This window comes from Streptomyces sp. MspMP-M5, from assembly GCF_000373585.1.
GTDB lineage: Bacteria > Actinomycetota > Actinomycetes > Streptomycetales > Streptomycetaceae > Streptomyces.
Genome location: NZ_KB891897.1, coordinates 1 through 55,942, shown reverse-complemented (window position 1 = coordinate 55,942; position 55,942 = coordinate 1). Strand labels below are relative to the sequence as shown.

General features: G+C 73.0%; 52 protein-coding genes, 1 tRNA gene and 1 riboswitch (1 of these 54 cut by a window edge). Of the genes, 27 read left to right on the top strand and 26 right to left on the bottom strand.

The window, feature by feature from the left end:
* A protein-coding gene (locus tag B073_RS0121385) for a class I SAM-dependent methyltransferase (RefSeq protein ID WP_018540128.1) crosses the window boundary here: on the bottom strand, positions 1–550 show its 5' portion. The gene continues 299 nt to the left of window position 1, outside the view; only the first 550 of its 849 coding nucleotides appear in the window; the start codon lies at positions 548–550; its stop codon lies off the left edge, out of view.
* Between the two features lie 195 nt (positions 551–745).
* Here B073_RS0121385 and mshA point away from each other — a divergent pair, with 195 nt between their 5' ends.
* Positions 746–2,179, top strand: a complete 1,434-nt coding sequence (gene mshA, locus B073_RS0121380; RefSeq protein ID WP_420706448.1) for a D-inositol-3-phosphate glycosyltransferase — start codon at positions 746–748, stop codon at positions 2,177–2,179.
* A complete protein-coding gene (locus B073_RS0121375; protein WP_018540126.1) occupies positions 2,172–2,717 on the top strand; it encodes a YbjN domain-containing protein in 546 nt (181 codons plus the stop codon). Before mshA ends, B073_RS0121375 begins: the two co-directional genes overlap by 8 nt.
* Before the next feature lie 4 nt (positions 2,718–2,721).
* On the opposite strand, the gene B073_RS0121370 is transcribed toward B073_RS0121375, so the two are convergent.
* The gene (locus B073_RS0121370; RefSeq protein WP_018540125.1) at positions 2,722–4,062 is read right to left on the bottom strand and encodes an MDR family MFS transporter; all 1,341 of its coding nucleotides are present in this window, start codon (positions 4,060–4,062) and stop codon (positions 2,722–2,724) included.
* 237 nt (positions 4,063–4,299) lie between these two features.
* Between B073_RS0121370 and B073_RS0121365 the strand changes: the two genes are divergently transcribed.
* A complete protein-coding gene (locus tag B073_RS0121365) occupies positions 4,300–5,061 on the top strand; it encodes a phosphoglyceromutase (RefSeq protein WP_018540124.1) in 762 nt (253 codons plus the stop codon).
* A gap of 366 nt (positions 5,062–5,427) precedes the next feature.
* Here the strand turns inward: B073_RS0121365 and phoU are convergent, their stop codons facing one another.
* Positions 5,428–6,105, bottom strand: a complete 678-nt coding sequence (gene phoU / locus B073_RS0121360; RefSeq protein WP_018540123.1) for a phosphate signaling complex protein PhoU — start codon at positions 6,103–6,105, stop codon at positions 5,428–5,430.
* 384 nt (positions 6,106–6,489) lie between these two features.
* Between phoU and B073_RS0121355 the strand changes: the two genes are divergently transcribed.
* Both B073_RS0121355 and B073_RS0121350 read left to right on the top strand, forming a co-directional pair.
* Entirely contained in the window at positions 6,490–7,758 is a 1,269-nt protein-coding gene (locus B073_RS0121355) for a sensor histidine kinase (protein WP_018540122.1), read from the top strand.
* Positions 7,755–8,435 (top strand): response regulator transcription factor, encoded by a 681-nt coding sequence (locus B073_RS0121350; protein ID WP_018540121.1) that lies wholly within the window; start codon positions 7,755–7,757, stop codon positions 8,433–8,435. The genes B073_RS0121355 and B073_RS0121350 overlap by 4 nt, the downstream gene beginning before the upstream one ends.
* Before the next feature lie 74 nt (positions 8,436–8,509).
* Here the strand turns inward: B073_RS0121350 and B073_RS0121345 are convergent, their stop codons facing one another.
* Together B073_RS0121345 and B073_RS0121340 are read right to left on the bottom strand one after the other, a co-directional pair.
* Positions 8,510–9,121: a hypothetical protein gene (locus tag B073_RS0121345; RefSeq protein ID WP_018540120.1), complete on the bottom strand. Its 612-nt coding sequence runs from the start codon at positions 9,119–9,121 to the stop codon at positions 8,510–8,512.
* 133 nt (positions 9,122–9,254) lie between these two features.
* Positions 9,255–9,551 carry a hypothetical protein gene (locus tag B073_RS0121340; RefSeq protein ID WP_018540119.1) on the bottom strand — a complete coding sequence of 99 codons (297 nt, stop codon included), beginning with the start codon at positions 9,549–9,551 and terminating at the stop codon, positions 9,255–9,257.
* A gap of 424 nt (positions 9,552–9,975) precedes the next feature.
* Between B073_RS0121340 and B073_RS0121335 the strand changes: the two genes are divergently transcribed.
* The 7 genes from B073_RS0121335 to B073_RS0121305 all read left to right on the top strand — a co-directional run bounded on the left by B073_RS0121335 (position 9,976) and on the right by B073_RS0121305 (position 17,096).
* Positions 9,976–10,458 carry a CarD family transcriptional regulator gene (locus B073_RS0121335; protein WP_003953493.1) on the top strand — a complete coding sequence of 161 codons (483 nt, stop codon included), beginning with the start codon at positions 9,976–9,978 and terminating at the stop codon, positions 10,456–10,458.
* A gap of 416 nt (positions 10,459–10,874) precedes the next feature.
* Positions 10,875–11,633: a 2-C-methyl-D-erythritol 4-phosphate cytidylyltransferase gene (gene ispD / locus B073_RS0121330; RefSeq protein ID WP_018540118.1), complete on the top strand. Its 759-nt coding sequence runs from the start codon at positions 10,875–10,877 to the stop codon at positions 11,631–11,633.
* Entirely contained in the window at positions 11,620–12,150 is a 531-nt protein-coding gene (gene ispF, locus B073_RS0121325) for a 2-C-methyl-D-erythritol 2,4-cyclodiphosphate synthase (RefSeq protein WP_106731918.1), read from the top strand. Before ispD ends, ispF begins: the two co-directional genes overlap by 14 nt.
* 143 nt (positions 12,151–12,293) lie before the next feature.
* The gene (locus B073_RS0121320) at positions 12,294–12,698 is read left to right on the top strand and encodes a PPOX class F420-dependent oxidoreductase (RefSeq protein ID WP_018540116.1); all 405 of its coding nucleotides are present in this window, start codon (positions 12,294–12,296) and stop codon (positions 12,696–12,698) included.
* Positions 12,699–12,839: 141 nt separating this feature from the next.
* Complete coding sequence (gene cysS, locus B073_RS0121315) at positions 12,840–14,237, top strand: cysteine--tRNA ligase (RefSeq protein ID WP_026247584.1); 1,398 nt, start codon at positions 12,840–12,842, stop codon at positions 14,235–14,237.
* A gap of 152 nt (positions 14,238–14,389) precedes the next feature.
* Entirely contained in the window at positions 14,390–15,343 is a 954-nt protein-coding gene (gene rlmB / locus B073_RS0121310) for a 23S rRNA (guanosine(2251)-2'-O)-methyltransferase RlmB (RefSeq protein ID WP_018540114.1), read from the top strand.
* A 166-nt stretch (positions 15,344–15,509) separates the two neighbouring features.
* Complete coding sequence (locus tag B073_RS0121305) at positions 15,510–17,096, top strand: DoxX family protein (protein WP_026247583.1); 1,587 nt, start codon at positions 15,510–15,512, stop codon at positions 17,094–17,096.
* 250 nt (positions 17,097–17,346) lie between these two features.
* Here the strand turns inward: B073_RS0121305 and B073_RS0121300 are convergent, their stop codons facing one another.
* The 3 genes from B073_RS0121300 to B073_RS0121290 form a co-directional block, all read right to left on the bottom strand.
* Positions 17,347–18,075 (bottom strand): nucleotidyltransferase family protein, encoded by a 729-nt coding sequence (locus B073_RS0121300; RefSeq protein WP_018540111.1) that lies wholly within the window; start codon positions 18,073–18,075, stop codon positions 17,347–17,349.
* Positions 18,076–18,104: 29 nt separating this feature from the next.
* The gene (locus B073_RS0121295; RefSeq protein WP_018540110.1) at positions 18,105–18,521 is read right to left on the bottom strand and encodes a hypothetical protein; all 417 of its coding nucleotides are present in this window, start codon (positions 18,519–18,521) and stop codon (positions 18,105–18,107) included.
* A gap of 361 nt (positions 18,522–18,882) precedes the next feature.
* On the bottom strand, positions 18,883–20,013 hold the full coding sequence (locus B073_RS0121290; RefSeq protein WP_018540109.1) for an ABC transporter ATP-binding protein: 1,131 nt from the start codon (positions 20,011–20,013) through the stop codon (positions 18,883–18,885).
* Positions 20,014–20,276: 263 nt separating this feature from the next.
* Between B073_RS0121290 and B073_RS0121285 the strand changes: the two genes are divergently transcribed.
* Positions 20,277–20,350: transfer RNA gene (locus B073_RS0121285), tRNA-Thr, on the top strand.
* A gap of 161 nt (positions 20,351–20,511) precedes the next feature.
* Here B073_RS0121285 and B073_RS0121280 read toward each other — a convergent pair.
* From B073_RS0121280 to B073_RS0121265, 4 genes are all read right to left on the bottom strand, one after another.
* Complete coding sequence (locus B073_RS0121280) at positions 20,512–21,336, bottom strand: ABC transporter permease (RefSeq protein WP_018540108.1); 825 nt, start codon at positions 21,334–21,336, stop codon at positions 20,512–20,514.
* Complete coding sequence (locus B073_RS0121275) at positions 21,333–22,334, bottom strand: ATP-binding cassette domain-containing protein (RefSeq protein ID WP_018540107.1); 1,002 nt, start codon at positions 22,332–22,334, stop codon at positions 21,333–21,335. Before B073_RS0121275 ends, B073_RS0121280 begins: the two co-directional genes overlap by 4 nt.
* Positions 22,335–22,761: 427 nt before the next feature.
* Positions 22,762–23,610 carry a DUF4097 family beta strand repeat-containing protein gene (locus B073_RS0121270; protein WP_018540106.1) on the bottom strand — a complete coding sequence of 283 codons (849 nt, stop codon included), beginning with the start codon at positions 23,608–23,610 and terminating at the stop codon, positions 22,762–22,764.
* Between the two features lie 111 nt (positions 23,611–23,721).
* The gene (locus B073_RS0121265) at positions 23,722–24,240 is read right to left on the bottom strand and encodes a hypothetical protein (RefSeq protein WP_018540105.1); all 519 of its coding nucleotides are present in this window, start codon (positions 24,238–24,240) and stop codon (positions 23,722–23,724) included.
* A 298-nt stretch (positions 24,241–24,538) separates the two neighbouring features.
* Between B073_RS0121265 and B073_RS0121260 the strand changes: the two genes are divergently transcribed.
* On the top strand, positions 24,539–25,642 hold the full coding sequence (locus tag B073_RS0121260; protein ID WP_018540104.1) for a M24 family metallopeptidase: 1,104 nt from the start codon (positions 24,539–24,541) through the stop codon (positions 25,640–25,642).
* A 45-nt stretch (positions 25,643–25,687) separates the two neighbouring features.
* Here the strand turns inward: B073_RS0121260 and B073_RS0121255 are convergent, their stop codons facing one another.
* Positions 25,688–26,686 carry a zinc-binding dehydrogenase gene (locus B073_RS0121255; protein WP_018540103.1) on the bottom strand — a complete coding sequence of 333 codons (999 nt, stop codon included), beginning with the start codon at positions 26,684–26,686 and terminating at the stop codon, positions 25,688–25,690.
* Positions 26,687–26,840: 154 nt separating this feature from the next.
* Positions 26,841–28,064 carry an FAD-dependent oxidoreductase gene (locus B073_RS40575; protein WP_018540102.1) on the bottom strand — a complete coding sequence of 408 codons (1,224 nt, stop codon included), beginning with the start codon at positions 28,062–28,064 and terminating at the stop codon, positions 26,841–26,843.
* A gap of 310 nt (positions 28,065–28,374) precedes the next feature.
* Here B073_RS40575 and B073_RS0121245 point away from each other — a divergent pair, with 310 nt between their 5' ends.
* Positions 28,375–29,019, top strand: a complete 645-nt coding sequence (locus tag B073_RS0121245; RefSeq protein ID WP_018540101.1) for a pentapeptide repeat-containing protein — start codon at positions 28,375–28,377, stop codon at positions 29,017–29,019.
* A 96-nt stretch (positions 29,020–29,115) separates the two neighbouring features.
* On the opposite strand, the gene B073_RS0121240 is transcribed toward B073_RS0121245, so the two are convergent.
* Both B073_RS0121240 and map read right to left on the bottom strand, forming a co-directional pair.
* Positions 29,116–29,613, bottom strand: a complete 498-nt coding sequence (locus B073_RS0121240; protein ID WP_018540100.1) for a hypothetical protein — start codon at positions 29,611–29,613, stop codon at positions 29,116–29,118.
* A gap of 148 nt (positions 29,614–29,761) precedes the next feature.
* Positions 29,762–30,529, bottom strand: a complete 768-nt coding sequence (gene map / locus B073_RS0121235; protein ID WP_018540099.1) for a type I methionyl aminopeptidase — start codon at positions 30,527–30,529, stop codon at positions 29,762–29,764.
* 192 nt (positions 30,530–30,721) lie between these two features.
* Between map and B073_RS40570 the strand changes: the two genes are divergently transcribed.
* Entirely contained in the window at positions 30,722–31,081 is a 360-nt protein-coding gene (locus B073_RS40570) for a helix-turn-helix domain-containing protein (RefSeq protein WP_018540098.1), read from the top strand.
* 176 nt (positions 31,082–31,257) lie between these two features.
* On the opposite strand, the gene B073_RS0121225 is transcribed toward B073_RS40570, so the two are convergent.
* Positions 31,258–31,833, bottom strand: a complete 576-nt coding sequence (locus tag B073_RS0121225; protein WP_018540097.1) for a TerD family protein — start codon at positions 31,831–31,833, stop codon at positions 31,258–31,260.
* 313 nt (positions 31,834–32,146) lie between these two features.
* Here B073_RS0121225 and arfB point away from each other — a divergent pair, with 313 nt between their 5' ends.
* Positions 32,147–32,575, top strand: a complete 429-nt coding sequence (gene arfB / locus B073_RS0121215) for an alternative ribosome rescue aminoacyl-tRNA hydrolase ArfB (RefSeq protein WP_018540095.1) — start codon at positions 32,147–32,149, stop codon at positions 32,573–32,575.
* An 80-nt stretch (positions 32,576–32,655) separates the two neighbouring features.
* Here arfB and B073_RS0121210 read toward each other — a convergent pair whose 3' ends face one another.
* Positions 32,656–33,264, bottom strand: coding sequence for a flavin reductase family protein (locus B073_RS0121210; RefSeq protein ID WP_078508108.1), 609 nt, complete (start codon positions 33,262–33,264; stop codon positions 32,656–32,658).
* Between the two features lie 354 nt (positions 33,265–33,618).
* Here B073_RS0121210 and cdgB point away from each other — a divergent pair, with 354 nt between their 5' ends.
* Both cdgB and B073_RS0121200 read left to right on the top strand, forming a co-directional pair.
* Positions 33,619–35,310 carry a diguanylate cyclase CdgB gene (gene cdgB / locus B073_RS0121205; protein WP_018540093.1) on the top strand — a complete coding sequence of 564 codons (1,692 nt, stop codon included), beginning with the start codon at positions 33,619–33,621 and terminating at the stop codon, positions 35,308–35,310.
* Positions 35,311–35,559: 249 nt separating this feature from the next.
* Positions 35,560–36,450 carry a hypothetical protein gene (locus B073_RS0121200; protein ID WP_018540092.1) on the top strand — a complete coding sequence of 297 codons (891 nt, stop codon included), beginning with the start codon at positions 35,560–35,562 and terminating at the stop codon, positions 36,448–36,450.
* A 25-nt stretch (positions 36,451–36,475) separates the two neighbouring features.
* Here the strand turns inward: B073_RS0121200 and B073_RS0121195 are convergent, their stop codons facing one another.
* From B073_RS0121195 to B073_RS0121185, 3 genes are all read right to left on the bottom strand, one after another.
* On the bottom strand, positions 36,476–37,405 hold the full coding sequence (locus tag B073_RS0121195) for a 1-phosphofructokinase family hexose kinase (protein ID WP_018540091.1): 930 nt from the start codon (positions 37,403–37,405) through the stop codon (positions 36,476–36,478).
* Positions 37,406–37,590: 185 nt separating this feature from the next.
* Positions 37,591–38,835 carry an N-acetylglucosamine-6-phosphate deacetylase gene (gene nagA, locus B073_RS0121190; RefSeq protein WP_018540090.1) on the bottom strand — a complete coding sequence of 415 codons (1,245 nt, stop codon included), beginning with the start codon at positions 38,833–38,835 and terminating at the stop codon, positions 37,591–37,593.
* Complete coding sequence (locus B073_RS0121185; RefSeq protein ID WP_018540089.1) at positions 38,835–39,767, bottom strand: ROK family protein; 933 nt, start codon at positions 39,765–39,767, stop codon at positions 38,835–38,837. The genes nagA and B073_RS0121185 overlap by 1 nt, the downstream gene beginning before the upstream one ends.
* Positions 39,768–40,128: 361 nt before the next feature.
* Here B073_RS0121185 and B073_RS0121180 point away from each other — a divergent pair, with 361 nt between their 5' ends.
* From B073_RS0121180 to otsB, 3 genes are all read left to right on the top strand, one after another.
* Positions 40,129–41,349, top strand: coding sequence for an extracellular solute-binding protein (locus tag B073_RS0121180; protein WP_018540088.1), 1,221 nt, complete (start codon positions 40,129–40,131; stop codon positions 41,347–41,349).
* A gap of 116 nt (positions 41,350–41,465) precedes the next feature.
* Positions 41,466–41,720 (top strand): DUF3263 domain-containing protein, encoded by a 255-nt coding sequence (locus B073_RS0121175; RefSeq protein ID WP_018540087.1) that lies wholly within the window; start codon positions 41,466–41,468, stop codon positions 41,718–41,720.
* 69 nt (positions 41,721–41,789) lie between these two features.
* A complete protein-coding gene (gene otsB, locus B073_RS0121170; RefSeq protein ID WP_018540086.1) occupies positions 41,790–42,770 on the top strand; it encodes a trehalose-phosphatase in 981 nt (326 codons plus the stop codon).
* Here the strand turns inward: otsB and B073_RS0121165 are convergent.
* The 4 genes from B073_RS0121165 to B073_RS0121150 all read right to left on the bottom strand — a co-directional run bounded on the left by B073_RS0121165 (position 42,760) and on the right by B073_RS0121150 (position 47,305).
* Entirely contained in the window at positions 42,760–43,470 is a 711-nt protein-coding gene (locus tag B073_RS0121165; protein WP_018540085.1) for a hypothetical protein, read from the bottom strand. The two genes, otsB and B073_RS0121165, sit on opposite strands and share 11 nt — an antisense overlap.
* Positions 43,471–43,618: 148 nt before the next feature.
* Entirely contained in the window at positions 43,619–44,677 is a 1,059-nt protein-coding gene (locus B073_RS0121160; protein ID WP_199788175.1) for a cytochrome c oxidase assembly protein, read from the bottom strand.
* Positions 44,678–44,737: 60 nt separating this feature from the next.
* Positions 44,738–46,231, bottom strand: a complete 1,494-nt coding sequence (locus B073_RS0121155; RefSeq protein WP_018540083.1) for an alpha,alpha-trehalose-phosphate synthase (UDP-forming) — start codon at positions 46,229–46,231, stop codon at positions 44,738–44,740.
* Positions 46,232–46,312: 81 nt separating this feature from the next.
* Positions 46,313–47,305 (bottom strand): glucosyl-3-phosphoglycerate synthase, encoded by a 993-nt coding sequence (locus B073_RS0121150; RefSeq protein WP_018540082.1) that lies wholly within the window; start codon positions 47,303–47,305, stop codon positions 46,313–46,315.
* Between the two features lie 174 nt (positions 47,306–47,479).
* A riboswitch (SAM riboswitch) is annotated at positions 47,480–47,633 on the top strand.
* 17 nt (positions 47,634–47,650) lie between these two features.
* Between B073_RS0121150 and thrC the strand changes: the two genes are divergently transcribed.
* The 5 genes from thrC to B073_RS48010 all read left to right on the top strand — a co-directional run bounded on the left by thrC (position 47,651) and on the right by B073_RS48010 (position 54,256).
* The gene (gene thrC / locus B073_RS0121145) at positions 47,651–48,928 is read left to right on the top strand and encodes a threonine synthase (protein WP_018540081.1); all 1,278 of its coding nucleotides are present in this window, start codon (positions 47,651–47,653) and stop codon (positions 48,926–48,928) included.
* 57 nt (positions 48,929–48,985) lie between these two features.
* Positions 48,986–49,270, top strand: coding sequence for a MoaD/ThiS family protein (locus tag B073_RS0121140; RefSeq protein WP_018540080.1), 285 nt, complete (start codon positions 48,986–48,988; stop codon positions 49,268–49,270).
* A gap of 496 nt (positions 49,271–49,766) precedes the next feature.
* Complete coding sequence (locus tag B073_RS0121135) at positions 49,767–49,970, top strand: cold-shock protein (protein ID WP_004986573.1); 204 nt, start codon at positions 49,767–49,769, stop codon at positions 49,968–49,970.
* Between the two features lie 707 nt (positions 49,971–50,677).
* Positions 50,678–52,300, top strand: a complete 1,623-nt coding sequence (gene groL, locus B073_RS0121130; RefSeq protein WP_018540079.1) for a chaperonin GroEL — start codon at positions 50,678–50,680, stop codon at positions 52,298–52,300.
* Between the two features lie 687 nt (positions 52,301–52,987).
* Positions 52,988–54,256 carry a DUF998 domain-containing protein gene (locus B073_RS48010; protein WP_018540078.1) on the top strand — a complete coding sequence of 423 codons (1,269 nt, stop codon included), beginning with the start codon at positions 52,988–52,990 and terminating at the stop codon, positions 54,254–54,256.
* A gap of 444 nt (positions 54,257–54,700) precedes the next feature.
* Here B073_RS48010 and B073_RS40560 read toward each other — a convergent pair.
* Positions 54,701–55,942, bottom strand: a 1,242-nt coding sequence (locus B073_RS40560) for a PTS transporter subunit EIIC (protein ID WP_018540077.1), incomplete at its 5' end; no start/stop codon positions are given.

Sequence of the window (55,942 nt, the reverse complement as noted above, 5' to 3'; positions counted from 1 at the left end):
TGACCGTGCGAGGGCCCTCGGGGCCCAGCGCGACCCAGACGTGGCGCCGCCCGATCTCGTCGCAGGTGCCCTCGACCAGCAGCCCGCCCGGCGCCAGCCGGGCACACAGCCGCGCCCAGACGGCGGCGACCTCGTCCTCGTCGTACTGGCGCAGCACGTTCGCGGCCCGGATGAGGACCGGGGCGCGGCCGGGCCCGCCGGGCAGCGGCACCTCGAAGCCGCCGTGGACGAAGTCCAGCCCGGCGCCGGCGTACGGCAGGGCGGCGGCGACCCGGGCCGGATCGATCTCGACGCCGACGACCCGGGCGTCCGGCCGCACCGTGCGCAGCCGCCCGAGCAGCTCCACCGCGGTCCACGGGGCGGCGCCGTAGCCGAGGTCGACGGCGACCGGGTCGGGGGTGCGGCGCAGCTCCGCGGCGTGCTCTGCGGCGATCCAGCGGTCCATGCGGCGCAGCCGGTTGGGGTTGGTGGTGCCGCGGGTGGCGTTTCCGACCGGCCGGGACGGCGGCGCGGCGGTGCGGGAGGCGGAAACGGGGGAGCGGCGGGCCATGCATCGAGGGTATGGGGTCGCGGCGGAAGGGCCGTCCCGGTGCCCTGACCAGGGCCGCTCTCCGTCCCGGGATCACGCTTTGGCAAAGTACGAAGAAAGTTCGAAGGCGGCGGGCCGAACGGGAAGGGATGCCGGTCCGCGGTTGTTGCAGGGGACCGGAGGCGCACCGCCCGCCCGCCTAGGAGGTAGCTCGCAGTGAGCCAATATGTGCCCAGGCTCCGCAGCCGGCACGGGGGACCGCCGGCGCTGTCCAAGCGCACGGGCGGCCAGTTCGCGGGCCCGGCGCGGCTGCGCCTGCCCGGAGGGGCCCGCCGCCCCCGCCGGGTGGCGATGCTCAGCGTGCACACCTCCCCGCTGCACCAGCCCGGCACCGGCGACGCCGGCGGGATGAACGTCTACATCGTCGAGCTGGCCCGCAAGCTCGCCGCACTCGGCACCGAGGTGGAGATCTTCACCCGGGCCACCACCGCCGCGCTGCCGCCCAGCGTCGAGCTGGCCCCCGGCGTCCTGGTCCGGCACGTCGCCGCGGGCCCGTACGAGGGGCTGGCCAAGGAGGAACTCCCGGCCCAGCTGTGCGCCTTCACCCACGGCGTGATGCAGGCATGGGCGGGCCACCGCCCCGGCTACTACGACCTCGTCCACTCCCACTACTGGCTCTCCGGCCACGTCGGCTGGCTGGCCGCGGAGCGCTGGCGGGTCCCCCTCGTGCACGCCATGCACACCATGGCCAAGGTGAAGAACGCCGCGCTGGCCGCCGGCGACACCCCCGAGCCGGCCGCCCGGGTCATCGGCGAGACCCAGATCGTCGAGGCCGCCGACCGCCTGATAGCCAACACCGCCGAGGAGGCCGACGAGCTGGTCCGGCACTACGACGCCGACCCCGGCAAGGTCGCGGTGGTCCACCCCGGCGTCAATCTGGACCGCTTCCGGCCGCTGGCGGACGGCGCCGCGGGGGCCCTCGGGGCCGCCGGGGACGACGTCGCGGCCAGCCGGGCCGCCGCCCGGTCCCGCCTCGGCCTGCCCCAGGACGCGGTCATACCGCTCTTCGCAGGCCGCATACAGCCGCTGAAGGCCCCCGACGTCCTGCTGCGCGCCGCCGCCGCGCTGGTCGACGCGGACCCGTCGCTGCGCTCCCGGCTGGTGGTCCCGGTGGTCGGCGGCCCCAGCGGCAGTGGTCTGGCCAAGCCGGAGGGCCTGCAGAAGCTGGCCGCCCGGCTGGGCATCGCCGATCTGGTGCGGTTCCATCCGCCGGTCGGCCAGGAGCAGCTCGCCGACTGGTACCGCGCCGCGTCCGTGCTGGTCATGCCCTCGTACAGCGAGTCGTTCGGGCTGGTCGCGATCGAGGCCCAGGCGTGCGGCACCCCGGTCGTCGCGGCCGCGGTCGGCGGCCTGCCGGTGGCCGTGCGGGACGGCGTCAGCGGCTTCCTGGTCGCCGGCCACGACCCGGCCGACTACGCCCGGGCGCTGCGCCGCTTCCTCGACGACCCGTCGCTGGCGGCCCGGATGGGCGGCGCCGCGGCCCGGCACGCCCAGTCCTTCGGCTGGGACACCGCCGCCGCCGCGACCGCCGACGTCTACACCGCCGCGATGCAGGAGCGCCGCCGTCACCTACGATCGCTGCATGGCTGAGGAACGGCGGCCCTCCGGGGGCGAGCGGCAGGCGGCGGACGCCGGTGCGGTCATCGAGCGCACCCTCAAGGACGCGGACCTCGACTGGGAGTCGCCGGCCGCGGGCACCTACGTCGTCAAGCTGCCCGGCACCCGCAAGCTCTCCACCACCTGCTCGCTGGTCGTCGGCCGCCACTCGCTCTCCATCAACGCCTTCGTCGTCCGCCGCCCGGACGAGAACCACGAGGCCGTCCACCGCTGGCTCCTCGAACGCAACACCCGCCTCTACGGCGTCGGTTACGCGCTCGACAAGCTCGGCGACATCTACCTCGTCGGCCGGCTCCCGCTGGCCGCCGTCACCCCCGCCGAGCTGGACCGGATCCTCGGCACCGTCCTGGAGAACGCCGATGGCAGCTTCAACACCCTCCTGGAGATGGGCTTCGCCTCGGCGATCCGCAAGGAGTACGCCTGGCGCGTCGCCCGCGGCGAATCCACCCGCAACCTGGCCGCCTTCGAACGACTGACACGGCACGACGCGGAGCACCGCCCCGAGGACTGACGCCTCACGCCGATGTCGTCGGCGTCGTCGGTGGCGTCGTCGACGACGGCACGTCGGCCCGCTCGGTCCCGGCGCCCGCGGTCTCCTCGGTGCGGGCCCGCCCGGGCAGCCTCCGCAGCAGCAGCCCGTAGCCCGCCGCGGCCACCGTGCCGACCACCGCGCAGCCGGCCCACAGGGCGTCGGCGCCGTAGTGGTCGATGACCGTGCCGCCCAGCAGCGGGGCGGCCAGCGAGGCGACGGACCAGGACAGCGAGTACATCCCCTGGTAGCGGCCGCGGCCGTGCAGCGGCGACAGACGGACCACCAGGCCCATCTGCGTGGGCGAGTTGATGATCTCGCCGAGGGTCCAGACGGCGACCGCGACCACGTGCATGGCGACCGAGCCGGCCAGCGCCGTCATCCCGAAGCCGTAGCCGGCCAGCAGCGCCGAACCGACCAGCAGCACGGCCGGGCTGCGGTGCTCGATGAAGCGGGTGACCGGGATCTGCAGCAGCACGATCAGCACGCCGTTGGCCGCGATGACCACCCCGAAGTCGGCGCTGGAGAAGCCGGCTCGCCCCATCGACACCGGCATCGAGACGTACGCCTGCTGGAACAGCAGCGCCAGCAGGAGGTTGAGCCCGACGACGGTCATGAAGCGGCCGTCGCGCAGCACGGTCAGCATCGAGATCCGCGCGGCGCCGGCCGCCTCCGCCGGCGCGTCCGCCGCCCCGCCCGCCTCCGGACGGGACTCCGGCAGCTTGCAGAACACCACCAGCGCGCAGGCCAGCACGAGCGCCGACTCGCCCAGGAAGAGGGCCAGATAGCCGTGTTCGGCGATGAGGCCGGCGGCGGTGGAGGAGAAGGCGAAGCCGAGGTTGATCGCCCAGTAGTTCAGGGAGAAGGCGCGCACGCGGTCCTCGGGCGCGACGATGTCCGCCATCATCGCCTGCACGGCCGGCCGCGAGGCGTTCGTCGCCATGCCGACCAGACCGGCCACCACGGCGATCGCCACCGGATCGGTCATGAACCCCAGCAGCGCCACGAACGCCGCCGTGGACAGCTGCGCGATCAGCATCGTCGGCCGCCGCCCGAGCCGGTCGGTGAGCACCCCCGCGCCCACCGAGGAGATCACCCCGCCCAGCCCGTACAGCGCGCCGACCAGGCCCGCGTACGAGGCGGAGTAGCCGCGCTCGACGGTGAGATAGAGGGCCAGGAACGTGGCGACGAACGACCCCAGCCGGTTGACCAGCGTGCTGGTCCACAGCCACCAGAACTGCCGGGGCAGACCGGAGACGCTCTCCACGGCGGCCCGCCGGATTCGGGACAGGCCCCCGGGCCGGGGCTCGCTGACGGGCGCGGACATGACATTTCCCCCTGGATGCCGGGCCGCGCCCGTCGGACGGACGGGCGGGCGTGCTGCGGTGACGGCGCCGGGACGCGGTAAGTGCCGAAAGCGCCAGACGCAACCTACAAACCAAGGGGGCGGCCGGCCACCGAATTGACCGGAAACGTCAATCGTCAGCGGCCCGCCCGCACCCTCGTCCGCGCAGGTGGCAGCCGCGCGCAGGGCCACCACCCGGCGTCGATTACGCTCGACGGCATGGCCACCGCACCGTACAAGCTGATCCTGCTCCGCCACGGCGAGAGCGAGTGGAACGCGAAGAACCTGTTCACCGGCTGGGTGGACGTCAACCTCAACGAGAAGGGCGAGAAGGAGGCGGTCCGCGGCGGAGAGCTGCTCAAGGAGGCCGGCCTGCTCCCCGACGTCGTGCACACCTCCCTCCAGAAGCGCGCCATCCGCACCGCGCAGCTGGCCCTGGAGTCCGCCGACCGCCACTGGATCCCGGTCCACCGCACCTGGCGGCTCAACGAGCGCCACTACGGCGCGCTCCAGGGCAAGGACAAGGCGCAGACCCTGGCCGAGTTCGGCGAGGAGCAGTTCATGCTCTGGCGCCGCTCCTACGACACCCCGCCGCCCGCCCTTGAGGACGGCACCGAGTTCTCCCAGAGCGACGACCCGCGCTACGCCTCGATCCCGCCGGAGCTGCGCCCGAGGACCGAGTGCCTCAAGGACGTCGTCGTCCGCATGCTCCCGTACTGGTACGACGGCATCGTCCCGGACCTGGTCGCCGGCCGCACGGTGCTGGTCGCCGCCCACGGCAACAGCCTCCGCGCCCTGGTCAAGCACCTCGACCAGATCTCCGACGCGGACATCGCCGGCCTGAACATCCCCACCGGCATCCCGCTCTCCTACGAGCTCGACGCCGACTTCCGCCCCGTCAACCCCGGCGGCACCTACCTCGACCCGGAGGCCGCCAAGGCCGCCATCGAGGCCGTGAAGAACCAGGGCAAGAAGAAGTAACGCAGCCCGCCCCGGCCGGGCCCGCCCCCCGCCGGGAGGACGACCGCGGCCCCGGCCTGCCGATCAGGGCGATCGGCGGGCCGGGGCCGCGTTGTCACCGGGCCGTCGGGCCGCGGTGGGAGCCGCTCGTCAGCAGTTGCCGCCGCACTGGCACGGGCCGCCCGACTGGCAGCCGCAGCTGCAGCCTGGTCCGCAAGTGCATCCGCTGAGCAACGGGAGCAGCGGCCGACCGGCAGCCGTCGGCTCGGCCTGGGACGTGGGGTTCGGGGAGTCCGCCGTGAGTGCCATTGATTTGCCTCCTAGGGGTCACCTGGTGCTTATTGCAAGCCCGGGTGCGCAGGCGCGTCAACGGCGCGTGGGCGCACGTTACGCGCCCTCCACCGTCGCCGACGTGGTGATCTCGTCGGCGTGCTCGCCGGTCACGAGGTAGACGACGCGCTTGGCCACGGACACCGCGTGGTCCGCGAACCGCTCGTAGTAGCGGCCCAGCAGCGTCACGTCCACGGCCGTCTCGATGCCGTGCTTCCAGCGGTCGTCCATCAGGTGCTGGAAGAGCGTGCGGTGGAGCAGGTCCATGGCGTCGTCGTCCTGCTCCAGCTGCAGCGCGAGATCGACGTCCTTGGTGATGATGACCTCGCCGGCCTTGGCCATCAGGCGCTGCGCCAGCTGCCCCATCTCCAGGATGGTGGCGTGCAGGTCGCGGGGCACCGCCCGCTCCGGGAAGCGCAGCCGGGCCAGCTTGGCGACGTGCTGGGCCAGGTCGCCGGAGCGCTCCAGGTCGGCGCTCATCCGCAGGGACGTGACGACGATCCGCAGATCGGTGGCCACCGGCTGCTGGCGGGCGAGCAGGGCGATGGCCCGCGCCTCCAGGTCGCGCTGGAGGTCGTCGACCTTCTCGTCGGCGGCGATGACGTTTTCGGCCAGCTTCAGATCCGCGTCGAGTATCGCCGTGGTGGCGCGCCCGATCGCGGAGCCGACGAGCCGGGCCATCTCGACCAGGCCCTCGCTGATCGAGTCCAGCTCCTCGTGGTACGCGTCCCGCATCAGTGACCTTCTCTCGCTTCGATGGTTCCGAGTGCTTCCGGGGGGTTCCGGCGGTTCGGGGGGCTTCGTGGCTCGTGGGGGGTGGTGTGCGGTGCGGAGTGGGAGGTGGCCGTTGCGCCCACGCTCCCACGGACCGGCCGCGGCCGGTCCCCGCCCTCTCAATGTGCGGCCGGATCGCGACCTGCGGTCCCATCCGGGGTGAACCGCCACCGTCCTGAAGGTGAACTCTGGGAGTCGCCGCCGCGGCCGCCAGGGCTCCCGCCCGGTCCCGCCCGCGCGATCGGTGAACCGTCCCCGACGTCCCGGTGAACTCTGGGCGAAGGGTGTCCGAGCAGCGGCTCCGAGCGCTGGGGGAGTGTCGGACCCGGCACATACTCTGGATTCATGAACGTGGACGCGGCCGTCGCCGCGATGGCAGCGATCGCCGGGCTCTGCACCGGCGTCTTCGCCATGCTGGCGTTCCGCTGGAGCGAGCGGGACCAGGCCAAGCCCACCCGTACGTCCCTGCACACCGAGGCGGTCCTGCCGCCCGGTGTCGACACCGTCCTGTCCGTGCTGCGCTCCTCCGCCGTCGTCCTCGACGAGGCCGACACGGTGGTCAAGGCCAGCTCCGCGGCGTACGCCCTCGGGCTGGTCCGCGGCGGCCGGCTCGCCGTCGAGCCGATGCTCCAGATGGCCCGCGACACCCGCCGGGACGGCGAGATACGCCAGGTGGAACTGGACCTGCCCCGGCGCGGCACCGGCCGCGGCGACGCCCTCGCGGTCTCCGCCCGGGTCGCCCCGCTCGGCTCCCGGCTGGTCCTGCTGCTGGTCGAGGATCTCACCGAGGCCCGCCGCATCGAGGCGGTCCGCCGGGACTTCGTCGCCAACGTCAGCCATGAGCTCAAGACCCCCGTCGGCGCCCTCTCGCTGCTGTCCGAGGCCGTGATGGACGCCAGCGACGACCCCGAGGCCGTCACCCGCTTCGCCGGCCGCATGCAGAACGAGGCCACCCGCCTGACCAACCTCGTCCAGGAGCTCATCGACCTCTCCCGGGTGCAGAACGACGACCCGCTGGAGGACTCCGAGTCCGTCCCGGTCGACGAGCTGGTCGCCGAGGCGGTCGACCGCTGCCGCCAGCAGGCCGGCACCAAGCAGATCACCATCGCCGCCGGCGGCACCGGCGACCTCACGGTCTGGGGAAACCGTGGCCAGCTCGCCGCCGCCCTGGGCAACCTCGTCGAGAACGCCGTCAACTACTCCCCGGCCCGCACCCGGGTCGGGATCGCGGGCCGCCGGGTCCCTGCGCCCGGCGGCGACCTCGTCGAGATCGCGGTCACCGACCAGGGCATCGGGATATCCGAGAAGGACCGCGACCGCATCTTCGAGCGGTTCTACCGTGTGGACCCGGCGCGCTCCCGCGCCACCGGTGGGACCGGCCTCGGCCTCGCCATCGTCAAGCACGTGGCCGCCTCGCACGGCGGGGAGGTCACGGTGTGGAGCGCTGAGGGACAGGGCTCCACCTTCACCCTGCGTCTCCCGGAAACCGGAGTCGTACGCAACCGCGAGCGGCGCCCGGACCTCACCCCCGAGGGCCTCGACGACGAGGACCGCCCGTACGAGACCTTCAACGATCCGCTCCCAGCTCACCCAGCCCCGGAGGTCCTTCCGTGACCCGAGTGCTCGTCGTCGAGGACGAGGAATCGTTCAGCGACGCACTGTCGTACATGCTCCGCAAGGAGGGCTTCGAGGTCGCCGTGGCGGCCACCGGCCCCGACGGCCTGGACGAGTTCGAGCGCAACGGCGCCGACCTCGTCCTGCTGGACCTGATGCTGCCGGGCCTGCCCGGCACCGAGGTCTGCCGCCAGCTGCGCGGCCGCTCCAACGTCCCGGTCATCATGGTGACCGCCAAGGACAGCGAGATCGACAAGGTCGTCGGTCTCGAAATAGGGGCCGACGACTACGTCACCAAGCCCTTCTCGTCGCGCGAACTGGTCGCCCGGATCCGCGCGGTGCTGCGCCGCCGCGGCGAGCCGGAGGAGGTCACCCCGCAGGCCCTGGAGGCCGGCCCGGTCCGGATGGACGTGGACCGCCACGTCGTCACGGTCTCCGGCGGCAAGGTGGACCTGCCGCTCAAGGAGTTCGACCTCCTGGAGATGCTGCTGCGCAACGCCGGCCGGGTGCTGACCCGTATGCAGCTGATCGACCGCGTCTGGGGCGCCGACTACGTGGGCGACACCAAGACCCTCGACGTCCATGTGAAGCGGCTGCGCGCCAAGATCGAGCCCGACCCGGGCGCCCCGCGCTATCTGGTGACGGTCCGCGGCCTGGGGTACAAGTTCGAGCCGTAGACCGCCGGCGCGACCGGTGTGCGCGAAGGGGCGCCCCTCCATCCGGCGGGGCGCCCCTTCGCGTGGTGCGTGCGTCAGTGACCGGCGTGCGCCGACTCCGAGGGCGACCCCGACGGGGAGGCCGAGCCCGACGGGCTGCCCGACTCCGAGGGCTTGCCGCTCGCGGAGGTGGACGGCTGCGGCGTCACCGACGGACCGTAGCTCTCGAAGATGTTCTTCGCCGGGACGACGAAGGCGCTCAGCTTCACCTTGCCGGTGGAGCTGAAGGTGAAGGTCAGCGGCTGGGCGTTGCCGTCCTGGACGGCCTCCCGGCCGCTCTCCAGGAGGGCGCTGGCGTTGCCCTTGCCGCCGATCACGACGGACCCGCCGGCCGGCACGGTGATCTTGCCGGGCGACAGCTTGGCCGACTGGCCGGTGCCGTCGAGCGCGATCCCGGTCAACTGCTGGTCCTTGTCGCCGGAGTTGAACACCGTCGCGGTGATCGCGGCCGGCCCCTTGGCGTTGACGTCGGGCTGGGTGACGACGTTGGCGTTCTGGACCTTGATGGCGCCGACGCTGATCTCGGCGTTGTCCGGCTTGACCTCCAGCGTCTGGGCGTCGTTCCCGGCCGCGCACGCGGACAGGGTGGCGATCGAGAGCGAGAGGACGGTGGCGGCGAGGACGCCGCGTCGAAGGCTGCGGCTCACGGCGGCGGCATCTCCTTGACGAGCTACGGCGGCCGAACTTCGTGCCCGGTCGCGGATGGACGGCTGGGGCGGGCCCTGCGTGCGCGTCATGGCGACGGGCACGTAAAGCCGCCCTAAGGGTTGGTCAGCGCCGCTAGGTTACCGAGCCGTCCTCGCGGTCCCGCACCCGACCCGCCCCCTGCGCGATCACGCGCCCGCCGCCCGGACCGGTCCGCCCACGGCGGGGCCGCCGGGCGGCCGGCCCGAACACTCCGGCACACGATTTCCGGAGCGCGGTCCCCGTCCCGATCCCGGCCCCGCTCCAGCCCCCGTTCTCAGCGCCGATCTCGCCGCCGTTCTCGGCATCGATCTCGGCTTCGCTCTCGTCGTCGATCTCGTCCCGGAACTCGCCGCGGATCCCGTCGTCGATCTCCGGAGAACCGGGAGGCATATTCGGCACGCGCCTGTTCGAGTGGTGGCCAGGGTGTTTCCCCCGGTGAAAAGCGGTATTCACAAGGAATGCACATGCCGCCCGAAATTGATCACATGCCGGAGCGCGGGAGTGTTGATCAATTCCGGGAATCGCGCCCGAGTCGCCCCAAGCGTCCGAACGGAGTAGCGGAACTCGCTCATGCGGATCGGTGCAAACCGGGACGTTAGGCTCATTGATCATTGCGATTCCGGTGTGCGGCGGGCGGCATTCCGGGTGCCCGAGAAGCGCCTCCGACCTGCGAATACCTGCGCCGCGGGCCCCTTCGAAGCACGTCACGGGCGCTGTTGTCAAGCCCCGAGATATGCCCTGACCTGCGAAAACGCCATTCAGAACGGCCCGTTCCCGTGTTAGCATGGATAGCCACGGAAGGGGTACCTGTCACATGACGTTCAAGGTTGGCGACACCGTGGTCTATCCCCATCACGGGGCCGCGCTGATCGAGGCCATCGAAACTCGCCAGATCAAAGGCGTGGACAAGACCTACTTGGTGCTGAAGGTCGCCCAGGGCGACTTGACTGTTCGTGTGCCAGCGGACAACGCGGAGTTCGTCGGCGTACGCGATGTGGTTGGTCAGGACGGGCTGGACCGGGTCTTCGAGGTGCTGCGCGCACCGTATGCCGAGGAGCCTACGAACTGGTCCCGTCGCTACAAGGCAAATCTCGAGAAGCTCGCCTCCGGCGACGTGATCAAGGTCGCCGAGGTCGTGCGCGACCTGTGGCGGCGTGAGCGCGAGCGCGGCCTCTCCGCCGGCGAGAAGCGGATGCTCGCCAAGGCCCGCCAGATCCTGGTGAGCGAGCTCGCCCTCGCGGAGAACACCAACGAGGACAAGGCCGAGGCCCTGCTCGACGAGGTCCTCGCGTCCTGACGACGCGCACGCCGACTGCGCCGAGCCACAGCGACGACGCAGCAGCAACGCAGCAATGCCGCGGTGCCCGATGACGACCGCCTCCCGAAGCGGATGGTCTGTTGCCGGGCGCTGCGGCATATCTGGTGGCATGTCTGCGGATGGTGCGGGGGACGGCCGGGCACCGAGCCGGCGGCAGCTTCGTCCCTGAAGCTGAAGCTCGCTGAAGCCCGCCGGACCCTCCCCGGACTCGACGCACTCGACGAGCGGGGAAGCCTTCGGTGGCGTGCCGGGCTCGGGCTGCTGCCCCGACCGGCGTCACGGAAGGGTTCCGGTCAAGGCGTGACGCCCGGCACTCCCCAGGCCATACCCACCTCGCCCGAGGAAACAAACCTGTCTGCCCCAATTCCGGGCTCGCCCGGACTCCGGAGCCATCGATGTCAGATCCTGTCCCCCCGGCCCGTACCCCGGCGCGTACCGCGGCGGTGATCCCCGCCGCCGGCCGCGGCGTCCGGCTCGGTCCCGGCACCCCCAAGGCGCTGCGCACGCTCGGCGGCACCCCGATGCTGGTCCACGCGGTCCGCGCGATGGCCGCCTCGCGCGCCGTCACGCACCTCGTCGTGGTCGCCCCGCCGGACGGCGCCGACGAGGTGCGCCACCTGCTCGACGCCCACCCGCTCGCGGACCGCACCGAGCTGACCGTGGTCCCCGGCGGCGCCACCCGCCAGGAGTCGGTCCGGCTCGGGCTCGCCGCGCTGCCGGACGGCATCGACGTGGTGCTGGTCCACGACGCGGCCCGCCCGCTGGTGCCGGTCGAGACCGTGGACGCGGTCATCGAGGCGGTCCGCGCCGGCGCCCCGGCCGTGGTCCCTGCTCTGCCGGTGACCGACACCGTCAAGCAGGTCGAACCGCGGCCCCAGGGCACCCCGGAGCCGGTGGTCGGCACCCCGGAGCGCTCGCAGCTGCGCGCCGTGCAGACCCCGCAGGGCTTCGACCTGCCGACGCTGCTGAAGGCGCACCAGGCCGTCGTGGAGGGCGAGGGCGCCACCGACGACGCCGGACTGGTGGAACGGCTCGGGGAGCCGGTGGTGCTCGTCCCGGGCCACGAGGAGGCGTTCAAGGTGACCCGGCCGCTGGACCTCGTCCTGGCCGAGGCTGTACTCGCCCGGAGGAGGGCCACCGATGGCTATGTCTGACCCGTCCGCGCAGCCCGTTCCCGCGCTGCCCGGTATCCCCCTCGTCGGGGTCGGCACCGACGTGCACGCGTTTGAACAGGGGCGCGAGCTGTGGTGCGCCGGGCTGCTCTGGGACGCCGCGGAGAGCGACGGCTACGGCCTGGCCGGGCACAGCGACGGCGACGTGGCCGCGCACGCCGCCTGCGACGCGCTGTTCTCCGCGGCCGGCATCGGCGACCTCGGCGCGCACTTCGGCACCTCCCGTCCGGAGTGGTCCGGCGCCTCCGGGGTGACGCTGCTGGCCGAGGCGGCACGGATCGTCCGGGCCGAGGGCTTCGCCATCGGCAACGTCGCGGTGCAGGTCATCGGCGTCCGCCCGAAGGTCGGCAAGCGCCGGGCCGAGGCGCAGCGGGCGCTGTCGGCGGCCGTCGGGGCGCCGGTCTCGGTCTCCGGCACCACGACGGACGGGCTGGGGCTGACCGGCCGCGCCGAGGGGCTGGCCGCGATCGCCACCGCCCTGGTGGTGCGCACCGCCTGAGCGGGCCGGGCGGGCCGGAACGGTGCGTTCCGCCGATTGGCCGCACCGCGCGGGAATGCCGGGCGCCACAAGGGCGTTGGCCGGGAAATCGGGTACTCGTCTCCATCGGAAGCCATCGGTTCGGCCCGCGGGAAGGATCCTTCGTGACTGCAACGCTCTCCGACAAACTCAAGGGGCTGCTCGACTCCCCGGTCTTCGTGACGGTGGGGACGATCCAGCCGGACGGCAGCCCCCAGCTCTCCCCGGTCTGGGTGAAGCGGGACGGCGACGACCTGCTGTTCTCGACGACCGTCGGCCGGCGCAAGGAGAAGAACCTCCGCCGCGACCCCCGGGTCTCGATCGTCCTCCAGCCCTTCGACGCGCCGTACAGCTACGCCGAGATCCGCGGCGAGGCCACCCTCAGCACCGAGGGCGGCCAGGAGCTGATCGACGAGCTGTCGCTGAAGTACACCGGCAAGCGCTACGCGGAGTTCAACGCCGCCGCGGCCGACGACGCCGAGCGCGTCGTGGTCCGGATCACCCCGCGGAAGGTGCTCGGCCGCATCTGAGCCTCCGCCCCGGGCGGCGGAACCCCGCCGTCCGGGAGGAATCCATACGAATCAAGTGGCGAACCGGGCGGCCGCGACGCTTCCGTGTCCCCGTGCTCCACAGGGCACGGGGCACCGCCGCGTTCCGACTACCCTGGTCCCGTGACAATTCGCCTGTACGACACCAGCGCCCGGAAGATTCGCGATTTCACCCCGCTCCGGCCGGGCTGTGTCTCGATCTACCTCTGTGGTGCGACCGTGCAGGCCGCTCCGCACATCGGGCACATCCGGTCCGGACTGAACTTCGACATCATGCGCCGCTGGTTCGCCCACCGCGGCTACGACGTGACGTTCGTCCGCAACGTCACCGACATCGACGACAAGATCATCCAGAAGTCGGTCGAGCAGGGCCGCCCGTGGTGGTCGATCGGCTACGAGAACGAGGTCGCCTTCAACACGGCCTACGACACCCTCGGCTGCCTGCGTCCCACCTACGAACCGCGCGCCACCGGCCACATCCCCGAGATGATCGAGATGATGCGCGGCCTGATCGAGCGCGGCCACGCCTACGCCGCCGACGGCAACGTCTACTTCGACGTGCGCTCCTTCCCGGAGTATCTCCAGCTCTCCAACCAGGAGTTGGCCAACCTCCTCCAGCCGTCCGCCGAGGGCGAGACCGGCAAGCGGGACCCGCGCGACTTCGCCATGTGGAAGGCGGCCAAGGAGGGCGAGCCCAGCTGGGAGACCCCCTGGGGCCGCGGCCGCCCCGGCTGGCACCTGGAGTGCTCCGCGATGGCCCACAAGTACCTGGGCACCGCCTTCGACATCCACGGCGGCGGCGTCGACCTCGTCTTCCCGCACCACGAGAACGAGATCGCGCAGGCCAAGGCGTACGGCGACGACTTCGCCCGGTACTGGTCGCACAACGCCTGGGTGACCATGAGCGGCGAGAAGATGTCCAAGTCGCTGGGCAACTCCGTACTGGTCTCGGAGATGGTCAAGCGCTGGCGCCCGATCGTGCTGCGCTACTACCTCGGCACCCCGCACTACCGCTCGATGATCGAGTACAGCGAGGAGGCGCTGCGCGAGGCCGAGTCGGCGTTCGCCCGGATCGAGGGCTTCGTCCAGCGCGTCGTGGAGATGGCCGGGAAGGCCGTCGAGCCCGCGGCCGACGTGCCGCCGGCCTTCGCCGAGGCGATGGACGACGACCTGGGCGTCCCGCAGGCGCTGGCGATCGTGCACACCACCGTCCGGCAGGGCAACTCCGCGCTGACCGCCGACGACAAGGAGGCCGCGGTGGCCCGGCTCGCCGAGGTGCGGGCGATGCTCGGGGTGCTCGGCCTGGACCCGCTCGACGCGCGCTGGTCGGGCGGCGGCGCGGACCGCGGCGCCGACCTGCACGGCGTCGTGGACTCCCTCGTCCGCCTCGTCCTGGAACAGCGGCAGAGCGCCCGGGCCCGCAAGGACTACGCCACCGCCGACGCCATCCGCGACCAGCTCCAGCAGTCCGGCCTGAACATCGAGGACACCCCGTCCGGCCCGCGCTGGTCGCTGTCCTGAGCCCGGCCCCGGGGCCCGCCCCGGGGACCGGCCGCACCCCCGGCCACCAGCCGGATTCGCCCTTCCCGGTGGCTGCGGGCGACACTCAATCCATACGTACGTACCCACTCCACGTCGCGAGACGTCGAGAGCAGTGAAGAAACAGGTGACCCATGGCCGGCAACAGCCAGCGCAGGAACCGCCGCACGTCGAACAAGAAGGGCGCTCAGGTCGGCAGTGGCGGTAAGCGGCGCCGGTCCCTGGAGGGCAAGGGCCCGACCCCGCCCGCGTCCGCCCGCAAGGGGCACGTCAAGAACCGCGTCGCCAACGCCCAGGCCAAGCAGGCCGCGCACCGCCGGCCCGCCCCGCGGCGCGGCGGCGCCAAGGGCACCGCGGAGCTGGTCGTCGGCCGCAACCCGGTCGTCGAGGCGCTGCGCGAGGGCGTCCCCGCGACCACCCTGTACGTGCAGCAGTTCATCGACAACGACGAGCGGGTGCGCGAGGCGCTCCAGCTCGCCACCGAGCTCGGGCTGAACCTCCTGGAGGCGCCGCGCGCCGAGCTGGACCGGATGACCAACGGCCTCAACCACCAGGGCCTGGTCGCCCAGATCCCGCCGTACGAGTACGCGCACCCCGAGGACCTCTCGGCCGCCGCCCTCGACGCCGGCGAGGACCCGCTGATCGTCGCGCTGGACGGCGTGACCGACCCGCGCAACCTCGGCGCCGTCGTCCGCTCCGTCTCGGCCTTCGGCGGCCACGGCGTCGTCGTGCCGGAGCGCCGCGCCGCCGGGATGACGGCCGGCGCCTGGAAGACCTCCGCGGGCACCGCGGCCCGTACGCCGGTCGCCCGGGCCACCAACCTGACCCGGGCCCTGGAGACGTACCAGAAGGCCGGGATGACGGTGGTCGGCCTGGCCGCGGACGGCGAGGTGGAGCTGCAGGACCTGGCGGCCCTGGACGGTCCGGTCGTGATCGTCGTCGGCAGCGAGGGCAAGGGCCTGTCGCGGCTGGTCGGCGAGACCTGCGACCTGCGCGTGCGGATCCCGATGCCGGGCGGCGCGGAGTCGCTGAACGCCGGTGTCGCGGCCGGTGTCGTCCTGTGGGAGGCGGCGCGCCGCCGCGGCTGACCGAGGCCGCCGGGCGTTCCCGGCCGCCGCCCCTGGGCCGGGCGCCCGGCCCAGGGGGCACAGCATGACGCTCCGTGTGTCTCCGCCGTATCACGTGATCTTTTGACGGGTCTCGGACAGATCGGGCCGGTCAAGGCAGTGTCTTAACCGCGGGTCACTCGGTTAGATGAGCGTGGACACCAGAACACCCCGCACGCCTACGGGGGGACGCTCGTCGTCGACCTTCGACGACGAGCCGGTCCTGAGCTCGGTCAAGGTGCCGTGCGATCCCGCGCAGGTCATCGTCAACCACGCCAGCTTCCGCGTACAGCTCGCCGCTCCCGTGGCCGCCGGCACCCTGGCCGAGACCACGCGCGTCCCCGCCCTCAGGGGATCGCCGCCCAGACGCCGCACGCCCGTGGTCTGGAGCGGCCGCACCGAACCAGGCGGCACCGCCGGCGCCACCACCCAGCTCCTGCACGCGGTGCGCGACGCCAGCCAGGGCCTGGACCGCGGCCCGGCCGAGGACGTCGGCACGACCCAGGTCCTGCCCCGCGTCCGGCTCGGCGACGCCCCCGGCCCCGCCTCGACCGTCGTCGGCCAGCGCGGCCCCGTCGACGTCGAGGACACCCTGCCGCGCGGCTTCCGCGCCGTCTCCGCCCGGCTCCCCGGCCAGCGGTACGACGAGGACGGCCGGGGGGACGACGGCCGGTTCGAGGACCGCGAGCCCTACGACACCGCGGTCCGGCGCCGCGGCGGCGACACCGTCCGGCACGCCTACTACCCCGGCCGCCGGATGAACCTCGGCGTCGTCCTCCTCCCGCTGCGGATCTTCCTCGGGCTGATCTCCGTCTACGCCGGCATGGGCAAGCTCTGCGACCCCGTCTACTTCGACGGCGGCCAGCGCGGCTCGATGGTCACCTGGCTGCTCTCCCTCCACCCCTGGGAACTGACCCTTCCGCTGCGGGACTTCGCGGTCGCGCACCCGGTCGGCGCCGGCCTGACGGTGGCGTTCCTCCAGGTCGTGGTGGGCGTGCTGACCATCTGCGGACTGTGGCAGCGGGTCGCCGCCATGTTCGGCGCGCTGCTCTCCGCGGCGCTGCTGATGACCGTCAGCTGGCGCACCGTCCCCGCCTACGACGCCCCCGACATCATCTACCTCGCCGCCTGGAGCCCGCTGATCATCGCGGGCGCCCCCGTCTACTCCATGGACGCCCGGCTGGCCGGCGAGGCGTGGCGGCGGCTGGGCCCGCGCGTCGAGGTCGGCGCGCTGCGCCGCCGGGTCCTGCGCCGCGGCGCCGTGATGACCGCGGTGGTGGCCGGTCTGACCCTGCTCATCGGCTCCCTGCTGGGCGGCGCCGTACGGACCGCGCGGGTGCCGACGGTGCCCCGGCCCGGCGAGCCCGCGATCAACAACCTCCCCGGCTCCCCGCTGCCGCACCCCGGCCACCACGCCGCCCGCCCCGGCCACCGCCTCCCCGGCCGTCCCGGCGGCCCGGCCACCGGCGCCTCCCACAAGCCGCACCGGCCCGGCACGCCGTCGGCCTCGTCCGCCGGCACCCCGTCGACGGGCGGCCGCACCGGCGGCTCGGCCCGCCGGCCCGGCGCGACGACCAGCGCCCCGCAGCAGTCGGCGCCGACCCGGTCGCCCGGCCGCACCCAGTCGCCGAGCGGCTCGGGCGGCACCGGCGGCGGCACGACCGGCAGCTCCAGCTCCGGTACCCCCGGCGGCGACTCCGGCCACGGCAGCACCCTCGGCGGCCTGCTGGGCTGACCTGTCCGGCACACCGCACCACACCGCACCTTCCGTCCCCGATCACCCGACTCCCGTAAGGCCACCGGCCGCAGGGAGGTGGGGGTCGGGGACGGTTGCGTCGGGGGGCGATTGCCCTCAGGGGCGCCTCAGGGGCGGGGGCCTTCAGGGGAGAGACGGAGAGGGGGAGAGGGGCGTGCGTGCGGCGCCCGTTGACGGGGCCCGGGCGGCCGGGCCGGGCGGAGCGGCGTCGCGGGCCGTCACCGGCGTTTCAACGGCCGTGTGCGGCCAGCTCCTTGGCGGCCTCGGAGAGGTCCTTGGCGGTGTCGATGGCGCGCCAGTAGGCCCCCTGGGGGAGCGGGTAGCCGGCCAGCCGGCGTTCCCGGGCGAGGCGCGGAAAGGTGGTGCGCTCGTGGTCGCCCCGGGTGGGCAGCAGCGCGGTGAACGCCGGGGCGAAGACATAGACGCCGGCGTTGATCAGATACGGGGAGGGCGGTGCCTCGATGAAGTCCAGGACGTGCCCGAAGGCGTCGGTCTCGACGGCGCCCCAGGGGATGTGCGGACGGGCCAGCGCAAGAGTGGCCACGGCGTCGCGCTCCTCGTGGAAGGCGGCCATCTCGCGGATCGGGAAACGGGTCCAGATGTCGCCGTTGGTGGCGTACCAGGGCTCGTCCGGGCGGGGCAGGGAGCCGGCGGCGTGCTTCAGGCCGCCGCCGCGGCCCAGCGGCTCGGTCTCGACAACGGTCGTGACGCGCAAGGGGAGTTCGGCCCGGCCCAGCCATTCCTGGAGGACCTCGGCGAGGTGCCCGCAGGAGATGACGACGTCGGTGACGCCCTCCTCGGCGAGCCAGTTCAGCTGATGGCCGATGATCGGGGTTCCGGTGCCGGGAATCTCGACCATCGGCTTGGGGCGGTCGTCGGTGTACGGGCGGAGACGGGAGCCCTGGCCGCCGGCCAGGACCACGGCCTGTGTGGGGTGGGAATGCGGGGCGCCGGTCATGGTCGCACCCTATGCGGTGCGAGCAACGGTCACTGGCCGGCGGCCACACCGGAGGCGAAGGAGGTGTCGCAGACCGGGCGGGCGAACGCCTGGGCGCGGTGTGCGGCACCGTACTTGGCGACCGCGGCGCGGCCGAGGGCACGGGCGATGGAGGCGCAGTGCTTGGCCAGCGACGGCCGGGCGGTGGTGGCCTCCTGGAGGTCCGTCAGGGCGACGCCGGGATCCTTCTCCTGGAGTTCCACGAGGAGGCGGTCCCGGAGGACGTCCTGGGCGGCGCGGGGGCCGGCCTTGGTGGAGACCTTGCCGGAGGACGCGGTGAGCACCTGCGACTCGGTGGTCTTCGAGGCCCACGGGACGCGGGTGACCGCGAGGGTCCCGGAGAGCACGAGGACGACGGGCAGGACGAGGGCGAGAGTTCGGCCGATACGGCGGGCTGCGGAGTTCACGGTCGAGATGGTAGCGACGAGTGATGATTTGGCGACATTTCGTCACCTTATCGGGGGACGGAATGGCTCGTCGGTGCGGTTGTTGGGTTGACGCACTGGTCGGAAAAGCCGTTTCCGGGGCGGGATTTACCGGGTTCGGCGGAACGTCCGCGGGGCGCGGCGTGAGGGGCGTCGTCCCGCCCTCGGGCTTGCGGGAGCGGGACTCCGGGGTCAGCCGTGCGCGGCCCTAAGCCGCGCTCAGGCGATGCGCCGACGGCCCGGCGGCGCTGCGGGCCCGCAGTACCCCACACGGCCGCCGGGGTAAACCCCGCGAGGCCGGAGCGGGCCCGTCCCGGCCGCCGGGACGGGCCCGCTCGCTCCGTCAGTCGGTCAGCCGCTTGCCCGTGGACGTGGAGAAGACATGCGTCTCGCCCGGCTGCGGCACGATGTGCAACTGGGCGCCCTTGGCCGGCACCTGGCGGCCGTTGACCCGGACGACCAGGTCCTTGACCGCCCCGCCGACCTCGGCCGTCCCGTAGACGTAGCCGTCGGCGCCCAGTTCCTCGACGACGCTGACCGTCACCGCCAGGCCGGCCGGGGCGTCCGCGGCCTCCTTGGACAGCGACGCGGCGGCCGCCCCGTTCTGCTCGACGATGTCGAAGTGCTCGGGCCGGATGCCGACCGTCACGGTCGAGTCGCCCCCGGCGCCGGCGAGCGCCTCCCGGCTGACCGGCACCACGCTGTTGCCGAACTTCACCCCGCCGTCGGTGATCGGCACCTCGACGAGGTTCATGGCCGGCGAGCCGATGAAGCCGGCCACGAAGAGATTGGCCGGCCGGTCGTACATGTTCCGCGGCGAGTCGACCTGCTGGAGCAGCCCGTCCTTGAGGACCGCGACCCGGTCGCCCATCGTCATCGCCTCGACCTGGTCGTGCGTGACGTACACCGTCGTGATCCCGAGGCGGCGCTGCAGGCCCGCGATCTGCGTACGGGTCTGCACCCGCAGCTTCGCGTCCAGGTTGGACAGCGGCTCGTCCATCAGGAACACCTGCGGCTCCCGTACGATCGCCCGCCCCATCGCGACCCGCTGCCGCTGTCCGCCCGACAGTGCCTTCGGCTTGCGCCCCAGGTACTCCGTCAGGTCCAGGATCTTCGCCGCGTCCTCGACCTTCTGCCGGATCTCGGCCTTCGGCACACCGGCGATCTTGAGCGCGAAGCCCATGTTGTCGGCGACCGTCATGTGCGGGTACAGCGCGTAGTTCTGGAACACCATGGCGATGTCCCGGTCCTTGGGCGGCAGGTGGGTGACATCCCGCTCGCCGATGCGGATGGCGCCCTCGTCGACGTCCTCCAGCCCCGCGAGCATCCGCAGCGAGGTGGACTTGCCGCATCCGGAGGGCCCGACGAGGACGAGGAACTCGCCGTCCTCGATGGCGATGTCGAGCTTGTCGACGGCGGGCTTGTCGGAACCCGGGTAGATCCGGGTCGCCTGGTCGTAGGTGACCGTGGCCATGATGTGTCCCTTCACCGGCAGGAACGTGCCGGACGATCCGAGTAAAGGAATGGAGTGGGCGGTCGCCACCGGGACGCCCCCACCCGAAGTGGTGTAGTCCACAGCGGCAAACCGCTGGTGACGCTACCCGCGCAGGAGCCGGGTGTCAGTAGGCCGACGGTCACGAAATGCGGTCGTTCGGACGGGCGCGCCCGGTCCCGAACCGGCCGCTCCCGAATAAGGCAACCGGCACCGGGCGCGCCTGGGTACACTTCTTCCGGCACGCCTCCTTAGCTCAGCTGGTCAGAGCACCGCTCTTGTAAAGCGAAGGTCGTCGGTTCGAATCCGACAGGGGGCTCTGGGTATGTGGCGCTGACCTGGGAGTTCTTCCCGGGGAGGGGTGTTGTTCGGCCTCGGGCCTTCTGGTCCGGGGCCGTTTTTGTGTGGGGAGAGGAGAGGGGAGAGGGGCGGCTCCCGGGGTGGGAGGCGCCCCTTTGGGGGTGGGGTTGGGGTTGGGGGTCAGCGGGTGGTCTCGCGGTTGAAGGCGGTGCGGGACCAGAGGTAGCCGGCCAGGCTGAGGGCCGTGCACCAGGCGAGGGCGAGCCAGCCGTCGTTGCCGATCGGGGTGCCGAGCAGCAGGCCGCGCAGGGTCTCGTTGATCGGGGTGAAGGGCTGGTACTCGGCGAACCAGCGCAGGCCGGTCGGCATGGAGTCCGGAGGGACGACCGCGCTGCCGAGGAAGGGCAGGAAGGTCAGCGGCAGCGGGGCGTTGGACGCGGACTCGACGGTCTTGGCGCCCATGCCCATCGCGGCGGAGACCCAGGCCAGACCGAACGCCAGGAAGACCAGTAGGCCGAACGCGGCGAGCCACTCGGCCGGGGAGGCGGCGGGCCGGAAGCCGATCGCGAGGGAGACGCCCGTGACCAGGGCGAGGACGGCCGTGACCTGGATGACGCTGCCGAGGACATGGCCGGTGAGCACGGAGCCGCGGGAGATCGACATCGTACGGAAGCGGTTGATGATGCCTTCCGTCATGTCGGTGCAGACGGACACGGCGGTCGCGACGGCCCCGGAGGTCGCGGACATCAGGATGATGCCGGGGACCACGTAGTTGATGTAGTCGCCGCGGCCGGCGCCCGCTTTGATGCCGGTGCCGAGGGCCCCGCCGAAGACGTACACGAACAGCAGCAGCATCACGATCGGCATGACGACGATCGAGATCGTCATCGACGGGTAGCGCTGCATGTGCTTGAGGTTGCGGCGCAGCATCGTCATGGCGTCGCGCAGGGCGTACGAGCGGGTGGGGGTGGGGGTGGCCGGTGCGGTGGCGGTGGCGGCGCTCATCGGGTCGCATCCTTCTGGGAGTTGGGGTGGGCGGGGGCGGCGGGCTGCCGGCCGGTGAGGGTGAGGAAGACGTCGTCGAGGTCGGGGGTGTGCACGGTGAGCGACTCGGCCCGTATGCCGGTGGTGTCGAGGGCGTCGAGGACGGCGCGGAGGTGGGGGAGGGTGCCGTCGCCGGGGATGCGGAGGGTGAGGGACTCGTCGTCGGGGGTGGCGGTGCCGAAGAGGTCGGCTGCCGCGGTGAGGTGGGTCTCGTCGGTGAACTGGAGGCGGACGTGGCCGCCGGGGATTCTGCGCTTCAGTTCGTCGGCGGTGCCCTCGGCGACCAGCTTGCCGTGGTCCAGTACGGCGATGCGGTCGGCGAGTTGGTCGGCCTCTTCCAGGTACTGCGTGGTGAGGAAGATGGTCACGCCCTGATCCGTCACCAGGTCCCGGATGAGTCCCCACATGACGCGGCGGCTGCGCGGGTCCAGGCCGGTGGTCGGCTCGTCGAGGAAGATGATCCGCGGCCGGCCGACCAGGGTCATCGCCAGGTCGAGCTTGCGGCGCATACCGCCGGAGAAGGTGGCGACGTTCTTGCGGGCCGCCTCGGTCAGCTCGAACCGCGCCAGGAGCTCGGCGGCGCGGCGGCGGCCCTCGCGCCTGCTCAGGTGGTGCAGGTCGGCCATGAGGAGCAGGTTCTCCTCTGCGGTCAACAGGCCGTCGACGGCGGCGAATTGACCGGTGACGCCGATCCGACGGCGTACCGAGTCGGCGTCGGAGGCCACGTCGTGGCCCGCGATCCGGGCCCGCCCCGCGTCGGCGCTGATCAACGTGGAGAGGATCTCGACGGTGGTGGTCTTGCCGGCGCCGTTGGGGCCTAGCAGGGCGAAGATCGTGCCCTCGGGGATGCGCAGGTCGATGCCGTCGAGCACCATCTTGTCGCCGTACGACTTGCGCAGGCCGGTCGCGGAGATCGCGTCCGCTCGTGTGGTGGTGGACATCTGGGGTGCGGTGGGCATGGTGGGCGGGCCTTTCCGGTGCGGGAGGTGAGGCTTGGGCAGGGTGGGCAGCCCGTTGGTGTGACGGGGCCGAGGAGGGGCGGCGGGGCGGGGCCCGATGGGCCCGGCCGACGGCTAGCCCGGCCGACGGCTGGTGCTCCAGCGGTGATGAGGGGAGGCCGTCGCGGGTGGCTCTGGACCGGTGGTTACGGGCCGGGGGGGGCGTGGGCCGGCGGCTCTGGCCGGTGGCCGTGTACCGGTGGCTATGGGCCGGTGCCCGTGTACCGGTGGCTCTGGGCCGGTGGCTCTGGACCGCAGGGCAGACGGCTCGGCGTGGGCATGACAGGGGCGCGGGTGGCGCCCGCCCGTTCGGAGGCTGGAGCGGTTGAAGTGGCCGAAGTGGCCATGAGTGGTGGGGTGTTACTGAGGCTGTAGCTGGGGCTGGTGGTTACGGGCGGGCGTGGCGGATGTCGATGTTGCCGTAGCGGCTGCGGGCGCGGACCTCGACGGTGTCTTCGGTTTCGTGGGGGGTGTCGGAGGTGTCGAGCGCGTTGCGGACCTGGCCCCATTCGGAGCTGACGTCGAGCCAGGCGGCGGTGCCTTGGCGGATGCCGATCTCGATGGCGCCGTAGGCGTTCTCCAACTGGGTGGTGCCGCGGACGACTTCGGCCACGCGCAGGGTGCCGTGGGCGGCGGTGGCGGTCACGGAGCTCTCGGCGCGCTGGATGTCGACATCGCCGTTGGCGGCGTTGATGCGGACCTCGCCCAGGGCGGTGCCGAGGATGGTGGAGCCGTGGGAGTTCTTCAGGGTGGCGGCGCCGTCGACGGTGCCGATGCGCAGGCTGCCGGAGCTGGCGGCGATCTCGGCCGGGCCGTGGATGTGGTCGACGGTGATCGAGCCGTGGGTCACCTTCAGATGCAGCGGCCCGGTTTCGTCCAGGCGGACGTCGCCGGAGGAGATCTTGTTGACGCGGACCTCGTCGAGGCGGCCCTCGCCCAGGAGTTGGGCCCAGTCGCCGGTCATGTCGAGGCGGGAGCCGGCGGGCAGTTCGACGGTGACGTCGACGGTGCCGGTGCGGCCCACGAGGTAGCGGGGCTTGGGTGTGCGGATGGTCAGGACGCCGCCGATGCAGGTGACCTCGGTCTGTTCGGCGGCCCGGACGTCCACGTCCTTCTTCGGGTCGCGGGGCCGGGCCTGGACGACGGTCTCGGTGCGGTCGCCGGCGGTCAGGCGCAGGGAGCCGGCCGCGACGTGGGCGGTAACCGCAATCGGCTCGGGAGTGTCGAAAGAAGGCATGGCTGTACCGTCCTCATGAGTCCTTGGAGCGTCCCTGTGGGAGGGACGTGAGGTGTGTGGGTGGGGCGTACGGCGTGCGGGTACGGGCGTGACGTGCGGGCGTGGGTGGGGTCAGCGGACCCAGCCGGTGAAGCTCTGCCCCATGGTGCGGGTGCGTTCGGTGGTGCGGGGTTGGGTGCCGGCGCCGACCGCGGCCGAAACCGCCCGTACCAGCCAGGCGTTGACCGAGAGGCCCTCGCGGCCGGCGGCCTCCTCGGCGCGCGCCTTCAGGTGGGCCGGCAGCCGCAGATTGACCCGCGCGGTGCCCCCTTCGTCACCCTCGGCGGGCACCGGCGCCGCGAGCGGCTCGGCCGGTGCCATGGCCGCTTCCGCGGGGCGGCTGTCGGTGGGTGGGGGCGTGACCACGAAGTCGGGGTCCAGTCCGCGCAGCCGCACATCGACCGAGCCGGGGGCGAGTTCACGGGTGATCTCGTCCATCGCGGCGGAGAGCACGTTGAGCATGGTCAAACGGGTCGCCGACTCCAGCGGAGCGGTCAGCCGCTCGGCCAACTCGCGGGCATTGTCCCCGCCGGCCTCGGCGGCCACCGCAAGTTCACGGCGGAGGGTGTCGACATACGGCGTGAGGTCCATGACGTCATGATGGCATCATCGTGGCGCCATGTGCAAGTGTCGGTGGCGCCTTGTGGGGACGGGCTCGCGTGAAACCTTCCCTGAGCTGCGGAAACGTGGTGCGGGTGGCCGTGGGAATGGCGGCGTCACGGGCGCTGGTGTGACCTTTGGGGCGTGAAATGGCTCCGGGTGATGCCATGTGGCGCCATGTGGTGCCGCGTGGCGTCGGATGGTGCCGCGCGGCGCCAAGCCGGTCGGCGGGTGCGGGGACCGGGGTCCGGAGGGCGGGGCGGCGTAGATTCGCGGCATGGTGACTTCGATGACGTGCGAGGCGTACGGGGAGCGGATGGCGCGGGCCGGGCACGCCGCCGCGGCGGCCGGGCTGGCGGGATTGATCGTCACGCCGGGGCCGGATCTGGTGTGGCTGTGCGGGTACCGGCCGACGGCCGTCACCGAGCGGCTGACGGCGCTGGTGATCGAGCCGGGCCGGGCGGGCCGGCTGCTGGTGCCCGTACTGGAGCGGCCGGACGCGGAGCGGGCCGCCGGGGCCGGAGCGCTGGAGGTGACGGGCTGGACCGATGGCTCGGATCCCTGCGCCGAGCTGGGCAAGTGGCTGGCGCCGCAGGGGCGTTACGGGGTGTCGGACGGGACGTGGGCGCTGCATCTGCTCGGGTTGCAGCGGGCGCTGCCCGGGGCCGGGTACGCGGCGCTGACGGAGGCGCTGCCCATGCTGCGCGCGGTCAAGGACGCGTACGAGGTGGAACGGCTGGCGGCGGCGGGGGCGGCCGCCGACGCGACGTACCAGGACATCCTGGGGGTGCGGTTCGCCGGGCGGCGGGAGTGCGACGTGGCGGCGGACCTGGCGCGGCTGCTGACCGAGCACGGGCACAGCCAGGTGGACTTCACGGTCGTCGGGTCGGGGCCCAATGGTGCCAACCCGCACCATGAGGCAGGGGAGCGGGTCATCGAGGACGGCGACATGGTCGTACTCGACTTCGGCGGGCTGAAGGACGGGTACGGGTCCGACACCACGCGGACCGTGCACGTCGGGCAGCCGGGTGCCGAGGAGCGGACGGTGCACGAGATCGTGCGGGAGGCCCAGCAGGCGGCGTTCGAGGCGGTGCGGCCCGGTGTCGCGTGCCAGGAGATCGACCGGGTGGCGCGGCAGGTGATCAAGGCGGCGGGCTACGGCGAGTACTTCATCCACCGGACCGGGCACGGCATCGGGGTCACCACGCACGAGCCGCCCTACATGGTGGAGGGCGAACATCTGCCGCTGGTACCGGGGATGTGCTTCTCGATCGAGCCGGGGATCTATCTGCCGGGGCGGTTCGGGGTGCGGATCGAGGACATCGTCGTGTGTACGGAGAACGGTGGGCGGCGGCTGAATGTGACGGGGCGGGAGTTGGCGGTGGTGGCGTAGACGGGCGCGCCGCCCGAGCCGCCAACTCTGCCCGTCCGGCCCCGTCTACGGCACCAGCACCACCTTTCCCATCGTGCCGCGGGACTCCAGGGCGCGGTGGGCGGCCGCGGCCTCGGCGAGGGGGAAGCGTTGGACGGTGGGGACGAGGCGGCCGGCGGCGGCTTCGGTGAGGGCGGCGGTCTCCAGGGTGCGGAGGGGGTTGATGCCGCCGACCCGGGCCAGCATCGGGGCGCCGAGGACGGATTCGGAGGTGATGCCGCGTTCGGCGAGTTCGGCGGCGGTGAACTTCAGCGGGCCGCCGGAGGACCAGCCGAAGACCAGGTGGCGGCCGCCGCGGGCGAGGAGGTCCACGGCGGCCCGGCCCGGGGTGCCGCCCACCGAGTCGAAGACGATGGTGGCGCCGGGGGCGCCGTGCTCGTCGAGGAAACGGCGGGCGCGGGCAGGCCAGTTGTCGTCGGTGTAGTCGAGCGCGAGGTCGGCGCCCAGGCCGTGGACGTGGGCCACCTTGGCGGGGCCGCCGGCCAGGCCGATGACCGTGGCGCCGGTGTTCTTGGCGTGCTGGACGAGGAGTGAGCCGATGCCGCCGGCGGCCGCTGGCACGATCGCGATGTCGTCGGGGGTGAGGGCGGCGAAGAGCAGGATGCCCAGGGTGGTGCGACCGGTGCCGATCATGGCGACGGCCTGGGCCGCGTCCAGCCCGTCGGGGATGGCGTGCAGCCGGTCGGTCGTGGTGACGGCCCGTTCGGCGTAGCCGCCCGGGACCATGCCGAGGTGGGCGACGACGGGGCGGCCCAGCCAGGCGGGGTCGGTGCCCTTGCCGATGGCGTCGACGGTGCCGGCGACCTCGCGGCCCGGCACGGTGGGCAGTTCGGGCAGCGGTGCGGGGCCGCCCTCCACCCCCTCGCGGAGGGCGGTGTCCAGGAGGTGGACGCCCGCCGCGGCCACGGCGATACGGACCTCGCCCGGCCCCGGTGTGGGGTCGTCGAGGGTTTCGCAGACGAGGTTTTCCGCGGGACCGAAGGTGTGCAGCCGTATTGCGCGCATGGCGGAGTCGTCTCCTCTAAAGGGGGCGGGCGGGGCGGTCGCCAAGGGAGGGCGACCGCCCCGCCGTTGGGGGTGGTCAACTGCCGCCACTCTCGTACCTCAAGTTGGGTTGAGGTCAACTCCGTGGTGGAGGCGGTGCGGGCGCATGGCCGGGTCAGCGGACGCGGTGGACAGTCCCGGTGGTGCGGGCGGTCCCGGTGGTCTCGGCGGGCGCCGTGCGGCGCGGGCCCGTGCCGTTGCGGCCGGTGCCCAGGGCGAGGGAGACCGCTTCCAGGGCACTGGTGAAGGACACCTCGCACAGCACACCGGGGGCCGCGACCTGGTCGCCGGCCAGATAGACGCCGTCGCCGCGGTCGATCGCCGGGCGATCGCGCCAGCACGTGCCCGGCAGGTCCACCGCTCCCGAGCGGCAGTTGGACAGCGAGGTGCGGCGCCAGGTGGTGCGCTCGCGCCAGTCGGGGAAACCGGCGTCCAGCAGGCGTTCGGCGCGGGCAACGCCGTCGTCGCGGGTCTCGTCCGGGCCGATGCCGGCCTGCCCCTGGAGGAGCTGTTCGCCACCTGGGGCGAGGCCCGGGTCGGGGCCGGTGAACCGCTCGATCCAGCCGGGGAAGTCCAGCCCGGAGAGCGCGAACACCTCGCCGCGCCGGGGCCGGACGGCGAGGTCGAGCAGGACCGCGCGGGCGCCGGTCCAGTGGAGCCGGTCGTCGCCGAGGAGGGCCCGGGCGGAGTCGAGATGGGTGGCGACGATGACCGGGCGGTCCTCCGGGAGGGCGTCGACGCGGGCCCCGGTCTCGATGCGTACGCCCAGGTCGCGGGCGTGGCGCGCCATCCGCTCGATGAGCCTGCCCCAGCCGCCGGCGACATAGTGGGCCTCCGGCGGCAGGGCGGTGGTGCGGCGCAGCCGTTCCTGGACGAAGGCGGCGGAGAGGCTGCCGGGGTCGTGGTGGAAGGTGGCGACGCCGACGTAGTGGGCCGCGGCGCGGACGGTGGTCTCGCCGGCGCGGGTGCGTGCCCAGGTGAGGAAGTCCTGGTCGACAGGGGCGTCGCGGTGGGCGCGCAGCTTCAGGATGCCGAGCGGGGGCAGCCGGTGCAGGGCGCCGCGGTGGAAGAAGCGCAGCCGGGCGGCGTCCCGGAGGGGCAGCGGGGCGAGCGGCTTGAGCAGGCCGCGCTGTCGGAGCCAGGGCCAGTGCGGGCCGCGGTTGTAGAGGGCGTGCGGGCCTTCGTTGGTGAGGTAGGGGCCCTCGGCGGTACGGGCGCGGCCGCCGAGCGTGCGGTGCGCCTCGTAGAGGGTGACGGCGGTGCCGGCCTCGGCGGCGGAGATGGCCGCGGTCAGGCCGGCGAAACCGCCTCCGACGACGGTGAGCGGGCGGCGGGTCATGGCGGCTCCTTCGGAGGTCCGGGTCGCGTTCGGTGGTGCGGGTCGCGCCCGTCGTGGCGGCGGGCGCTCGTGGAGGGGACGGACGGGGGTGCCCGGGATGTGACATGGCGCCGCGGGAGGGAGGGTTTTCGCAGGTCAGGTGGGGTGTCAGGGGCGGTTGTCAGTGGGGTGCTTCAAGATGGGTGGTGGGCGTGGGGAGGGCCGCGGAGTGCGGGGCCGAGCCGGCCCGCGGCGGTAGGGAGCAGACCGGGCCCGGGGTCCGGCACGGACGGGAGGCGGTGAGCGCGTGGCAGGGCGCGGGCAGGAGACGGTGCGGGCGGTGCGGCGGCCCGAGGTGCGGCTGCCGGAGCTGCGGGCGTACGACGGCGGGGAGCTGATGCCCGAAGGGGACTACGACGGGCTGGAGTTCACCGACGCGGACTGGGCCGGGCAGTCGGCGCGCGGCGCCCAGTTCATGGACTGCGCGCTGCGGCGGTGCGCGCTGGACGAGACGGTGCTGAGCCGGGCGCGGATCATCGACAGCGTGCTGAGCGGGGTGCGCGGGGTGGGGACGGACCTCTCGCAGGCGTCCTTGCGGGATGTGGAGGTGGCCGACGCCCGGCTCGGCGGGATACAGCTCCACGGCGCGGTGCTGGAGCGGGTGGTGGTGCGCGGCGGGAAGATCGACTTCGCCAATCTGCGCAAGGCCAGGCTGCGGGACGTCGCCTTCGAGGGATGCGTGCTGGTCGAGGCGGATTTCGCGGGCGCGCAGCTGGAGCGGGTGTCGTTCGAGGACTGCACCCTGGCCCGGGTGGACTTCTCGGCGGTGCGGATGAAGGACGTCGATCTGCGCGGGGTCGCCGCGCTGCAGATCGCCCGGGGCATCGACTCCCTGGGCGGCGCCGTGATCAGCATGGCCCAACTCATGGACCTGGCACCGGCGTTCGCGGCCCAGGTGGGCGTGCGGGTGGAGTGAGACGGCGGCAGGAGAAAGGGAGGGGAGGGGACGGGGAGGGAGAGGAACCGGGAGCGGGAGCGGAGAACGGGGAGAAGGGGAGGCGACGGAGGTGGCTCAGACGCGGGGGAAGCGGGCCTGGAGTGACCAGATGGTGGGGTTGTCGGCGAGGCCCTCGTGCATATCGGCGAGGTCGGCGACCAGGTCGTGCAGGAAGTCGCGGGCCTCACGGCGCAGCGCGGCGTGATTGAAGGTGAGGGGGGCTTCCTCGGCCGGCATCCAGTCGGCGGCGATGTCGACCCAGCCGAAGCGCCGCTCGAAGAGCATCCGGTCGGTGGACTCGGTGAAGTCCAGCTCGGCGTGGATCGGACGGGCGGAGCGGCTGCCGCGGGGGTCGGTGTCGAGCTGCTCGACGATGTCGCACAGCGCCCAGGCGAAGTCGAGCACCGGCACCCATCCCCAGGCTGTGGACAGCTCGTGGTCGGTCTCGGTGTCCGCGATGTAGACGTCGCCGCAGAAGAGGTCGTGGCGCAGGGCGTGCACGTCCGCGGTCCGGTAGTCCGTCTGTGGCGGATCCGGGAAACGGCGGGACAGGGAGTAGCCGAGGTCGATCACGTCTTGATGGTGTCACGCGCGGCGGCGTGCGGGGGCGGGCGGGGCCCGCGGCCGGCCCCCGCGTGCGCCCGCCCCGCGTGCCCTCGCCCGTCGTGCCCTCGCCCCGTCGTGCCTCGCCCCCGTTGCGTCCCGCCCCCGCCGTGCCCCGCTACGGCAGGGTGAGCACCCGCGGTCCGTCGTCCGTCACCGCGACGGTGTGTTCGAAGTGTGCGGCGCGGCTGCCGTCGGTGGTGCGCAGGGTCCAGCCGTCGGCGTCCGCGGTGTAGTGGTCGCCGCCGCCGGCCAGGAACATCGGCTCGATGGCGATGACCAGGCCGTGGCGGAGTACGAAACCGCGGCCCGGCCGGCCCTCGTTGGGGACCGGCGGGTCCTCGTGCATCGCCCGGCCGATGCCGTGGCCGCCGAAGTCCTCGGGGATGCCGTAGCCGGCCGCGCGGCCGACGCTGCCGATGGCGTGCGCGATGTCGCCGATCCGGGCGCCGACGACGGCGGCCGCGATGCCCGCCTCCAGGGCCCGCAGGGTGGTCTCCTTCAGCCGGCGGTCCTCGGGGGGCTCGCTGCCGACGGTGAAGCTGGTGGCCGCGTCCCCGGCCCAGCCGTCGACGACCGCGCCGCAGTCGATGCTCACCAGGTCGCCGTCGCGCAGCCGGTAGCCGTCCGGGATGCCGTGCACGATCGCGTCGTTGACGGAGGCGCAGATCACCGCGGGGAAGGGGGTGGGGGCGAAGGACGGGCGGTAGCCGAGGAACGGCGAGGTGGCGCCGGCCTCGTGCAGTACCGTGCGCGCGGCCTCGTCCAGCTCGGTCAGCCGCACGCCGGGTGCGGCCGCGGCGCGGACCGCGGCCAGCGCGTCCGCGACCACCCGGCCCGCCACCCGCATCGCGTCCAGCGCCGCGTCGGTCTTGATCTCCACCATGTGGATGCGCCTCCCCATTTCCCGATTTCCCGTTCCGCGGCACGCCGCCCGAGCATGTCGTCCGATACGCCGGCCGAGCACGCTGCCTGATCGCGCGCCCGAGCACACCGCGCGGGCGCCGCGCAGCCGTGACGGCGAGGCCGACCGGTATTTCTTTACCGGTATTTCTTTACCGGTATTAGTATCACGGGCATGGTGCGGACTCCACTGACCCCCTGGGAACGCGAACGCGGCGAGCGGCTGGGCGCGCTGCTGCGCGCGGCGCGCGGCGAGCGGAGCATGGTCGAGGTCGCCGCGGCGGCCGGACTCTCCGCGGAGACGCTGCGCAAGATCGAGACCGGCCGGGCGCCGACCCCGGCGTTCTTCACCGTCGCCGCGCTCGCCGGGACGCTCGGGCTGTCACTGGACGAGGTCGTCGTCCAGGCCGCGCCCCCGGAAGCGAAACCGGACGACGCCCCGCACACAGCACACCTGCCGCAGACCGCACACGCACCGCGCGCCACCCACCCGCCGCGCGCCGCTCACACCACCCACGGCAGCGCGGCCGCCTGAGACCGCCTCAGCCGCCTGACCCGCCCGACCCGCCTCAGTCACCGGAGACCTACGGGCCACCTTCCCCCTCCCACGCACACCAAGGGCCGGCCCCCTCCTGGGGACCGGCCCTTGCCGCCGGGAGCACCCGGCCGTGGTGACGGCAGTGCCGCGCCGCGGACGGCGCGTGCCGCGTCTCAGACGCTGACGCCGAAGTCCTGCGCGATGCCCCGCAGGCCGGAGGCGTAACCCTGGCCCACGGCGCGGAACTTCCACTCCGCGCCGTTGCGGTACAGCTCGCCGAAGACCATGGCGGTCTCGGTGGCGGCGTCCTCGCTGAGGTCGTAGCGCGCGATCTCGGCGCCGCCGGCCTGGTTGACGATGCGGATGAAGGCGTTCCGCACCTGGCCGAAGTTCTGGCCGCGGTTCTCGGCGTCGTAGATGGAGACCGGGAAGACGATCTTGTCGATGTCGGCCGGCAGCGTGGCGAGGTTGACGTTGATCGACTCGTCGTCGCCGTCGCCCTGGCCGGTGGTGTTGTCGCCGGTGTGGACGATGGCCTGGTCCGGCGTCGACTTGTTGTTGAAGAAGACGAAGTGCTGGTCGGAGTAGACCTTGCCGGTGGCGTTGACCGCGATGGCGCTGGCGTCGAGGTCGAAGTCGGTGCCCGTGGTCGTGCGGACGTCCCAGCCGAGGCCGACCGTGACGGCGGTCAGGCCCGGTGCCTCCTTGGTGAGCGAGACGTTGCCGCCCTTGGACAGGCTTACAGCCATGGGAAGTCCCTTTCCTCGTCGAGTCGCGCCGACCTGGGGCCGGTGATGCCGCTGATGTGGATGGTGCCGGTGATGCCGCGGCGGCCCGCCCGGAGGGGAGCCGCCGTCATCCACCTCAACGCCCCGGGGGGACCGGGTGGTTCCAGCTCCCTTTACTTTCTTTGCCCGATCCTGATGGCGCGCCGTGCCCGCCGCCCTTGAGGGCGGGTCTGCCTGCTCCTGACGGCGTGCATGCCCGCTCCTGAAGGCCGCGGCCCGTTCCGGCCGGGAAAACCGAGGTGACGGGCGGCCGCGGGCGCGGGATCATGGGGGCATGTCCGGGCCCCATGTCATCCGAGGTTCGGTCGTCCTCCCGGAGGCCGAGCTGGTCTGGCGGTTCTCGCGCTCCTCCGGCCCGGGCGGCCAGCACGTCAACACCAGCGACAGCCAGGTCGAGTTGCGCTTCGACCTGGCGCGGACGACGGCGCTGCCCCCGGTGTGGCAGGAGCGGGCCCTGGAGCGGCTGGCGGCCCGGCTGGTCGACGGCGTGGTCACTGTACGGGCCTCCGAGCACCGCTCCCAGTGGCGCAACCGCGAGACCGCGGCCGTCCGGCTCGCCGCGCTGCTCGCCGAGGCCACCGCCCCGCCGCCCAAGCCCCGGCGCAAGACCCGCATCCCGCGGGGTATCAACGAGCGCCGGCTGCGCGAGAAGAAGCAGCGCGGCGACACCAAGCGGGGCCGCTCCGGCCGCGATTGGGGCTGAGGCCCGGGCCCGGCGCCCGGCACCGCGCCACCGCGAACCCGGCCTCGTGCCCGGCCCCCCCCACGCGGCCCCCGCCCCGTTCACCCCAGCTGCCGGTACTTCCCCCGGAAGTACGTCAGCGGGCCGTCGTCCCCTTCGGACGTGGTCGTCGCCAGGACGCGGCCGATGACGAGGGTGTGGTCGCCGGCCACCACCCGCTGTTCGGTCCGGCACTCCAGCGTCGCCAGCGCGCCACCGATGAGCGGCGCACCGGACGCTTCGCCCCGTTCGGAGGGAATGTCCTGGAAGAGCAGTCGGTCGCTGATCCGGCCCTTCATCGCGAATCGTCCCGCTACGTGCCGCTGGTGGTCCGACAGCACCGAGACCGCCCACAGCGGCTGCTGCGCCAGCAGGTCGTCCATGCGTGAGTCGTTGCGAACGCTCACCATCACCAGCGGCGGATCGAGGGACACCGAAAGGAACGCGGTGGCGGTCATGCCGACGTCCTCGCCGCGCGCTCCGGCGTCCGGATCGTGGGCGGTGATCAGCACCACGCCGGCGGCGAGGCGGGACAGGGCGGCACGGAACTCGTCGTCACTCACCCCCACAGCATGCGCGATCGGCCCGTCGCCCGGCAGGGAGGCGAGGGCGACGGTGGCCGTGGCGGCGGAGCCGGCGGCCGGGGCGACGGCAGGAGTCTTCGTGAACACGCCATGCACGCTAACGTCGCCCGGGTGCGGCGCGCATCGGGCTCCGGGACCAGCCGCGTCCTAGGTCCCGCGGCGGAGGCGCCGGCCGCCGCGAGGGGGGCGAACCGGCCGCGGGGTGGCTGGAATTTGCGTTCAGGAAGTTTTCGGGAGGCATCCGGACGGCGTTCACGTGCGCGGCGGCGCGACTGGTCGACGAGAGGTAACGCCCCGTCACGTACTGTGACTTGAGTCACATGAGGCGCTAATTGTTGACCCTGTGTACCGAGTGAACAGCTCACTGTGATTCAGTGAGCGTGGAATCGGACGACAAAGAAATCGGTGGAGTTGCTGTCGAGGTCTCAGGGAGAGCGAGCGATGGAGACCGAGTCGGAGCCCTATGTCCGTCTTGCGACCCTGCGGCAGCTGCACCAAGTGGTCGCCGAACTGAACACCGCGCGCAGTCTCGCGGACACCTTGCAGTCCGTCGCCGACGGGGCGATCGTCGGGCTCGGCTTCGAGCTCGCCGCGGTCAACCTCGTCCGGCCCGACGGTGACCTCGTCGTCGCCGCGGTGGCCGGCAGTGCGGGCGCGGAGGCGCTGATGGCCGGCCGGGTCGGCTCGCGCGCCTCGTGGGAGCGCCGGCTGTCCATGGGCGAGCGCTGGGGCGACCTGTGCTTCATCCCGCACACCGAGGGCTGGGTGCTGGACGACGACGACGTCCCGCAGTGGCACACCGCCGGGCCCGCCCCGCGGTTCCCCGACGAGTGGCACCCGATGGACCGCCTCTTCGCGCCCATGTACACCGCCGCCAACGGCAATGGCGAACTGCTCGGTGTGCTCTCCGTGGACCGGCCGCGCAACGGCCGCCGCCCGGGCCCCTGGGGCCAGGAGGCGCTCCAGATGTACGCGTTCCAGTCCGCCATCGCGATCAGCAACGCCCGGCTGCGGGCCAACATGCAGCGGGCGCTGGTCCGCCTGGAGCGCGAGCAGCAGGCCCTGCGGGCCAGTGAGGAAAGCTTCCGGCAGGCATTCGAGTACGCGCCGAGCGGGATGGCCGTCGCCGAGATGGGCGGCGACCAGCACGGACGGCTGCTGCGCACCAACGACGCGCTGTGCCGGCTGCTGGGCCGCCCGGCCTCCGCGATGCGCCGGCTGTCGTTCTCCGACATCTGCCACCCCGACGACATCGGCACCCTGCTGCGCACCTCCGCCGAGGGCGGCCGCGCCGAGCTGCGGCTGCTGCGGCGCGACAGCACCTACGTGTGGGTCTCGCTGCGCAACTCCGTGGTCGCCGACACCGCCGACGGCCCCCGCTTCCTGCTCACCCACGTCGAGGACATCGAGGAGCGCAAGCGGCACGAGCTCCAGCTCGCGCACCGGGCCAGCCACGACTCGCTGACCGGCCTGCCCAACAGCGCCGAACTGCGCGCCCGGCTCTCCGCCCGGCTCTGCTCCCGCCCGCCCAGCGCGCTCGCCGACGCCTACGCCTCCGCCGGCGTCGGCGCCGACCTGCGCGCTCCGCTCGGCTTCGCCGGGGAGGGGCCGGAGCCGTTCGACGGCCTCGACGGTTTCGAGGGCGAGAAGCCCCGGCCGACGCCCCGCGGCGCCCTCCCCTTCGACCACCACATCCACCTCTCCGCGCCCGCCGACGGCGCCGAGGACGACGGCGCCAAGGGCCTGGCGGTCCTCTTCTGCGACCTGGACGGCTTCAAGTCGATCAACGACCGCTTCGGGCACAACACCGGTGACGCGGTGCTGATCGAGGTCGCCCGCCGGCTGACCGGCGGCGTCCGCGACGGCGACACCGTCGCCCGGCTCGGCGGCGACGAGTTCGTGGTGCTCGCCGACGGGCTGGGCACGGCCGACGCCCAGGACCTCGCGGTCCGGCTGCGGAACGCGATCATCCCGCCGATCCGGGTCGAGGGCCGGGCCGTCCGGGTCGGCGCCAGCTTCGGCATCGGCTGGGCGAGCTGCGGTATGACCGCCGAGGAGGTGCTGGAGTCGGCCGACCAGCGGATGTACATCGAGAAGCGGCGGTCCAAGAGCAACCGCCGGGCGGCCGGCTGAACCGCGGGCCCCGGCCCGCCTCGGTGCCGCGCATCTCACATCCGCGGCGTCCTGCCTGGGCATGGCGCGTTCACCGATCCGTAGCGATCTTGTGAACGTCCGGGGACGGCGTGGCCGCGCGCCGACGGGGTAGGCTGCGCCGATGCGGCGCGGCGGCGCCGGAGGCCCGGAAGAGGCAGTTCGCGCGGAGCCCCGCGCACGCGTACGGACGCGCACAGGCGCGTAGAGACCGCTTGGGAGTGACACGGAATGACGGCCGGCAACAACGGCGCCGACACGCCGGAGAACGACGACCCGTTCGCCCACCTCTACCGTTCGGAGGGCGGCGAGGGCGGCGGGACCGCGTCGGGCACCGGCGCCGCGCGGCAGCCCGGCGTCCCGCGGACCTCCTACAACCAGGTGCGCACGGTCGGCCAGCGCCAGTACGGCAGCCAGGGCCCGTCGGCGTACGGCCGGCAGAACGCGCACTACGCCGCGCCCGAGACGCTGCCCGGCGGCGCCGACCGCACCCGCCCGGCCCCGCCCGTCCCGGCGCCCCGGAAGAGCCGCAACGGCCTGCTGATCGGCGCGGTCGCGGTGGTCGCCGTGGTCTGCATAGGCATCGGCGTGGCCATGCTGACCAACTCCGGCCAGTCCAAGGACGACACCGCCGGCAATTCGGGCCCGACGGCCGCCGACTCCGTCCAGCCCAGCACACAGCCCTCCACCAAGCCCACCCCGGGCGCCCTCCCCAAGGACGACGCGGGCGCCCTGCGCCTCGAAGGCGGCGCGACGACCGCCAAGGACGTCCCGGGCGCCCGCTCGGCCAGCGGGTCGTACGTCGGCGGGATGAACACCCCCGGCGCGTCGGCCACTTGGACCCTCAACGTGGACACCCCCGGCCAGTACAAGCTCTGGGTCGGCTACGGCGTACCGGGCAAGGACGCCAACCTCACGCTCACCATCAACGGCCAGGCGCTGACCCGGCCGATAAGCCTGCACAACTTCGCCCACGCCCCCGAGGGCGCCTGGGACAAGGGCTGGACCAAGTCCTGGTCGCTGATCCAGCTCAACAAGGGCACCAACACCGTCAAGCTGTCCTGCGAGAACGGCAACCAGTGCGAGGTCAACCTCGACCAGGTCTGGCTCGAACGGCCCTGACGCCGCGAACGCGGGCCCTGGGCCCTCAGGTTCCCCTCGGACGTTCCGTCACCGTCACCTGCGGGAGCAGGTCTTTGTAGGTCGTGGGGTCGAAGTCGCCTGCGGTGGGAGAGCGGACGGTGGCGGCGGAGAGGGCCACCGCGCGGCGCAGCCGGTCGGGCCAGGGGAGGTCCTCGACGAGGCCGGAGAGCAGGCCGGCGACCGCGGAGTCGCCGGCGCCGGTGGGGTTGCCGGCGAACCGGCGGGGCGGGACGGCCTGCCAGGCGCCGTCGGCGGTCACCGCGAGCATGCCGTCCGGGCCGAGCGAGGCGGCCACCGCGTGGGCGCCGCGGCGGCGGGCGTCGCGGGCGGCGCGCAGCGGTTCGGTGCTGCCGGTGAGGGCGGCCAGTTCGTCGGCGTTGGGCTTGGCGAGGTCGGGGCGGGCGGCTAGGCCGCGGCGCAGGGGTTCGCCGCTGGTGTCGAGGAGGACGGGGACGCCGGCGGTGCGGGCGGCGCGGACGAGCCGGGCGTAGACGTCCACCGGGACGCCGGGCGGCAGGCTGCCGCAGAGCGCCACCGCCCGTGCCTCGCCCAGCAGTTCGCGGTAGGTGGTGAGGAAGGCGGCCCATTCGGCGGGGGAGACGGTGGGGCCGGGTTCGTTGAGCTGGGTGGTGTCGCCGGTGGCGCCGTCGACCACGGCGACGGTGCGGCGGGTGGCGCCGCCGACCGGGACCAGGGCGTCGGTGACGAGGGTCTCCTGGGCGAGCAGGGCGCGCAGCGCGTCGCCGGTGCCGCCGCCCGCGAAGCCGGTGGCGACCGTGCGGTGGCCCAGCGCGGCCAGTACGCGGGCGACGTTCAGGCCCTTGCCGCCGGGGCGTTCGGTGACCTCGGTGACGCGGTGGGTGGTGTGCGGGTGGAGCCGGGGGACGCGGTAGGTGATGTCCAGGGCGGCGTTCAGCGTGACCGTGAGGATCATGGTCTCCCCTCCAGGAGGAGGCCGGCGACGGCCGTGGGTGAAGGCACCGCGTTCCGCGGTGGCATACGGACAAGTGCGCGAGCGATCATGCCATCGCGAACGGCCGTAGGCCCAGACCCGCGTCGGTCGATCCGGTGCGCCCGGCCGCCGGTGCGGGCGGCCGGGCGGGGAGCCCCGACGGGCCGTCAGACGCCGGGCGGGCGGCGCAGCCAGGTGCCCTGCCGCAGGACGCCGACGACGTCGTAGCCGGCGTCCAGGACGACCAGGTCGGCGTCCTTGCCGGCCTCCAGGGAGCCGGTCCGGTCGGCGATGCCCAGCAGCCGGGCCGGGGTGGCCGAGAGCGCCTGCACGGCCTGCTCGACGCTGAGGCCGTCGACGGTGACGGCCCGTTTGAAGGCGCGGTCCAGGGTGAGCGTGGAGCCGGCGATGGAACCGGCGGTGGGGCCCTCGCTGATCCGGGCGACGCCGTCCCTGACCTCCACCCGCATCGGCCCGAGCGGATACATCCCGTCGCTCATGCCGGCCGCGCCCATCGCGTCGGTGATGAACGCGACCCGTTCGGCGCCCGCCTCGCGAAACGCCATCTGGAGGACCGCCGGGTGCAGATGGGTGCCGTCGTCGATCAGCTCGACGGTGATCCGCTCGTCCTCCAGGAGCGCGGCGACCGGGCCGGGGGCGCGGTGGCCGAGCGGGGGCATCGCGTTGAACAGGTGGGTGGCGACGGTGGCGCCGGCGTCGATGGCCCGGCGGGTGGCGTCGTAGGTGGAGTCGGTGTGGCCGATGGCGGCGATCACCCCGGCGTCGGCGAGCAGCCGGACGGAGTCCAGGCCGCCCTCCAGCTCGGGGGCGATCGTCATCATCGCGGCGGTACCGCGGGCGGCCTCGACCAGCCGGCGGACCTCGGCCGGGTCCGGGTCGCGCAGCAGCTCGGGCTGGTGGGCGCCGCAGCGCTGCGGGGAGATGAACGGGCCCTCGAAGTGGATGCCGGTCAGCTCGCCCTGCTGCACCAACTCCGCCAGCACCGCGGCCTGTCGGGCCAGGTCGGCCAGGTCGCCGGTGACGGTGGAGGCCACCATCGAGGTGGTGCCGTGCCGGCGGTGGGTCTCGACGACCCGCAGGCACTCCTCGGGGTCGGCGGACGAGAAGGAGCCACCGCCCCCGCCGTGGACGTGCAGGTCGACGAAGCCGGGGACGATCAGGTGCCCGGCGAGGTCGACGACGGTCGCCCCGGGGTCGTGCAGGCCGTCGGCCTCGGTGGCGTCCGGTGTCCGGCCGCGGTCCTTGTCCCGGCTGTGGACCGCGGCGATCCGGGTGCCCTCGACGGTGATCCGGCCGTGGTCGGCGACGCCGGAGGGCCGGGCGATCCGGGCGCCGGCCAGGACGGTGCGCCGGGCGTCCGAGGGCCGTCCCGTGGACTGTTGGTGTGCCATCAGGCGGTTACCTCCGTTGCGAGAAGATCCCAGGCGAGCAGTCCTGCGCCCAGGCAGCCGGCGGCGTCCCCGAGGGCCGCCGGGACGATCGAGGGGAGCTGCTGGAAGGTGACGCGCGCCGCGACCGCCGCCCGCAGCGGCGCGAACAGCGTGTCGCCGGCCTCCGCGAGCCCGCCGCCGATGATCAGCGTGCGCGGGTCGAGCAGGGTCAGCCCGGTGACCAGGCCGTCGGCGAGCGCGTCCACGGCGCCCTGCCAGACCTCGCGGGCGCGCGGGTCGCCGGACGCCACGGCCTTGGCGCAGTCGGCGGCGCCGGCCCGCGGATCGCCGCAGGCCGCGGCCCAGTCGCGGCCCACCGCGGCGGCCGAGGCGACCGCCTCCAGGCAGCCGCGCCGGCCGCAGCCGCAGGCCGGGCCGCCGGGCCGGACGACGATGTGGCCGATCTCGCCGGCGCTCCCGTGGGCGCCGGCCTCGATGCGGCCGCCGATGCCGATGGCGCCGGCGATCCCGGTGCCCAGCGGCACGAAGAGGAAGCGGTCGGCGTCCTTGCCGGCGCCGATCCGGCCCTCGGCCAGGCCGCCGGCGCGGACGTCGTGGCCGAGCGCGACCGGCACCCCGCCGAGCCGCTCCGAGAGCAGGGCCCGCAGCGGGACGTCGCGCCAGCCGAGGTTGGCGGCGTAGACGGCGGTGCCGGTGGCCTCGTCGACGATGCCGGGGACGGCGACGCCGGCCGCCGGCGCGGTGCTGCCGAACCGCTCCCGGCCGAGGTCGCGCAGCTCGGCGGCGAAGTCGAGGATCGTCTCGACGACCGCCTCGGGGCCGCGGTCGCGCCCGGTGGGGCGCCGCGCCTCGTACAGGAGGGTGCCGTCCGCCCCGGCGAGGGCGGCTTTCATGCCGGTGCCGCCCACATCGAGGGCGATGACGTGTTTCACGGGGGACAGTGTCGCGCGACCGGACAATAAAGGTCTAGTCCACTCACCGTGCTGATCGCCACGTGCGGTCCGGCGTCCCCCGATCGCCGGCGGCGAGCGGTGCGTACGCACCGGTAGCCTGCGCTGTACACCCGCCTCCATGGCCTCTGACCTGCGCGAGCGACGGCCCGATAGGGGAAGTTTGGGGAGGGTGGTGTAGACCTTGTGTGGGGCAGTGGAGGATGCGCTGTTCTGTGTCGATCGAGGGCGATCCCCGAGACGACGGTGGGAACACCCGCAAGCACGGAATTTTCGGGACAAAGGGGCGGTAACAGCGGTGCGACGGCGGTACGTGAGCCTGGCGGCGGGACTCGCCGCAGGCATGACACTGACTCTCACCGGCTGCGGCAGCGGCAGCGGGGGCGGCGGCGTCACCCTGTCACTGATCGCCGCCGACTACGGCGACAGCAAGGCCAACAGCTCCCAGCACTACTGGGACGACCTCGTCCGCGCCTTCGAGGAGAAGAACCCCGGCATCAAGGTCGACGTCAAGGTCTACAGCTGGACCGACGTCGACAAGAAGGTCGAGGACCTGGTCGACGCCGGCAAGGCCCCCGACATGGCACAGGTCGGCGCCTACGCCGACTACGCCGCCCGCGGCAAGCTCTACAGCGCCGACGACCTGCTCTCCATCCCCGTCCAGGCCGACTTCACCCCCTCCCTCGCGCAGGCCGGCGAATACCAGCGCCGGCAGTACGGCATGCCCTTCGGGGCCAGCGCCCGGCGCCTCTTCTACAACAAGAAGCTGTTCGCCGACGCCGGCATCACCGCCCCGCCGCAGAACTGGGCCGACCTCGTCAGCGACGCCCAGAAGCTCAAGGACAAGGGCGTGAAGATCCCCTTCGCGCTGCCGCTCGGCCCCGAGGAGACCCAGGCCGAGACGCTGGAGTGGCTGCTGGCCGGCGGCGGCGACTACACCGACCAGATCGGCAAGTACACCCTCAACTCGCCCGAGAACGTCAAGACCTTCGAGTGGCTCCAGAAGGGCCTCGTCGGCAAGGGCCTCACCGGCGGCGACCCCGCCAAGCTCAACCGCGGGGACGCCTTCGCCGGGTTCGCCGCCGGCGACGTCGGCATGCTCAACGGCCACCCCACCCTGATGAAGCAGGCCGAGGCCAAGGGCATCGACTACGGCACCGTCGAACTCCCCGGCACCACCGGCAAGGCCAAGGCCACCATGGGCGTCGCCGACTGGATGATGGCGTTCAAGCAGAACGGCCACCGCGCCGAGGTCGGCAAGTTCCTCGACTTCGTCTACAGCCGGCAGAACGTCCTGAAGTTCTCCGCCGACTACAACCTGCTGCCGGTCACCACCTCCGCCTCCCAGGCGATGCTCGCCGACGACCGCTTCAGCAAGCTGCACGGCTTCCTCAACCAGCTGCCCAGCGCGCACTTCTACCCGGCCGACAAGACGTCCTGGCCGCTGGTCTCCAAGACCATCAAGGCCCGGATGGGCGCCGCGGTCGGCCCCCAGGGCAACCCCTCCGCGACCCTCACCGACCTCCAGAACACCGCGGAGACCGCCGACAACAGCGCCGAATAGCGCCGAGCAGCCGCGAACAGCCCGTAAAGCACCGGCCGCGGGCCCGGAGGACCACCCCCGGGCCCGCCCCGGCAGTGGGCTTATCGTGGGAACGTGACGACGGACGGCGGAGTGGCATGACGGACGGTACCGGTGACGGCACCGAGCACGGGCTCTCCGCCCGCGACGAGGCGGTGCTCGCCGTCGAACGCCGCTCCTGGCCCGGCCCCGGCGCCAAGGAACGCGCCATCCGCGAACAGCTCGGCATCTCCCCGACCCGCTACTACCAGCTCCTCAACGCCCTGCTCGACGACCCCCGCGCCCTCGCCCACGACCCCGTGACGGTCAACCGGCTGCGCCGCGTACGGGAGGCGCGGCGGGCGCGCCGCTGACCCCACCCGCCGCCCCGATGCCCCCGTACACCCGGCATGCGCCCGTGCCCCGCCGGTAGGGTCGGCGTCATGGGCACCCCGAACGCCGCGCCACCTCCCGAACCGGCACCGGACCCCGCGCCGGCGCCGCAAGCCGTCCCCCTCCCGGGCACCCCCGCCGGCCGCGCGGGCCTCGCCACCCTCCTGGCCCACCCCGAACGCGCCGTCGTCGCCCTCGACTTCGACGGCACGCTCGCCGACATCGTCCCCGACCCGGCCAAGGCCCGCGCCCACCCCGGCGCCCCCGAGGCCCTCGCCCGGCTCGCCCCCCACCTCCGCGCGGTCGCGGTGATCACCGGCCGCCCGGCCGGCGTCGCGGTCCGCCTCGGCGGCTTCGACGGCCGCCCCGGCCTCGCCCACCTCGTCGTCCTCGGCCACTACGGCGCCGAGCGCTGGGACGCCGCGACCGGCGCCCTGCACGCCCCCGCCCCGCACCCCGGCATCGCCGCCGTACAGGCCGAACTCGCCGGCGTACTGGACCGCTCCGGCGTCTGGCACGGCACCTGGGTCGAGACCGCCGTCGAGCGCAAGGGCGGCCGCGCCATCGCCGTCCACACCCGCCGCGCCGCCGACCCCCAGCGCGCCTTCGAGCAGCTGCGGGGACCGCTCACCGCGCTCGCCGAACGCCACGGCCTGATCGTCGAACCGGGCCGGCTGGTGCTGGAGCTGCGCCCGCCCGGCATGGACAAGGGCGTCGCGCTCGCCGAGTGGGTCGAGGAGACCGGCGCCGCCGCCGTCCTCTACGCCGGCGACGACCTCGGCGACCTCGCCGCCTTCGCCGCCGTCGAGAAGCTGCGCTCCGACGCGACCGGCGGCGTCCTGGTCTGCAGCGGCAGCAGCGAGGTCACCGAACTGGCCGACCGCGCCGACCTCGTCGTCGACGGGCCGAAGGGCGTGGTGGCCCTGCTCAACGCCCTCGCCGACCGCATCGAGAACCCGCCGCGGGAGACGCCGGAGACGGCCGAGGGTGCCGATGAGGAGGCCGGCGAGGAGGGTCCGGCTACTCCTTGAGACCCAGGGAGGACAGTGCCGTCGTCCAGTCGTGCGCGATGGCCTGCTGCGCCTTGCCCAGATCGGCCTTGCCGGAGCAGATGGCGGCCTTGAGCTTGTTCTCCACGCCGTCCTTGGGGTTGTTGGGCCCGGCGCCGGGCTTGTGGCCGGGGGACGGCGGCTCGACCCAGAGGTTGCGCGGGTCGTTGGGGTCGCCGCCCAGCTGGAGGCTGATGAGGTGGTCGTACTCGGCGTCGTGCAACGAGGCCGTGTAGCCGTAGGACTTGGCGTTGGCGGTCTTCTCGCGGCCGGTGATGTTCACCGGCGGCCGGATGTCCTTGGTGTAGCCGCTCCGGCAGATCGTGGTCTTCAGCGTCTGCGGGGTGACCTTGGGGTTGGTCGCCCCGGGGGTGCACGCGGGGTCGGGCAGCGGCTGCTTGTCGGTGGTGTAGCGGAAGTGGCAGGTGCCGGGGGCGGGTTGCTTCTGCACCGTGTACGCCGACTGCGGCCCGGGGCCGACGGGTATGGACCCGGACCCGGACGGCGGGGAGGCGGACGCGGACGCCGCCCCGGACGCCGAGGGGCTGCCCTTCGCGTCGGTGCCGCCCTTGCCGGACGAACATCCGGCGACCGTGGTCGCCAGGAGGGTGGCGGCCGCAACCGCCGCCCATCGTGCGGAGCGTGACCGCCCTGCGGAGTGTGAGGGTCTGCTGAGTGACATGGAGAAGGACTACCCCGCTCCGGCCCGCCGCAGCCGCGGCACGGAAGCACGGAGGAGCCCCCCGGGGGGCGGACGGCGCGGCGACGGTGGCCGGCCGCCGGACGCCCGCCCCCGGTTCGGACCCGCCGTGCGGTCCACCAGGCCGCCCCTACCGCCCCCGCCGGAACCGTTCGCCGACCTCGCCCTGGTCGGTCTCCCACCACGGCCGCATCAACTCCGGCTCCGCAACGGCCGCGTCACCCGGCGCCGCGCCCGGAGCCGCGGCCGCCACTGCCGCTCCGGCCGCCGCCGGGGGCGCGGCCACCGCCAGCTCCCGGTCCAGCCGAGCGTCCAGCGCCCGCGTCCGCCGCCGCTCCTCCCGCACCCACTCCGCGAACACCGCGATCAGGAACGGCAGTCCGACCAGCTCGGCGATGGTCAGCATCAGCCCGCCGCCGATCATCTGGTCCTGCTGCAGGCTCGGATCCCACGGCTGGTGCCGGGACGCGTACCAGCCGCCCGCGATCAGCGTCCCGCTGGTCATCACCACCACCCCGGGCACCGCGTCCACCAGCCCGTCCACCAGCACCAGCAGCGCCCGCACCGGATGGCTGCACCACGACGGCAGCAGCTCCTCCCGGGTGAGCATCGGCAGCACGAACAGGCTCCCGGTGACGAGCAGTTGCAGATACATCAACTCGTGCAGCGGACCGTGCCGCAGCGCCGTCGGAAAGTACGGCGTGAAGTAGATCGCCAGCTCGGAGGAGAGCACCAGAACCGTGCTGACCAGCGGGAACGTCAGGAAGCGGACGAGCCGGCCGGAGACCGCCGCGCGCAGCCGACGGGCCGCCCACCGCTCCTGCGGCAGCGCCCGCAGCGCCAGCGACAGCGGATCGCCCAGCGCCAGCCCCAGCGGCGCCACGAGATCCAGCACGATGTTCTGCACCGCCGCCGGCCAGAACAGCTCATGGTCGTAGACCGCCAGCCCCGACATCGTCGCCACCGCGATCGCACCCAGCCCCAGCCCGGCGAACGCCACCACACGGGCCACCGGCCAGCGCTCCCCGCGCCGCACCAGCCGCACCACACCCCACGCGTAGAGGCCGCCCAGCACGGCGATCAGCACAAGCGCGTACGGGTCCGGCCGCCAGCTGCCGAGCAGCCGCCCGGTGGTCAGCTCAGGCAGCGCCGACGCGACCACCGGCGAAGCAAGCGATGTCACTGTCACGACCCACCACGCTAGACCCGCCCGCAGACGATCAACCGGCGGGGCACCCGTCCGGGCCGGTCACTCGTGCAGCGCCCGCAGCTGCTCCAGGAACCACCGTGCGGGCGGCAGCGCGGTCGCCGCCGCGGCCAGCCGGGCACTGCGCGCGGCCCGCTCCCCGGCCGGCATGACCAGCGCGGTGTGCAGCGCCTCGGCCGTCTGCCCCACGTCGTAGGGGTTGACCGTCAGCGCGTCCGCACCCAGCTCCTCCCACGCGCCGGCCTCCCGGGAGAGCACCAGGGCACACCCCTCGTCCGAGACCACCGGGACCTCCTTCGCGACGAGGTTCATACCGTCCCGGATCGGGTTGACCAGCGCCACGTCGGCCAGCCGGTACGCCGCCAGCGACCGCGCGAAGTCGTCCTTGACGTGCAGCACCACCGGCTGCCAGCCGGCCGTCCCGTATTCCGCGTTGATCTCCTCGGCGAGCTTCCCGACCTGCGCGGTGTAGTCGCGGTAGACCGCCAGGTCCTGCCGCGAGGGATAGGCGAACGCCAGGTGCACCACCCGCTCGCGCCACTCCGGCCGGTCCGCCAGCAGCCGCCGGAAGGCCAGCAGCCCGCGCACGATGTTCTTGGACAGCTCCGTGCGGTCCACCCGGACGATCGTCTTCCGGCCGGCCCCGCCGATCTGCTCGCGCAGCGCCGCCATCCGCTCCTCGACGTCCGGCCGCCGCGACCGCTCCCGCAGGAACTCCGCGTCCGCGCCCAGCCCGTGGACCCCGATCCGGGTCCGGTGCGCCTCCCGGCCCGGCGCCGCCGCGACCACGCCGGCCGGCTCGTGCCGCGGCCGGTGCACCGTGCAGTCGGGCCCCAGCGTCCACGCACAGCACGCCGTGAACGCCCGCGCCCACCGCTCGGTCAGGAAGTTCGCCCGGTCGGCGCCCAGGATGCCCAGCAGCAACTGCCGCCCGACGTCGTCCGGCAGCATCGCGAAGTACTCCGGCGGCGCCCACGGGGTGTGCGAGAAGTGCGCGATCCGGACGTCCGGCCGCAGCCCGCGCAGCAGCCCCGGCACCAGCGCCAGGTGGTAGTCCTGCACCAGCACCGCCGCCCCCGGGCTCGCGGCGTCCGCCAGCGCCGTCGCGAACGCCGCGTTGTACGCCTCGTACGCGGCCCACTGCCCCCGGAAATCCGCGTCGAACACCGGCTCCACCGGCGTCTGGTACAGCATGTGGTGGACGAACCACAGCACCGAGTTGGCGACGCCGTTGTAGGCCGCGGCGTGCACATCCGCCGGGATGTCCAGCATCCGGACGCGCTGTCCACCGGTGTCCGCGACGTCCAGCAGCCCCCCGCTCCGCCGCACCGCCTCCCGGTCACCGTCCCCCAGCGCGGAACACACCCACACCGCGTCCGTGTCCGGCCCGATCGCCGAGAGCCCCGACACCAGCCCCCCGCCGCCCCGTTTGGCGGTCAGCTCACCGCCCGCCCCCAGGGCATACGAAACGGGCCCGCGGTTCGACGCGACGAGGACCTCGGCACCTGGCTGGACCGCACTGCGCTCGGAGACCATGTCGCGACATTAACCCGTCACCGATCCGCGCAAACGTACGGATCCCGGCCACCGGCCGGACTCACCCATCGGACAGACCCTCTAGGCCGCCCGCCGCTCCGCGTATTCGGGGATTTCGGCCATCGGCGGCCGCTCCTCGGTGTCCACCTCCGTCGTCCGCGGCACGAAACCGCTCTCGCCCCGCTCGAACTGCGTCAGCCGCGGTCGGACCAAGTGGCCGCGCGCCAGCCGGAGTTGGGCGGTGCGGTAGATGGCGGCGGCCATCCGGCCGAGCGCCTGGCCGCCCTGGTGCCGGTGCCTGCGCACCCCCACGTCCACCTGGGCCAGGGCATCCAGCCCCACCGTGTGCAGGGAGTCCACCAGCAGCCCCAGCTCCACCCCGTAGCCCACCGGGAACGGCAGCCGCTCCAGCAGCGAGCGGCGCGCCGCGTACTCCCCGCCCAGCGGCTGCACGAACCCGGCCAGCTGCGGCCAGTGCAGATTGAGCAGCGGCCGGGCCACCAGCTCGGTCACCCGGCCACCCTGCTCGCCACCGGCAAGACGCCCGCCCCGCTCGCCTCCGGCCGGACGCCCCTCCCCGGTCTCCAGTGGCCGGTCGTACATCGCCTTGACGAACTGGATCTCCGGATCGGTCAGCAGCGGCCCGACGATCCCCGAGACGAACGTGGCGGAGAACTCCCGCAGATCGGCGTCGACGAAGCAGACGATGTCGCCGCCGGTCACCAGCAGGGACCGCCACAGCACCTCGCCCTTGCCGGGCAGCGCCGGGATCCGCGGCAGCACGCTGTCCCGGTGGACCACCCGCGCGCCGGCCGCCGCCGCGACCTCGGCCGTCCGGTCCGTCGAGCCCGAGTCCAGCACCACCAGCTCGTCGACCAGCGGCACCTCCGGAGTCATCAGTTCGGCGCGGATCGCCGCGACGATCGTGCCGACCGTCGCCTCCTCGTCGAGCGCGGGCAGCACCACACTGACCGTCCATCCCGTCTGGCGCTTGGCCTCCAGCAACTGCTCCAGGGGGCGGTCCGCGGCGGACCAGGAGCGGCCGGCCAGCCAGCGCTCCACTTCTTCCAGCACGTCTACGACTCTCCTCGGTGGCCCCCGAACGGAAGCCCGTTATGTGATCCATCTCGCGGACCGGACGACTATCTCAACGGCGACTGCCTTCGGTTACAGTCTTGAACAACGTGGACGACCGCCGCATGTCGGGGTCACCGCGCGACAAACGCCTGGGTCCGCCCAGCGCCATACCGCTCATCCAGAGGGGCAGAGGGACACGGCCCGTTGAAGCCCCGGCAACCCTCCAGCCGATCTCCGCAGCCGCAGCACGGCGCGCGCGAGGCTCCCGGCTAGGGAAGGTGCCAAATCCGTCTCACGGCGAGGTGCGTCGTGAGGAAGATGAGGAGAAAGGGCCTCGCCTCCATGGCTGTGCAAGCAACCGAACCCACTTCCGCCGTATCCCTCGGTCCCGCCGTCGCGCTCTCCTGTCGCGAATGCGGCCGGCGCTTCCCGCTCGGCCCGATCTTCGCCTGCCAGGAATGCTTCGGCCCCGTCGAAGTGGCCTACGACCTCCCCACCGGCGACCCCGAGGGCCTGAAGAAGCGGATCGAGGCCGGCCCCGCCAACATCTGGCGCTACGCCCCGCTGCTGCCCGTCCCCGCCGACGTGGCCGACAAGCCCAACCTCAACCCCGGCTTCACCAAGCTCGTCCAGGCCGACCGGCTCGCCGCCGAACTCGGCGTCACCGGCGGCCTGTACGTCAAGGACGACTCCGGCAACCCCACCCACTCCTTCAAGGACCGGGTCGTCGCGATCGCCGTCGAGGCCGCCCGCGCCTTCGGCTTCACCACCCTCTCCTGCTCCTCGACCGGCAACCTCGCCGGCGCGGTCGGCGCCGCGGCGCGCCGCGCGGGCCTGAAGTCCTGCGTCTTCATCCCGCACGACCTGGAGCCCGGCAAGGTCGTGATGGCCGCGGTCTACGGTGGCGACCTCGTCGCCATCGACGGCAACTACGACGACGTCAACCGCTTCTGCTCCGAACTCATCGGCGACCCGCTGGGCGAGGGCTGGGGCTTCGTCAACGTCAACCTCCGCCCCTACTACGGCGAGGGCTCCAAGACGCTGGCCTACGAGATCTGCGAGCAGCTCGGCTGGCGGCTGCCGGACCAGATCGTCATCCCGGTCGCCTCCGGCTCCCAGCTCACCAAGATCGACAAGGGGCTGAAGGAGCTGATCGCCCTCGGCCTCGTCGAGGACCGGCCGTACCGGATCTTCGGCGCCCAGGCCGAGGGCTGCTCCCCGGTCTCCGCGGCCTTCAAGGCCGGACACGAGGTCGTCCGGCCGCAGAAGCCGAACACCATCGCCAAGTCCCTGGCGATCGGCAACCCCGCGGACGGCCCGTACGTGCTCGACATCGCGCGCCGCACCGGCGGTGCCGTCGAGGACGTCACCGACCCGCAGATCGTCGAGGCGATCGAGCTGCTGGCCCGCACCGAGGGGATCTTCGCGGAGACCGCGGGCGGCGTGACCGTCGGCGTGACCAAGAAGCTCATCGAGAACGGCGTCCTGGACCCGTCGCTGACCACCGTGGTGCTGAACACCGGTGACGGCCTGAAGACCCTCGACGCCGTCGCCGACGGGCCCACCGCCACCATCCGGCCGGACCTGGACGCGTTCCGCGCGGCCGGCCTGGCCGGCTGAGCCGGACCCCGTCCCGCCCCCGACTCCCCACCCCCGTAGCCCCGGAAGGCATCCACCATGAGCGTCAAGGTCCGCATCCCCACCATCCTGCGCACGTACACCGGCGGCGAGGCCGAGGTCACCGCCGAGGGCGCGACCCTCTCCGAGGTGATCGCCGACCTGGACAAGAACCACCAGGGCATCGCCGCCCGCGTGCTCGACGACGCCGGCAAGCTGCGCCGCTTCGTGAACGTCTACGTCAACGACGACGACGTCCGCTTCGAGCAGGGCCTGCAGACGCCGACCCCGGACGGGGCGGGCATCTCCATCATCCCGGCGGTGGCGGGAGGTTCGGGGGCGTAGCCCCGTCCCGGCGGTCGCCGACCTGCCCGAGGGTGGTCGGCGCGGAACGTCCCGGATCGGCCCGGATCGCATTTGCGCCAATTCTTCCCCTGCACTGACTGGAATTGCCCCGTCCGACCTAAACGGACGGGGCAATTCCGTGTTGTGAAAGGGGATACCATTGGGGTGATCCCCCTCCGGTTATCTCCGCGTGCATGCCGAACGCATATGAGATCGCGGTGACTTGTGCGCAAGTTGTGTGCGCGTTTTGTCGGTTGTGTGGCATATTCCCGGCCCGAATCGGGCCACAATAACGCCATTTGAGCGTATACAGCCGTTTCTCCGACGCCAGAATTCTCGTCCGATTGACCTGTTGCGCTGGGCATTGGTCCAGATACATTCAGCGGCGGTCGACGCGTTCCGGCGCACACCCCACGGGCCATTCCCGGGGGGTGAGGTCTGACCCGGGTCCGCGAAGTGCGGTCCTGCGCAAGGGCCAGTAATAGGGGAGTTAGGCATGGCTCAGGGCACCGTCAAGTGGTTCAACGCGGAGAAGGGGTACGGCTTCATCGCGGTCGACGGTGGTGCGGATGTATTCGTCCACTACAGCGCGATCCAGATGGACGGTTACCGCACCCTTGAGGAGGGTCAGCGGGTCGAGTTCGAGATCTCGCAGGGCCAGAAGGGGCCACAGGCGGACATGGTCCGGGTCACCGCCTGAGGCGGCGGCCGACTGCATCGTCGGCGGAAGGCCCGCAACCCCGGTGAACGGGGCTGCGGGCCTTCTGTCGTGCCGGGGTGATGGCGGGGGCGCTGCCCTGCGGGATATTGCTCCGTGCCACATGCCTCGCGCCGCATCCCGCCCTGCGCCGCAGCGTCCCGCGGCGCATCACCTCGCGCTGCCACGCGGGCGTGAGGGGCGCGTACGGGGGGAGGGGCATTGCCGCGCCCCCGCCGTCGAATGGGGACGCGTCGGGACTCGTCGGGACTCGTTCGGGCGCGTTGGGACCCGCCAGGACGCATGCACGCGGGTGCGCAGTGCACGACCGCGTCGCGGGACGGCCCGGCGCGTGGGGGAACCCGGCGCACGCGGGCGCGTATGAGGTGTGGGACGGCCGCCTCCCGGGCCGGCGGCCGCCTGCTGTCGCGCCCGTCCGCCGGCCCGCAACCGACCGCACCCCACCGGGAGACATCCCCAAGCCGCTTGCACTCGCCTGGTGCGAGTGCTAATCATTGCGTTAGCACTCTCCCCGTGAGAGTGCTGAATGTGGATCGGGTCGGTGAGGCCGGCACGCCAGGTGGGGCAAGGAACCACACGGCATGCGGGCCGTCCGTCGCGGGCGCCAGCGCGGTCCTGAGCTTCCTCCCCCAAGCTCGTCACACTGTTCGGGCAGGGGGTACCCCATCAGTCCGGAGGGACCACTTCACATGGCCAAGATCATCGCGTTCGACGAGGAGGCGCGGCGCGGCCTTGAGCGCGGTATGAACCAGCTCGCCGACGCCGTCAAGGTCACCCTCGGCCCCAAGGGCCGCAACGTCGTCCTTGAGAAGAAGTGGGGCGCCCCCACGATCACCAACGATGGTGTCTCCATCGCCAAGGAGATCGAGCTGGAGGACCCGTACGAGAAGATCGGCGCCGAGCTGGTCAAGGAGGTCGCGAAGAAGACGGACGACGTCGCCGGTGACGGCACGACGACCGCGACCGTCCTGGCCCAGGCGCTGGTCCGCGAGGGCCTGCGCAACGTCGCCGCCGGCGCCAACCCGATGGCCCTGAAGCGCGGCATCGAGAAGGCCGTCGAGGCCGTCTCCGGTGCCCTGCTCGACCAGGCCAAGGAGATCGAGACCAAGGAGCAGATCGCCTCCACCGCGTCCATCTCCGCCGCCGACCCGCAGATCGGCGAGCTCATCGCCGAGGCCATGGACAAGGTCGGCAAGGAAGGCGTCATTACCGTCGAGGAGTCCCAGACCTTCGGTCTGGAGCTGGAGCTCACCGAGGGTATGCGCTTCGACAAGGGCTACATCTCGGCGTACTTCGCGACCGACATGGAGCGCATGGAGGCGGCGCTCGAGGACCCCTACATCCTCATCGTCAACTCCAAGATCAGCAACGTGAAGGACCTGCTGCCCCTCCTCGAGAAGGTCATGCAGTCCGGCAAGCCGCTGCTGATCATCGCCGAGGACGTCGAGGGCGAGGCCCTGTCGACCCTCGTCGTCAACAAGATCCGCGGCACCTTCAAGTCCGTCGCCGTCAAGGCCCCGGGCTTCGGTGACCGCCGCAAGGCCATGCTCGGCGACATCGCCATCCTCACCGGTGGCACCGTCATCTCCGAGGAGGTCGGCCTCAAGCTGGAGAACGCCGGTCTCGACCTGCTGGGCCGCGCCCGCAAGGTCGTCATCACCAAGGACGAGACCACCATCGTCGACGGTGCCGGCGACAGCGAGCAGGTCCAGGGCCGGGTCAACCAGATCCGCGCCGAGATCGAGAACAGCGACTCGGACTACGACCGCGAGAAGCTCCAGGAGCGCCTCGCGAAGCTGGCCGGCGGCGTGGCCGTCATCAAGGCCGGCGCCGCGACCGAGGTCGAGCTCAAGGAGCGCAAGCACCGCATCGAGGACGCCGTCCGCAACGCCAAGGCGGCCGTCGAGGAGGGCATCGTCGCCGGCGGTGGCGTGGCCCTGCTGCAGGCTTCCTCGGTCTTCGAGAAGCTGGAGCTGGACGGCGACGAGGCCACCGGTGCCGCCGCCGTGAAGCTGGCCCTGGAGGCCCCGCTCAAGCAGATCTCCGTGAACGCCGGCCTCGAGGGCGGCGTCATCGTGGAGAAGGTGCGCAACCTGACCCCGGGTCACGGCCTCAACGCCGCCACCGGCGACTACGTCGACATGATCGCCGAGGGCATCATCGACCCGGCCAAGGTGACGCGCTCCGCGCTGCAGAACGCCGCCTCCATCGCGGCGCTCTTCCTCACCACCGAGGCCGTCATCGCCGACAAGCCGGAGAAGGCCGCCGCGGCCGCTCCGGGCGGCATGCCGGGCGGTGACATGGACTTCTGATCCACCGCGGCCCCGTCCGCCGGTCGATCAACGTCCGTTCCGTTCGCCGGGGCGGTACCCCCTCTCCCAGGGGGTACCGCCCCGGCGGCGTTTTCGGGGCAGGGGGCGGGCGGCCCTGGCGCGGTCCGGGGGCGGCTGATCTGGGGGTGAGGGCGCCTTTCCGTCCTCTTCTTGTTCTTTTTCCTTGCTTCTTTGCGTCGTCTTCTTCTTGGCATTCCCTTCGGTGGTGGCCTCGCGCCGCTGCTCCTCGGTGATGGTGGTCGGTGAGGGTGGCTTACGCCGCTGGCCACACGTCGCCGTCCCTGCGCGACCGGCCATGCGCCGCCGTCCTTGGGTGACTGGCCACGCGCCGCCGTGCTCGGGCAACTGGCCGGCCATGCGTTGCCGGTGCCGCCCTTGATCCGGACCCGTGATCCGGACTCCGGACTCGTGATTCGGTTCCTGGTTCCGGTCCCTCATTCGGTTCCCGGCGTGGTCCGTGGCCCGGTCCCTCGTTCCGTTCCCGCGGCCTCGATGACGTCCGCAGCGCCGTCCCTGCGTCCCCCGGGCGGTTCCCGCGAACGGGGGATCGGTTCGCCCTGTCGAGTGGCTGCCCGGCGCGCCTCCGACCGGCGCGCCACCATAGTGGGCCCTGGCGGGGAGAACCTCGGACCTGGCCCCCGACCCCACCCGGAACAGGACCCGCCCGTGCCGAACGTCCCGAACCACACGAGGCCCGGTGCCCGCACCGTCTACGAGCCCGTGGTCGCCCCCACCACCCGCTACGCCGGACGGGAGGCGGCGGCGGCCGTCCTCTTCGCCGTCGCCGCCCTGCTCTACAACTGGTGGCTGCTGGAATTCGTCCTCCACACCGGCCTCGACCCCCGCAACTCCTACGTCAGCGAGCTCTACGCCGCCGACCAGCCGCTGCGCCGCCTCTTCGGCGCCCTGGAAGCCGGCTGCGCGCTCCTCGTCATCGCCGGCGCGCTGCTCGCCCGCAGCACACCCTCCGGCCACGGCCGCTGGGCCCGTACGGGTTGGCTCGCGCTGGTCGGCCTCGGACTCTCCTCACTGGCCGACGTCCTGCTCCCCATGGCCTGCGCCCCCTCGGTGGAACGCGGCTGCCTGGCCGTCCACCCCTGGCACACCGCCACCAGCGCCTTCGCCCACTTCTTCCTTTTCGCCTCGATGGCCTTCCTCAGCCGTGCGGCCGCCGTGCAGCGTCCCCCGATGCCGGCCGTCCGCCGCTGGGGTCCGCGCGTTCTGGCCGTCGCCATGCCCGCCGCGATCCTCACCGTCGGCCCGCTCATCGGCCACCCCGGCTGGCACGGCGTCCCCCAGCGCGTCCACCTGGCCCTCGTCGGCGTGTGGTTCCTTCTGCTGGCCGGGGCACTCGGCCGCTCGGCACGCCGCCGTCGCCGCTGGGCAGGCCACTGGGACGGCCCCTGGGCCCGCTACGTGGAGGGCCTCCGACGCGCCTGCCACAACACACCCCCGGGCCACGAGGACGCACCGCCTGCGGGCGACGAGAAGCGCACGCTTGCCCACCACGAGAACGGATCAACTACCGGCCGCGAGACCGACCTTGCGCCTACTCCGGAGCCGTCCGCTACGGAGCAGGTCACCACGGAGCAAAGCACTACGCAGCAAGGGGCGCCGAGGCTGTCGGCTGCGGGACAGGGCACTTCCGAAGTCGGCGTTCCCAAGGGCCTTCCAGAGGCGGGTGTTCCCGAGGCGACCGCTTCTGAGGCCGTCGACCAGCGGCCGGGTGGGCCAGAGGTGGCGGCTGGGGAGCCCGGTGGCCCTGGGCTGGGCGCCCGGGGACCGGGCGCTCCGGAACCGGGCGCCCGCGGCGCAACCAACGCGCCGCAGGAAGCTCGGGAGCCAGGCGCTCCGGGACCGGGCGCTCCCGGAACAGCCATCCAGGAGCCGGGTACTTCGGGAGAAGCAGGATCGGAGCCGGCCGGCCCGGAGTGAGCGGCCCGGAATGAGCCGGTCGGCAGTGGCAGCGTGGCGATTCGGAGCGAGAGCGAGCACGAGCAGGTCCGCAGAGCGGCCCTCCGGAGCGTGGCGGTCCGGGCGCGGCCGTTTGACCGTCACCTGGTCCAGTGGCGATCCGGTCTGCCTGATCCAGGGTGATCCGGCCTGGGGCCCTGCCCGAGCAGCCCGGCACCCAACACAACCAAGACGCGGTCGGCTCAACGCGCCTAGGACATGGCCGGGATGTGGCTGGGGGTACGCCTCTGGCCGGCCAACCCGCCGCCGGGGCCGCTCCAATCCGCCGCCGGGGCTGCTCCAGCCTCCCGCCGCTGGGGCTACGGCCATTACGGCGTCAAGGACGCGCAATCGCCCGCGGAGAGCGTCAGGCGGGTCAGGCGGGCTTGGCGGCCCAGCCGGGAGCCCCGCGGGGCCCGGGGGCGGTTACCCAACGCCTTCGAGTGCGGTGTTGCGGGTGTCCGGGTCCGTTCGCCGGGGGCCGTCGGGGGCGGCCGCGTCGGCTTCTGGTCGCGGTGCCTCGGTGGCCGCGTTGAGGACCGAGCGCTGCTGCTTGCTGAGGCCGAAGAAGTAGGTGGCGACGAAGCCGACCGCGTAGCCGACGAGGAGGCCGAGGGCGTAGACGGCGATCGTCGTGCCGAGCGCCTGGTTGCCCTTGACCAGGGGGAAGAGGGCCAGGCCGGAGGGGCCGATGGCGGTGGAGCCGACGGTATCGCCGAGTTGGTTGACGAGGCCCACGAAGCCGCCGCCGAACGCGCCTCCGACGCAGGCGGTGATGAAGGGGCGGCCGAGGGGGAGCGAGACGCCGTAGATCAGGGGCTCGCCGACCCCCAGGAAGCCTGCGGGGAGGGCGGAGCGGATCGTCGTACGGATCGAGTGGTTGCGGCGGAGGCGTGCGTAGAGGGCGAGGGCAGCTCCCACCTGGCCCGCACCGGCCATGGCGAGGATCGGCAGGAGGGTCGTGTAGCCCTGCTGCTGGATCAGGGTGGTGTGGATGGGGATGAGGGCCTGGTGGAGGCCCAGCATCACGAGAGGGAGGAAGAGCCCGCCGAGGAGGAAGCCGGCGAGCGCGCCGCCGTGGGAGAGCAGCCAGTCGGCGGCGGTACCGATGGCCTGCGAGACCTCGCCGGCGGCGTACATCAGGCCGAAGACGGTGACCAGACCGGTGAGGAGGACTGTGAGGGTGGGGGTGAGGAGGACGTCCAGCGCCTCGGGTACGCGTCTGCGGAGCTGCTTCTCGATGTGGGCGGCGAGGAGGGCGGCGGCGAGGGCACCGAGGACGCCACCCTGGCCGGGGGCGAGCTTCTGACCGAAGGCGGTGACGTTGGCGATGCCGGGGAAGACGATCACGGCGGCGACCGCGCCGCCGAGGACGGGGGTGCCGCCGAACTCCTTCGCGGTGTTGTAGCCGACGAAGACCGCGATCAGGGACATGAAGCCGGAGGCGATGGCCGTCAGGGGCGGGACCAGGGACGGGAGCCAACCGGCGTTGGTGAGCAGGCCGTTGAGACCGGCGATGATGCCGCAGCCGATCAGGGCGGGGATGAGCGGCACGAAGATGTTGGCGATGCGGCGGAGGAAGAGCTTGGCGGGGGTGGCGTTGCGGGCCTTCTGGCGGGCCTTGAGGGTGGCGCCTTGGGCGGCCAGGTCGGAGGCGGTGGTGGGGGG

Coding starts and splice junctions, on each gene's coding strand:
- B073_RS0121375 (WP_018540126.1), top strand. CDS start 2,172: ATGGCTGAGGAACGGCGGCCCTCCGGGGGCGAGCGGCAGGCGGCGGAC.
- B073_RS0121370 (WP_018540125.1), bottom strand. CDS start 4,062: ATGTCCGCGCCCGTCAGCGAGCCCCGGCCCGGGGGCCTGTCCCGAATC.
- B073_RS0121365 (WP_018540124.1), top strand. CDS start 4,300: ATGGCCACCGCACCGTACAAGCTGATCCTGCTCCGCCACGGCGAGAGC.
- phoU (WP_018540123.1), bottom strand. CDS start 6,105: ATGCGGGACGCGTACCACGAGGAGCTGGACTCGATCAGCGAGGGCCTG.
- B073_RS0121355 (WP_018540122.1), top strand. CDS start 6,490: ATGAACGTGGACGCGGCCGTCGCCGCGATGGCAGCGATCGCCGGGCTC.
- B073_RS0121340 (WP_018540119.1), bottom strand. CDS start 9,551: ATGCCTCCCGGTTCTCCGGAGATCGACGACGGGATCCGCGGCGAGTTC.
- B073_RS0121335 (WP_003953493.1), top strand. CDS start 9,976: ATGACGTTCAAGGTTGGCGACACCGTGGTCTATCCCCATCACGGGGCC.
- ispD (WP_018540118.1), top strand. CDS start 10,875: ATGTCAGATCCTGTCCCCCCGGCCCGTACCCCGGCGCGTACCGCGGCG.
- ispF (WP_106731918.1), top strand. CDS start 11,620: ATGGCTATGTCTGACCCGTCCGCGCAGCCCGTTCCCGCGCTGCCCGGT.
- rlmB (WP_018540114.1), top strand. CDS start 14,390: ATGGCCGGCAACAGCCAGCGCAGGAACCGCCGCACGTCGAACAAGAAG.
- B073_RS0121305 (WP_026247583.1), top strand. CDS start 15,510: ATGAGCGTGGACACCAGAACACCCCGCACGCCTACGGGGGGACGCTCG.
- B073_RS0121300 (WP_018540111.1), bottom strand. CDS start 18,075: ATGACCGGCGCCCCGCATTCCCACCCCACACAGGCCGTGGTCCTGGCC.
- B073_RS0121290 (WP_018540109.1), bottom strand. CDS start 20,013: ATGGCCACGGTCACCTACGACCAGGCGACCCGGATCTACCCGGGTTCC.
- B073_RS0121280 (WP_018540108.1), bottom strand. CDS start 21,336: ATGAGCGCCGCCACCGCCACCGCACCGGCCACCCCCACCCCCACCCGC.
- B073_RS0121275 (WP_018540107.1), bottom strand. CDS start 22,334: ATGCCCACCGCACCCCAGATGTCCACCACCACACGAGCGGACGCGATC.
- B073_RS0121270 (WP_018540106.1), bottom strand. CDS start 23,610: ATGCCTTCTTTCGACACTCCCGAGCCGATTGCGGTTACCGCCCACGTC.
- B073_RS0121265 (WP_018540105.1), bottom strand. CDS start 24,240: ATGGACCTCACGCCGTATGTCGACACCCTCCGCCGTGAACTTGCGGTG.
- B073_RS0121260 (WP_018540104.1), top strand. CDS start 24,539: ATGACGTGCGAGGCGTACGGGGAGCGGATGGCGCGGGCCGGGCACGCC.
- B073_RS0121255 (WP_018540103.1), bottom strand. CDS start 26,686: ATGCGCGCAATACGGCTGCACACCTTCGGTCCCGCGGAAAACCTCGTC.
- B073_RS40575 (WP_018540102.1), bottom strand. CDS start 28,064: ATGACCCGCCGCCCGCTCACCGTCGTCGGAGGCGGTTTCGCCGGCCTG.
- map (WP_018540099.1), bottom strand. CDS start 30,529: ATGGTGGAGATCAAGACCGACGCGGCGCTGGACGCGATGCGGGTGGCG.
- B073_RS40570 (WP_018540098.1), top strand. CDS start 30,722: ATGGTGCGGACTCCACTGACCCCCTGGGAACGCGAACGCGGCGAGCGG.
- B073_RS0121225 (WP_018540097.1), bottom strand. CDS start 31,833: ATGGCTGTAAGCCTGTCCAAGGGCGGCAACGTCTCGCTCACCAAGGAG.
- arfB (WP_018540095.1), top strand. CDS start 32,147: ATGTCCGGGCCCCATGTCATCCGAGGTTCGGTCGTCCTCCCGGAGGCC.
- cdgB (WP_018540093.1), top strand. CDS start 33,619: ATGGAGACCGAGTCGGAGCCCTATGTCCGTCTTGCGACCCTGCGGCAG.
- B073_RS0121200 (WP_018540092.1), top strand. CDS start 35,560: ATGACGGCCGGCAACAACGGCGCCGACACGCCGGAGAACGACGACCCG.
- B073_RS0121195 (WP_018540091.1), bottom strand. CDS start 37,405: ATGATCCTCACGGTCACGCTGAACGCCGCCCTGGACATCACCTACCGC.
- nagA (WP_018540090.1), bottom strand. CDS start 38,835: ATGGCACACCAACAGTCCACGGGACGGCCCTCGGACGCCCGGCGCACC.
- B073_RS0121180 (WP_018540088.1), top strand. CDS start 40,129: ATGACACTGACTCTCACCGGCTGCGGCAGCGGCAGCGGGGGCGGCGGC.
- B073_RS0121175 (WP_018540087.1), top strand. CDS start 41,466: ATGACGGACGGTACCGGTGACGGCACCGAGCACGGGCTCTCCGCCCGC.
- otsB (WP_018540086.1), top strand. CDS start 41,790: ATGGGCACCCCGAACGCCGCGCCACCTCCCGAACCGGCACCGGACCCC.
- B073_RS0121165 (WP_018540085.1), bottom strand. CDS start 43,470: ATGTCACTCAGCAGACCCTCACACTCCGCAGGGCGGTCACGCTCCGCA.
- B073_RS0121155 (WP_018540083.1), bottom strand. CDS start 46,231: ATGGTCTCCGAGCGCAGTGCGGTCCAGCCAGGTGCCGAGGTCCTCGTC.
- thrC (WP_018540081.1), top strand. CDS start 47,651: ATGGCTGTGCAAGCAACCGAACCCACTTCCGCCGTATCCCTCGGTCCC.
- B073_RS0121140 (WP_018540080.1), top strand. CDS start 48,986: ATGAGCGTCAAGGTCCGCATCCCCACCATCCTGCGCACGTACACCGGC.
- B073_RS0121135 (WP_004986573.1), top strand. CDS start 49,767: ATGGCTCAGGGCACCGTCAAGTGGTTCAACGCGGAGAAGGGGTACGGC.
- groL (WP_018540079.1), top strand. CDS start 50,678: ATGGCCAAGATCATCGCGTTCGACGAGGAGGCGCGGCGCGGCCTTGAG.